Here is a 49885-nt window from a genome sequence, read left to right on the forward strand (position 1 = left end):
TAAAAAGGAGAGGAGCATGTTTTGATTAATCCCGAAGGAAGAGAAGTTTTTTAAGATGTTTCAGGATATGGGCGTGATAATTACCGAAGGTGCCCAGCAACTGAAGGTGATGCTAGATGATTATGTTGATCCGCTTACCAGCCAGCGCCAGATTAAGGATACCGAACACAAAGGTGACAACCAGACCCACCTGATCATTAAGACTCTCAACAAGACCTTTATTACCCCCCTTGACCGCGAAGATATCTATTCCCTGGCCTCGAAACTGGATGATATCCTTGACCTGATCGATGCCTCGGCCCAGCGCTTTGTGATGTACAATGTTGAGAAGCCGACCCCGGAGGCACAGCAACTGGCCTTTATCATCCTGAAGTGCTGTCAGACCGTTGAGCGTGCCTTGAAGCATTTGGGGGGCAAGTTCGAAGATATCAATGACTGCTGTGTTGAGATCAATGCCCTGGAAAACGAGGCTGATCGGGTCTGTCGTGAGGCGATCAGCCGTCTGTTTGATGAGGAAAAAGATCCGATCAACCTGATCAAGTGGAAAGAGATCTACGAAACCCTTGAAAAAGCCACAGACAAGTGTGAAGACGCTGCCAATATTCTGGAAAGCGTGGTAGTGAAAAATGCCTGATCTTGCCTTGATCATGCTGGTGCTGGTGGTTGTTGCCGCACTGGCCTTTGATTATATCAACGGTTTCCATGACACCGCCAACGCCATCGCCACCTGTGTCTCTACCCGCGCCCTGTCGGTCAAGGCTGCGATCATCATGGCTGCGTTTCTGAACTTTGCCGGAGCCATGGTTTCTACCAAGGTGGCATCAACCATCGGTAAAGGTATTGTGGATGCCAACCATATTACTCAGCTGGTGGTCTTTGCCGGTATTATGGGTGCTATTATCTGGAACCTGATCACCTGGTACTACGGCATGCCGTCATCCTCCTCCCATGCCATCATTGGCGGTATCATGGGGGCGGTTATTGCCCATTCCGGTGCTGCTACCTTGCATTGGAAGGGGTTGCAAAAGATCGTGATGGCCTTGATTCTTTCGCCGATCATCGGTGTTGCCGTCGGCTTTTTATTCATGATGGTTGTTATGCGTCTTTTTCGTGATAGTAACCCAGGTCCGCTGAACAAGAATTTTCGTAAGTTACAGGTGGCCTCTGCTGCGTTTATGGCCTTTTCACATGGCACGGCAGATGCCCAGAAATCCATGGGTGTTATCACCATGGCCCTGCTTTCCTATGGCCTGATCCCCTCCTTTGAGGTCCCTACCTGGGTCAAGGTTTCCTGCGCTATTGCCATGGGTTTGGGTACTGCTGCCGGCGGCTGGCGGATCATCAAAACCATCGGCAAGGATTTCGTTAAATTGCAGCCGGTGCATGGGTTTTGCGTTGAAACCGCAGCAGCTGGCGTTATTCTGGGGGCTTCATCCATTGGTATGCCGGTCAGTACCACCCATGTGATCACCTCAACCATTTTAGGTGTTGGTGTCTCCAAGCGGTTGACCGCGGTCAACTGGAATGTTGCCAAGCGGATTGTCTGGGCCTGGGTGCTAACCATTCCGGCAGCGGCGTTGGTTGCCTTTATGACCTATCAGGTCTTGCTGCCGCTGCTTGGCTGAGTGTTTACTGTGGAGAATAATGGTCTGTACAAGGCTGCTTCTGTTTGGAGGCAGCCTTTTTGTATTCTGCCACAAACTGTTTGCACTGGTGTAACAAGTCTGTAACCTTGCTCTGATACTGTTACAATCTAAAAATAAGCTGTTTTCTGGTTTGGTGGCACAGGAGATGACCATTATGAAGAAGGTATTGATTGTTGAGGATGAACGTGATCTGGCGGAGTTGCTGGCCTATAACCTGGAAAAAGAGGGCTATCAGGCGCTGGTGACCGGAACCGGCCTGGAAGGGTTGGAGACTGCCCGGCGGGAGCTGCCGGATCTGATTCTGCTGGATCTGATGCTGCCCGGCATGATGGGTACCGAGGTCTGCTCATCACTGCGGCATAGTGACAAGACCCGTGGCATTCCGGTGCTGATGCTGACTGCCCGGGGTGACGAGATTGACCGGGTGGTGGGCTTTGAGATGGGAGCGGATGACTATATTGTAAAACCTTTTTCCATGCGGGAGCTGATGTTGCGGATTCGTGCCATCCTGCGACGCAGCGGTCAGGAGCCGCTCAACTCGGAACGGCAGATCACCATGGGGACGATTGTCATTGACTGTGGCAGCCACCGGGTGACCGTGGCCGGTGTCGAGATAGAGCTAACCAGCACAGAGTACAAGCTGCTGCTCTACCTGGCTGAGCATAACGGGCGGGTCATGAAGCGTGAACTGCTGCTACAGGATGTCTGGGGCTATAATTTTGTGGGTGATACCCGTACCGTGGATACCCATGTAACCCGTCTGCGGAACAAGCTGGGGGATGCCGGTGATATGATTAAAACCGTGCGTGGCTTTGGCTATAAGCTGGAGGAGTAGACCATGTCATTTCGCTGGAAGTTGTTTCTGTCCTATATTGTGCTTTCTCTGCTGATTTCAGGCGGCGGGTTCGGCTATGTCAACCATTTGCTGGAACAGCGGCTGGTTGAAGAGAGCCGCTCCAATTTGCAGCAGCAGGCCCGACTGGCCAAGTTACTGCTAGAACAACAAAAAGGCCAACCTGCCCAGAAACTGGCTCACAAACTAGGGGCGGCGATTAAGTCCCGGGTTACCCTGATTGCAGTCGACGGCCGTGTGCTGGGTGAATCTGATTTGCGTGATGACCAGTTGTTCGGCATTGACAACCACCTGATGCGCCCAGAGGTGCAACAGGCCCTGAAGACCGGCAGCGGCAGCGCCATTCGCTATTCTGAAACGGTACGGGCCACCATGCTGTACGTGGCCCTGCCGGTTGCAAGCGATCAGGCCGCGGTGCTTCGGCTGGCCCTGCCCCTTGAGTCGTTTGATGCTGCTAAAGACACCCTGCATGGCCTGCTGGGCGGTACGTTGATTGCTCTGCTGATCATCTCGCTGATTTTAAGCGTCATTTTTTCCAAGATCACGGCCCGTCCGCTTCGTGAGATCGCCGATGCTGCGGCAAGAATCGGTATTGGTGAGCGGGGCGTACGGGTGCCCACCGGTAAAGGTGAGGAGATCGATTATCTGGCCCGGGTACTGAATGAGATGGCTGCCAGGATTGAAGATCAGATGCATAAGTTGACCTCTGAACAACAGCGCCTGGCTGCCATCCTGCGTGGCATGGGTGAAGGGGTGATGGTGACCGATACCCAGGGGGCTATTATTCTGGTTAACCCGGCCTTCCGTAAGCAGTTCGGTCTGCCTGGCGAGGTGGAAGGACGGCCGCTGGTGGAGGTCTGTCGACATCCTGATCTGCTGCACGCCTTTGAGGAACAGCGTGAGTCAGGTGATGAAGTGACCTGCGAGATTACCATTCCTGCCACTAATCTGGTGCTGATGGCCCACTGGGTGCCGCTGTCTGGAGAGCATGGCAAGCGCGGCACCGTGGCGGTCTTCCATGACATTAGTGACATGAAGCGGATTGAGACCATGCGCCGTGATTTTGTGGCAAATGTTTCCCATGAACTACGCACCCCGGTGGCGGTCATCAAAGGCTATGCCGAGACCCTGCTGGATGGCGCACTGGAGGATGTACCTGAACGGGGGCGTCACTTTGTCTCCATTATCGCCGGTCATGCCGAACGGTTGACCAACCTGATCAATGATATACTGACCCTGTCCAAGCTTGAAGCGCGGGATGCCGCCTTGGCTCTGCATCCACTGGATCTGTGCGGAACCATTCGCAAGGCTCAGATGCTGATGGAGGATCATGCCCGTACCAAGGGGATCCGGCTGACTGCTGTCTGCCCGGAATCAGTGCCCAAGGTATTGGCAGACCAGGGGCAGCTGGAACAGGTGCTGCTGAATCTGCTGGATAATGCCATCAAGTACACCCCGGATGGCGGCGATATTGCGATACGGACCCGCCAGGAAAACAAGAGGGTGGTAATCGAAGTCAGCGACACCGGCATCGGTATCCCGGCCAAGGACCTGAACCGGATTTTTGAACGGTTTTACCGGGTGGATGAAGGACGCAGCCGGGAACAGGGCGGCACCGGCCTGGGGCTGGCCATTGTTAAACATATTGTCCAGTTGCATGGCGGTGAGATCGCGGTTTCCAGCGAGGCAGGCCAAGGCAGCACCTTTACGGTAATACTTCCGGCGGCCTGAGGGACTTGTGCTCTTGGCAAAATACGTTAGACTCTACGAAAAGGAGACTGCTGATGGAGATCTATCTGGTACGGCATGCAGAGGCGGTGGAACCGGTTGAAGGGCTTGAAGATGGGACCCGCTGGTTGACCAAGAAAGGGCGTAAGGCCATGCAGAAGGCTGCCTGTCGCCTGCACAAAAAGCGGGTGCGGCCTGATTTGATTATTACCAGCCCTTTGACCCGGGCTGTGCAGACTGCAGAACTGATGATGGCTGAAGTCGGCAGCCATGCTGAGTTGTCTGCCGATAGTCGGCTTGCGCCTGAATCAACTGCTGAACAGGTGCTTGAGCTGCTTAACAATCGGCATAAGAGTAAGAGTATCATGCTGGTGGGACATGAGCCGTTGCTGAGTCAGGCCGCAGCCCTGTTGCTGGGTAAAGAGCCGGTGTCTGGATTGAGCAAAGGTAGCTGTCTCTGTCTGGAACCGCGTCCGAAGCCGGGCAAACCGGCCCGTTTTCTCTGGTTCGCACCAGTCGGCGGCAAGCTGATCAGTTCGGCAAAGAAAGTCCTTGTCTCCGTCGAATAGTCAGCATAGAACGGTTCAGCAGCCGTTACCCGGCAGCCGTCAGCTGCTGGAGGCCTTTGCCACCAGTCTTATCACCCGTTGGGATGATCTCCTGCAATTACGCCACCAGACCCTGAATTGTTTTGATGTTGATCATATCCATGATCTTCGTGTGGCCAGCCGCCGTCTGCGTGGAGCGGTTGAACAGCTGGGGCCGTTTATCGGAACAGAGCGGATGGATCGTCTGCGGCGTCCGATCAGGCGTCTGACCCGTGAACTTGGTCTGGTTCGAAATCTGGATGAGACCATACTCTACCTGGAAAAAACCGGAGAAAAAGGGCTGGAACCGTTGCTTGCCTCATTGGGACAACAGCGGAATCAGGAGGCAGCCCAGGCCAGACGTTTACTTGAAACGCTTGATTGCATGAAGCTGGAACGCCAGTTCCGTGCCGCGGCAGCTGCATTGGTGACACCGGACAATGTCGCTTCGCAGGGGCTGCTGGCGCTGTTGTCTGAACGCAATCTGGCCTTTTACTACCCGATCCATGCCCTGCTGCCGTTGGTGGCGGCCACGGAGATGGTAGAGGAACGCCATGCTCTGCGGATAGCGGTCAAGAAGTGGCGCTATTTCACCGAGCTGCTCTATGATGTCCTGGGGGGCAAACAGCAGACCTTGCTGGACCAGTTGCGTCAGTACCAGTCTCTTTTGGGTGATATGAATGACCGGACGGTGATTGCAGCCCTGCTACAGGGGGCAGCTGATTTGCAAGAACCGGTGCGGGAAAATCTGCTGAAAAGTATTGCCAAAGAACAGCGTAAGCTGCTCCAAAAACTGTGCGGTTTGCTGGATGCCAAGCCGATTGTGTATTGTTTCGAACTGTAGGGGGTATCCTGATGACCAAAGACCGTCTCGCCGCCATAGATATCGGTACCAACTCCATTCGCTGCATTGTGGTTGAATGTAATCAAGACGGCAGCTTTAGGATTCTTGATGATGAAAAGGATACGGTGCGGCTGGGAGAGGGGATTGCCGAGACCGGCGAGATCTCCGCTGCTGCAGTGGCACGGGCCGAGGCGGCCCTGACCCGGATGCATAAACTGGTAACCGGACTCAAGGTCAAGGCGATTGATGCGGTGGCCACCAGTGCCATGCGCAAGTCAGCCAACGGTCCGCGGTTGGTCAAGCGCTTTTCCGAGCTGCTGGGCAGTGAGATCAGAGTTATTTCCGGTGATGAAGAGGCAGCCCTGGCAGCCCAATCAGCCCTGCGCAACTTTGATACCCACGGAAAACGGTTTGGTGTGTTGGACGTTGGTGGCGGAAGCGTAGAGCTGATCACCGCCCAAGGGGTGCATGTGGAGGAGTTCTACTCCTTTGAACTGGGAGCGGTGGTAATGACCGAGCAGTTTCTGAAGGCAGATCCGCTCCGCTCCACCGACTACCGCAAGTTTCAGAAACATATTCGGGACACGGTCAAGAAACAGCTGGATGGTGACAAGCTGGTACTGCCGACCCTGATCGGTTCCGGCGGCACTATCAACGCCATTGCCCAGATGGCCCTGCAACTGCGCCGCAACCCGGTGGAAGGGGTGCATGGGTTGGAGGTGCTGCGTTCCGAGGTGGTGCATCTGCTGGCCATGCTGCAGCGTCGTGACCTCAAGGGGCGCCGTGAGGTGCCGGGGCTTACGCCGGACCGGGCTGATATTATCGTGGCCGGTGTCGGGCTGGTGGATACCATGATGGAGTTGTTTCATGCCAACACCCTGCTGGTTAACAGCCACGGTATCCGGGAAGGGATGATTGTTGAGGCGATCAAGCGGCGCGGCATGGCACCGGATGCCCCATCGCCCCGTTCATGGCGTGAATCGGTGGTCAGTTTTGGTAGATCCTGTCAGATGGATGATATGCACTCCCAACAGGTGGCAACCCTGTCGCTGGCCCTGTTTGATGGGCTGGCCGACAGCTACGGCCTGAAAAAACGTGAGAAGGTGCTGCTTGAGGCTGCTGCCCTGCTGCATGATATCGGCTACTACATCAGTTACCATAGCCACCACAAGCATTCCTGCCACCTGATCCGCCATGCTGACCTGTTTGGCATCACCCCTCGTGAACGTGAAATGATCGCCGTAATTGCCCGTTACCACCGTAAGTCGTTGCCAAAAAAGAAACATGACGAGTTCCAGCGCCTCACGGTCAAGGAACAGGCAACGGTGATCAAACTGGCTGGCATCCTGCGGTTGGCCGATGGCCTTGACCGGCGACGCTGCTCAACGGTCAGCGGCCTGCAATGCTGCGTTGAAGGTAGTCTGGTGCGGTTGACCCTTTCCGGTACCGAAGATCTGGCCGTGGAGCTGTTTGGCGCCAGCGCCAAAAAAGACCTGTTTGAAAAGGCGTTTGGGGTGCAGGTGCTGTTTGCAACAGAGAGCTGCCTGCCATGATGCGCTATCAATGTACCGCCTTTGCCATTGGTGGCGATCTTGATCTGAACCGTCTGGCAACACGATTGGGGATTGATCGCAAGTACCGCTGGGAAGAGCCGATGCGGCTGAATCCGGTTACCTTTACCCCCTCTGTAGCAGGTGACGGGGTGTGGGTTTACCTCTATTATTTTGGAGGTATGGTCTTTCTGAACTGCAGTGATGACATTGTTGCCCGCTGCATTGAAGGGTTGAAGCAGCACCTTGAGCAGCTAAAGGAACAGCCCCAGCTCCCTTTCCGTGAAGACTACCGGCTGGAGATCAATCCGGCTGCTGAACCATCCATAACCAATGACAGTGCCAGTATGCCGGAGTTCAAGCAGGAGCTGCTGGAGATTATCTGCTTTGTGATTGCAAAGTCGGTTGCCCTGGAACGGATTGAAGAACATGTTGATGCGGTCTTTGATGAAGTAGGCGTCATGATCAACCGCCTGGGCCAGGGGGTGTTGGAGCTGCCGGACAAACGGCTGGCCAAGCTGGCTTCGGTGATACTTGGCTTCAAATACACCTCCATCGCCCATATCATGGTGCTGGACAAGCCGGAAAGCACCTGGGATGACGCTGAGGCAGACCGATTTTATCTAACCATTTCCAGCCTGTTTGAACTGCGGCCCCGCTATCAGGAGATCAAGCACAAGGCAGAAACTCTGATGGATGTAACCGATGTCTTTTCAAACCTCTCCCATGCCCGCCGCTCCGCCCGCCTGGAATGGATCATCATCATCCTGATCGCCTTTGAGATTGTCATGGCACTCTGGCAGAAGTTCTGGGGCGGTTGACAGACGTTGGTGTCACTGAGATCAGCAGAATCGCCAATGGCAATGGCAACATATCAGTCTGGACGGCTATTCTAGTCTTGCAAAGTACTGCTCAAGCGCATTGGTCAGGCTATCCAGCGTCGCCTGTTCCGGCTCCACTGCAACACTAAGCCCCAACTCCTGACAGGCCTTGGTGGTCACCGGTCCGATGGAGGCCACTGCCAGATCTGACAGCATCGTCTGCAGCTGAGTGACACCGCCCACCAATGCCGCCAGATTGCGAACGGTTGAGGGAGAGCTGAAGACAACAGCAGCAAGCTGGTGCTGCCCCAGTGCCTGTCGGGCGGCGTCAGGCAGGGCCTGGGGAATGATGTTGCGGTAGGCCACCGGATCAATCACCTCTGCCCCCATACTGCGTAGCTGTTGTGGGATCAGCTCTCTGGCTCCATCCGCCTTGGGAAACAGTATCCGCTTGCCCTGTAGATCAACCCCCTGAAATGCAGCCACAACGCCTTCACCGGTAAACTGTTCCGGCATCAGGTCAGGTGTGATGCCTAGCTCCAGCAGCGCCTCTGCAGTCTTTGGTCCCACCGCGCAAACCTTGCAGCTCTGCAGGTCATGGATGCCGCTCCCGAGTTCCTGCAGCCGGGTAAAGAAAAACCTGACCCCGTTTACCGAGGTCAGGATCAGCCAGTCAAAGCTGGATAAATCGTGGATGGCAGCATCTACATTGGTCCAGGCTTCAGGTGGCTCCAGTTGTATTGTGGGACATTCCACCACCACAGCGCCACGTTGATGCAGCTGTTCAGTAAACTCAGCCGCCTGTTCCGCAGCGCGGGTTACCAGTATCCGGCGGCCTTGTAGCGGATTAGTGGGCAATTTCACGCTGATAGACATCTTCTAGTATTGCCTTGCCACCGGCTGCCAGCAGTTTATCTGCCAGTTCAATTCCCATCTTGACCGCATCTGCTGTTGAACCACTGATGCTGTCCCGCACCGTCTGTTTGCCATCCACTGAGGCAATGAAGCCAACCAGTGACAGGGTGTCACCACTCACCGTGCCATGGGCTGCGATCGGTACCTGACAGCCACCTTCACAGCGCTTCAGTAGTGCCCGTTCTGCAGCTACAGCGGCGGCGGTATCAGCATGGTTCAGGAATGAGAGCGCCTCAATGGTGGCAGCATCATCCAGGCGGCATTCCAGCCCCAGGGCGCCCTGACCAATGGCAGGGATGGAGAAATTCACATCCAGCAGTTCGGTGGCCACATCTGCAAAGCCCAGTCGGTTCAGACCGGCAGCAGCCAGGATCACGGCATCCAGATTGTCTTCCTTCAGCTTGCGGATGCGGGTTTCCACATTGCCACGGATGATCACCATCTCAAGATCAGGCCGCGCCTTGAGCAGTTGGGCCTGACGTCGCAGGGCGCTGGTGCCGATCCGGGCACCTTGACGCAGTTCACTGAATTTTACCTTGTCAGAGATAAAGGCATCACGGGGGTCTTCCCGTTTGGTGGTCACCACCAGTCCCAGTCCTTCAGGGAATTCAGTCGGCACATCCTTCATGCTGTGGACAGCCAGATCTATCTCCCCCCGCAGCATCGCCTCTTCAATCTCTTTGACAAACAGCCCTTTGCCGCCGACCTGGGCCAGGGGTACATCCAGAATCTTGTCCCCCATGGTCTTGATCTTGAGCAGTTCGACCTCAATGCCGGGATAAACCCGCTCCAGTTCAGATTTGATCCAGTTGGCCTGCCAGAGGGCAAGCTGGCTGGCGCGGGTTCCTATGCGGAGGCGTTTTGGTGCCATGTCTGTTCTCTCCTTGTGATCAGTTATTCTTCAAGTTCCAGTGAATCATCTGTTTCGGTGGTGCCAAGTTCCAGATCAAACAAAGCGCGCAGGGCATCAAGATACAGGTCGTTACGGTTTCCCTGCCCCGCTTTTTTAAGTACCATGGTGGGCTGGTGCAGCAGTTTGTTCATAAAGGCGCTGGTCAGCGCCTCCAGCCGTTTTTCTGCATCCGCTGGGGCATCCTTCCAGCCTGCCAGGGTGCGATCCAGCTCAGCCCTGCGCAGATCATCAAAACGATTGCGCAGGGCCACAATGGTGGGGGTTACCTCAAGGGTACCGACCCATTTGTAAAACTGGATGATCTCTTCGGCAATGATCGCTTCTGCCTTGTCAGCCTCCTGCATCCGGCCTTCCAGGTTGGCCGCCACCACCTGCTGCAGGTCATCCATGTCATACAGGTAGACCGCATCCATCTCATTGACCGCCGGATCAATGTCCCGGGGCACGGCAATGTCAATCAGGAACATCGGCCGCATCCTGCGGCGTTTGATCACCTCTTCAAGATCAGGAGGGGTGATGATGGCATGGGGCGCGCCGGTGGAGGTCAGGACAATATCGGCCTTGTGCAGGTGCAGAAACAGCTCTTCAAACGGAATGGCTTCTCCGTTGAACTCTTCGGCAAGTTTCTGTGCCCGCTCAAAGGTGCGGTTGGTGACCATCACCCCCTTGGCACCGTTGGTCAGGAAGTGCCGGGCCGCCAGTTCACACATCTCTCCAGCGCCGATCAGCAGAACGGTCTTGTCGGTCAGATTGCCAAAGATCTTTCTGGCCAGTTCTACTGCGGCAAAGGAGACCGATACCGCTGAAGAGGCGATCCTGGTTTCGGTACGGACCCGTTTGGCAACGGAAAACGCCTTGTGTAGGAAGCGGTTCAGAATGATGCCGGATGATTTGTACTCGGCAGCATACCCGTAAGAGGTCTTGATCTGTCCCAGGATCTGGGGTTCGCCCACCACCATGGAATCCAGTGATGAGGCCACCCGGAAGACGTGACGGATCGCCTCTTCACCATGGAAACTGTAGAGGTGTGGTTCCAGCAGGTCATGGGCCAGATGGTGGTACTCTGCCATAAAGCGCCGGATGCGGGCAATGCCGCCTGCAATATCCCGGGTGGTTGCGTAGATTTCCACCCGGTTGCAGGTGGAGACAATAACCCCTTCAACAATGCCTTCAAGGGCCACCAGTTCACGTAGTGGTTTTTCGATGCTGTTGGGAGAAAACGCGACTTTTTCGCGGATATCAACCGAGGCTGTTTTATGGGACAGACCAACCACAATAATGTTCATGGTTAGAGTCCCTTAGGTGTAGCTGTGCAGACCGGGCAGCCAGAGATTGACCCCGATAAAGGTAAACAGCATGATCAGAAAGCCGATAACCGTCAGGATAGCAGCCCGTTTACCGCGCCAGCCGGTGGTAAGTCTGCCGTGCAGCAGTGCAGCATAGATGAACCAGGTAATCAGCGACCAGCTCTCCTTGGGGTCCCAGGACCAATAGCTGCCCCAAGCGCGGGAGGCCCAGATGGCGCCGGTAATGATCGCCACGGTCAGCATCGGAAAGCCAAAAGCCAGGCAGCGATAGCCGATTTCATCCAGAATATCCAGTGAAGGGAGCTTTAAAAACAGATTGCCCAGATTTTTTTTCTTCAAGAAATGGGACTGAATCAGAAACAGAACCGCCACGGCACAGGATATGGTGAAAAAGGCATAGGCACCAAAGGCCAGAATGGTATGGGAATAGATCCAGGCAGATTGCAGGGCCGGATTAAGTGGCTTGATCGTTGTAGGCAGTAGTCCTGCTCCAGAAATGATTAACAGTGCAAACGGCACCACAAATGATCCCAGGGTGCTGACTTTGTAGCGGGTTTCAAAGTAGAGGTAAATGCCGACAATTGACAGTGCAAAGAATGAAAGCGATTCATGCATGTTGGTGATCGGCAGATGTCCGGCTGCAATAAAGCGGTGGATTACCGCCAGGCAGTGCGCCAGAAAACCGATGACAAGTACGCGACGGGCTGTGATTGCCTGACAGGGGGTTGCACGTACCAGACAACTTAAATAGAGCAGTGTTGCGGCTCCGTACAGTGCGACGGTGAGGTAAAATGAAATTTCTGTCATTAGGTGATATCCGGAACTCATTAAGTAGAAACAAAAAATGTCTGCCAAATACTGGTAGGCATTGTAAGGGCTGGCTATTACCAGCGTCAACAGCTTTTCGTCAGTTGATTTGGATAGCAGGATTTCCTGCTTGCATTTTTTCTGAAACGCGGTAGTATTCAAAAAGTTGAATACATTAACCAAACTTAAGGAGGCTTTCCATGGCCAGTGACGCCGTTCTAACTCTGACCGATGCCAATTTCGATCGTGATGTACTGCAATCAGACCTGCCGGTATTGGTGGATTTCTGGGCTACCTGGTGTGCCCCCTGCAAGGCGATTGCCCCACTGATCGATTCCGTTGCTGCTGATTATGCCGGTAAGGTAAAGGTTGGCAAGGTGAATGTTGATGACAATCAGGCAACCCCGGGCAAGTATGGTGTGCGTGGTATTCCTACCCTGATCCTGTTTAAAGGTGGCAAGGTGATTGATCAGGTGGTTGGCGCGGTTCCCAAGTCCCAACTGGATGCCCTGATTGCCAAGGCCCTTTAGGATGGTGGTACGGTTTAATCAACGCATTTTCAGGGCTGTGACGCTGGTTGTCACAGCCCTTCTGCTAAGCCTGGCCCCGCTGGATTCAGATGCTGCACCGCGCCGTAACCAGCCTGCGCCAGCCTTCAAGACCTTTTCCATCAAAGGCCAACCGATTTCCACTGAAGGGCTCAAGGGCTCCGTGGTGTTGCTGGATTTTTGGGCCACCTGGTGTCCTCCCTGTCGGGAGTCAATCCCCCATCTTGCTGAACTGCATCGCAAATATGGCAAACAGGGGTTGGTGGTTGTGGGGATGAGTGTGGATGAAGGGGGCGAGCGGACCGTCAAGGAGTATGCTGAGAGAAACGCGATTCCGTACCAGATTGTCATGGCCAGTGGCAAGATCAGCTCAGATTACGGGGTGCGGGCACTGCCGGTGCTGTATGTAATTGATAAAAATGGCCTGGTTCGAGAACAGGTTATGGGTTTTTCTGATCAGGCCGGCAAGGTGATCGAAAATCTGATTAAAAAGCTGCTGAATGAAAAATAGGGCGAGGTAGTAATGCCTCGCCCTATTTTTGTTATTAACAGCCCAGTCGCCCCTTCAGGTAAGCTGTAAACTCATCCTTGAACTCATCCCGCTTTAGTGCCAGATCCACCGTTGCCTTCAGAAACCCCAGCTTGTCTCCACAGTCATGGCGTAACCCTTCAAATAGACAGCCATATACCGCTTCATCCTGAGACAGCCGTTTTATGGCATCGGTCAGCTGGATCTCGCCGCCCCGCCCAGGCTGCTGCTGCTCAAGAATCGGGAAGATGGCCGGGGTCAGTACGTAGCGGCCGATGATGGCAAGGTCAGAAGGCGCTTCTGATTGTTTCGGTTTTTCCACCATATCAGTTACTTCCATGACCCGGTCGGTGATCCGGTTAACCGCTACGCAGCCATAGGAGGAGATCTGCTTCAACGGTACCTGCTCAAGGGCCAGCACGCTGCCTTTGTAATGCTCATAGACGCCAAGCAATTGCTTTAGGCAGGGGTTGGCTGGTGCGTCAATAATGTCATCCCCCAGCAAGACAGCAAACGGCTCATTGCCGATAAAGTCGCGGGCGCAGAGGATGGCATGTCCCAGGCCAAGGGCCTTTTTCTGGCGCACGTAGTAAATATCCACCAGATCAGAGATCTCACGCATGGCCTGAAGGGTTTCTTCCTTGCCCTTTTCCTCCAGATGGTTCTCCAGTTCAGGTGAACTGTCAAAGTGATCTTCAATAGCCCGCTTGGTGCGACCGGTCACGAAGATAATTTGGTCAATACCGGCTGCCACCGCTTCTTCAACCACGTACTGCACCAGCGGCTTATCAATCAGTGGCAGCATCTCTTTGGGGGATGACTTGGTGGCAGGCAGGAAGCGAGTTCCCAGGCCTGCCACCGGAAAGATTGCCTTGCGGACTTTCATCGCTTACCTCGTTGCTGCCCTTTGGGCAGATTCCAGTGTGTTTTGCAGCAGCATGGCGATGGTCATAGGACCCACACCGCCTGGCACCGGGGTGATGGCGCTGGCCCGCTCGGCAGCAGCGGCGTACTCCACATCCCCCACCAGTTTTTTCTCGCCTACCCGGTTAATACCCACATCAATTACCACTGCTCCCGGCTTGATCCAGTCTCCCTTGACCATCTCTGCCTTGCCCACTGCAGCGATGACGACATCAGCCCTGCGGACCACATCAGGCAGATCTTTGGTGCGGGAGTGGCAGACGGTAACTGTGGCGTGGCGTGACAGGCACATCAGCGCCACCGGCTTGCCCACGATGTTGGAACGACCAACCACCACCACTTCTTTACCCTTCAGGTCATAGCCGATCTCATCAAGCATCACCATCACACCATAGGGAGTGCAGGGCTGAAAAGTGGGTTTGCCGATCATCAGGCGTCCGACATTATAGGGATGGAATCCATCGGCATCCTTGTCCGGCGAGATCGCCTCCAGCACCTTGTCTGTATCAATATGGTCCGGCAGTGGCAACTGCACCAGAATGCCATGTACCCGTGGGTCAGCATTCAGTTGTCCGATCAGTGCCAGCAGCTCTGCTTCAGTGGTGGTTGATGGCAGCTCATGGTCAGCCGAATACATACCCAGCTCTACGCACATCTTCTTCTTCATGCCGACGTAGACCCGGCTGGCCGGATCATCGCCCACCAGCACCACCGCCAGACCGGGGGTAATCCCTTGCTCTTTCAGGGTTGAAACCGTGCTGCCGATCCGTTCACGAACCTTTGCTGCAATCGCCTTGCCGTCAATTATCTGTGCTGCCATAGTTGTCTCCAATCGATGCCTTAGAATTGCTTTATATGATACGTTCAGGTCTGCTGCTTGTAAAGCCGGTATGCCGTGAAAAAATAAAAAATCCCCTGATGAGTGTTATCAGGGGATCAAACCTTGGATCGTTCCGACACCCGGCCGGAATCTTAAACGCCTCAGCCACCGGCTGAGCAGGCTGCCGGTTTGGGGCCGCCGCTTGAGGGGCAGTAGCCGGAGTTAAACCAGCCTTCGCCCTTCAGGCTGAAAGCAGTCTGGGAGATCATCTTCTCAACGACTCCGCCGCACTGGGGGCATTCAGCGGCCGGTGCATCAGAGAACTTCTGGCGCAGTTCAAATTGGTGATTACAGGATTGACAGCGGTATTCGTACATTGGCATGGCAACAGCCTCCTTCTGATATATCTGTTTCTGAATATAGTAGTTCTTCTGGCTATTTGTCAAGGGGACGCAGGAAGATGACAAAAGCACCACTGCCGCCCATTTCTTGCGGAGCCGGGGCGTATTCGGTAATCAGGTCGCGCCCTTGATCGCGCAACCAGGCAGCCACCACCTGTTGCAGAACCGGGCCTTCTGCAGAGTGGTTACCCTTGCCGGTAATTACCAGCACTCCTTTTTCGCCAGCTGTTCTGGCGGCCTGCAGAAACGGCGCCAGTGATTCGACGGCCTCTTCGCGGGTCAGACCATGCAGATCCAGCTGACGATCCAGCTGGATGATGCCCCGCTTGAGCTGACGCAGGCGATTGCCGTTTAGCGGGCGTAATTCATCATCCGGCAGGCTGTCTTCAAAGCGGACATCCAGCTGCAGCTTTTCAACCTCCTGTAGAAAGGTCTTGCGGGCGGTGATCTCTTCTCTGGCCAGTGGCTTTGTTAAGAGGTCTTGCGGTCTGCTGGCAGCTACCCCATGTTTTTTTCTGCTCACATTTTTTGCTGATGCAGCTGTTGCGTCATCATCCAGTCGGCGAACCCCGGACATGGCCTGTCTGAACAGTTCTTCCCCAGCCGGTTCAGGCTTTGGCGTGGCAACCTTTTTAACCGGATCTGGCGCTGGTGTTGCCTCAGCGACAATTCCTTTCAGTGTGGCAAAAGGGTTGTTCCGAAATGGGGCAGGAGTTGCAGGTTTTTGTTCTTTCTGTTTCTTGGGGGACATTTGATTACATTCCTTAGCAGGTTGACAGGTGCGGAGCCAGCAAAGCTGCTTACTCTCCGTGAACCGACTTTTGACTCAGGGAGCTGAAGATCATATCCAATACAGCCCTCTGGCGTACTTCATGTTTATTGAGCACGGCAAGACAACTGCCCATGGGGCACTGCTCATGGAGGAAATCAGCATCACGGCTGGAGAGGATCACAATCCGTCGTTTTTCTATGCCGGACTGTACGGCAAAATTCATCAGTTTACGGCCATCCAGGGTGGGCATCTCAAAGTCAATCAGAATCAGGTCATAGGGGGCTTTACGGATAGCAGCCAGCGCCTCCAGGGGATTGTTGCAGATATCAACCGTTAAAAGCGGATATTGATCGGCAATATAGTCGCCCAGCAAGCGGGTGAAGGCAGGATCATCATCTATGAGCAGTATTTTTCCCATATAATCCTTACACCGTTAAAACAGATAGGGTGAATGGTTGGTGAACTGTTCCCGTTGCCGTCGGATTACCCAGCTGATCCAGAGCAGAATGCCCACAGTAACCAGATTGCTGACCAGCATGCCGCCGGGGTCAATCTGGCGTTCCAGCAGACGCTCCAGCTCTTTGTGGGGCACCAGCCAGAGATTAAGCAGGGTGTTCAGTATTTCGTAGCCATTATAGATCAGCAGCAGATACCAGGTCAGGCGCTGTCGTTTTAACAGTCCCAGAAACAGGTGCAGGCAGACCAGGCTGTCCACCACGATAAAAATCCGGGCCGGTGTGTCTTCCAACAGAAAACCGAAGAGCGGCACCGGCTGACCATAACTCATCACGGTCATCAGCAGCAGAAACAGGTACAGGCCGGTCAGCATCACCATGGCCTGGGAGCGGGGACGGTACTCCCCTGTATCCGGCAGGTCTTCGGTCATGACTTCTTTTTGCGCATGTCGCTGATTGCTACGCAAAAGGCGATCACCAGCAGGATAAAACCGACAAACAGCCAGTCGGCGGTGCTGAAGCCGAACATCTAGCACCTCCCCCGTATGGCATCGGCCTTGTCTGTCAGGTTGACCGCCCGGTAGCATTGTTCCAGAAAGTGGTAGACTCCGGCCATGGGAAACTGAGCGCAAAAGACGGCATCTTCCAGCACATCCTCTACAATGGCGGCTGCCTCGTAAAACTGGTCGTCCTGATGCTGCTCAAAGGCAACAGAGAGGGCGGTCAGGTAATCCACTGCCGGTACCTTGGGCAGCTCGCCACGCTGGATAGCGGCAATGCGGGCCTCAAGACTGCGGCGCTCTCCATCCTTAAGTTGTTCAACCAGCGGTTGCCACAACGCAAGGGCCTGATCATAATGCCCCAGTACATAGTGGGTTTCGCCAAGCTGATAGCGGGTGTGTAGGTCATCCGGGGCAAGTTCAAGTGAGCGGGTCAGGTATTTTTCTGCTCCGTACCAGGACTGCACCGCCAGGTGGGCAGCTTCCATCCGGCTCCCTTTTTCCATCAGGGTGCGGCCGATCTCGCGCCACAGTGCGGCATTGTCCTGTTCCAGCAGGGCCATAATCTTCAGCAGGTTGACCTTGCGATCCAGATATGGGGAGTCAACCTCTTTCGCATCCAGCATGATCGCTTCACCGCCGATCTCGGCAATGATGTGGGGATAGCCAGTCTGCAGTACCCGCGCATAATCGATCCCGTAGGTGCAGTCCGGGTTCTGGCGCAGGGCAAAGAACATTCCCTGTCCGATCTGGTCGTAGCTGGGTGCGCCATGCTCCAGGGCTGCACGGTAACTTTCCTCTGCCAGGGGGATCGGAAACTCCCACGGAATGTTAACCCGTCCATCGCGGCCGGTGATGTGGAACTCTGCAGGAGGCTGAAAATAGGTGATCCCGTCCAGCGGGGTTGGTGCAATGCAGTTTTGCATTAGTGTTGCTCCTCAATCCGGCGGTCCGGAAAGGTGTTTATTCCGGCATCTGCGCCGATCATTTTGTAGATTCTGATCTCATCCCAGGGGGTATCCAAAATCCCGTCATGGATAGCCCAACTGCGACCCCGCACGGTCTGCCCCATCCCCGGCATTCTGAACGGGCTGGAGCCGTCCAGCCGCTGGTACAGTTTTCCTCCAGGCCGGAATTCACGGTCAATCTCCAGCATCAACCGCTTGCCGGTCAGGTAATCAAAGCCGTAACGTTCATAGCGGATGGCGTTATCATAGGAGAGCGGTTCTCCAATGATTATCTCCATTCCCAGGCTGTCGGTAAACTGTTCCAGCAAGGTAAAGAACTCACCGAACATCCGCAGACCACGCCTGGTCTGGTGAGGAAACAGCCCGGCCTGCATGGCCCGCACCTCCTCCGGCAGGTTTCTGCCTTGGGAAGAAAAGTAGTTTACCGCTCCGGCTTCATTTACGTCAACCGCAAAGCGCGGGGCAGTGGGGTCGCAGATGATGCAGAAGGCCAGTTCCATCTGGTGGAACTGCGTGTCACTCAGTTCAACAAAGAAGACGACGTCAGTATCTTCAGGCCGGGCGCGCACCTCAATCCTGACGAAACTCAGGCCTTCCGGCGCGATTACCCGTATCAGTTGATCTTCTGCCGGATTGCAGAACGTGAACGGGTTAAGCTGCAGTATCCGGAACAGGCGTTTGGGGAGCAGTTTTGCGTAGAGGGCCTCTTTTTCCAGAATGTCCAGCCGGTTGATGGCAGCCAGAGAGGTCAGTGGATGACCATCCCGGCTTAGCATTGGGCTGTTTCCCGGCAGTTTCGGCATCAGATCAGCTCCGCCAGATCCCCGCCGATAATAACCGGGAAGACCTGCTTTTTGATGATGTTGATACTGCGCTCCAGTGCGTCCAGTGCAAGACCACGGTCATGTTCATCAGCCCAGTGCAGTGCATCCAGCAGCATGGTGTGGGGATAGCCCTGTTGGGTGATCTTTTTGATGAAGGCTGCTGGCAGCCGTGGCGCAAGTGCCACCCTATTCATGGCTCCCCAGGCAATGGTCCAGGCCCTGGCGGTGTTCATCAGGTCATAGCCGCCGCCCCCCAGTGCCACCCAGGGGATCTTCAGGGCCTGCAGCTTGCGCATGATGTAGGCATAGCTATGGGTGGTGAGCTCCAGCCGGGTCAGGGGATCGGTGCGGAAGGCGTCCGCACCGATCTGGGCCACGATGATATCAGGGTTAAAGGCGGCCAGCAGCGGATAGACCACCTCATCAAAGGCCCGCATGTAGAGAGGATCATCAGTGTGGGCCAGCAGCGGCAGGTTAACGCTGTAGCCCTGCCCCGGTCCCATGCCGGTCTCATCCTCAAAGCCGGTGCCGGGAAAGAAATAGACCCCGCTTTCATGCAGCGAGATGGTCAGCACCTGGTCATCTGCGTAAAACCCCTCCTGCACGCCATCACCGTGGTGGGCATCCAGATCAAGGTAGGCCACCCTGCGTCCCTGTTGCCGCAGCCAGTTGATGGCTATCACTGCATCATTCAGATAACAGAATCCGGATGCTTTGGCGCGCTGGCCATGGTGCCAGCCACCAGCCAGCGACAGCACGCTGTCAAACTGCTCTTCCACAATCAGGCGGCAGGCCTCCAGTGTGGCACCTGCCCCCAGTGCGGCATAGTCATAGAGTCCTTTAAAAACCGGACAATCGGCATCACCCAGCCCGAACATGAAATCTGCCCGTGGTTCATCGGAGGCGCTGAACTCCTTCAGGCGTTGCAGGTAGGCCGGGGTATGGAAGCTGAGAATCTGTTCGTCAGTTACCGGACGACAATCACGGCGCTCCATGTCGGGCAGATCAAGCAGGCCATAGGCCTCCAGCAGATCCAGGGCCAGACCGTAACGGTGCAGCTGAAACGGGTGGTGGCTGCCGTAGCTGAACTGTTCAAAGCGGGATGAGTAGACCAGGGCAGTACGGGACACAGGCGGCTCAGGCAAAGGAGGAGATCAGCGAGGTGATGTCGCGTACAGAACGGTTTGATTGGCTGCGACTGGATCTGTTTGATGAAGAAGAGTCAGAGTCTTGGACGGCAGGGTTGCCATAGGCATTTTTAACCTGTGCATCAGTTGTTTTGGAGCCTGATCGGGCACTACTCTCGCCGGATTTTTCAGGGGCAAGGGCAGCGTCAATCGCCTCTTTGGCCGGATCAACCGGCTGGGCGGCGTCTTGTTCAGGCGCGGCGCTGTCAGCCTGTACTTTGTCCTGTTGCGCCTCTGCCATTCGACTGGCTGCAGCAGCAGCAACAGACCGGTCCTGGCCTGACGGGTCTGAGGGGGCCAGGGCAGCCCGGATTACCTGCTGCATACGGGAGATGGTCTCCTGTGGAGTGCGGCCATCAGACATATCAATCTGCACCTCGCCGCCGGTGATATAGCTGCGGCCATCCGGCCCACGGGTATAGCTGTAGGAGGCAGAACTGGCCAGGTTTCCTCCCACCGCCTTGTGGGCTGCCTCATGGGCCTTAACCTTTTCTTCTGTCTGTTTCAGTTTTGCGACCTGTGCCTGGATGGCGGGATCTTCAATGCTCTGGCCGGTGACGGTGGTCTTTTCACCCGGTTTTGGGGCTGTTTGAGCAGGCTCAGTATTGTCGCTGGTTTTCTCAGTCGATTTCGTGTCAGGTTGTTTGACTGAAAGGGTAACGGTGTCTTCTGGAAGTTTAATCCCTGAAGCGGTCGTGGCTGTAGTGTTCTGTTCAGCACCGGAAGCAGCCTGACGATCTTCCGCGTTTCTGGTGCTGCCAGTCTGTGTTACTGCCGCGTAACCACTGTTGCTGATGCTACTCAGGGGATCCATGATCGCCATTCCGTTTTACAGCGCCCCGTTGGGATAGACTGCCTTACTGAAAGTATACAAAAATACAGTATAAAACTGCAATAGAACAGTGCAGGGGGTTACAGTCCGGCCTTGGCCAGCTCTTCCACCAGCTTTTTCTGGCTGCTGTTCAACCCTTCCGGTACATGCACAGCAATCTTAACAAACAGATCTCCCTTGGCGTTTGAGCCGAGGGCCTTGATGCCGCATCCTTTCAGACGGATCTTGGTGCCGGGCTGGATACCTGCCGGTACCTTGATCCGTTTTGGCTCTTCAAGGGTGGGTACCTCAAGACTGACCCCCAGGCAGGCCTCGCTGAAACGGATGGTCCGCTCCACAAACAGGTCACCGCCGTCACGGGTAAAGACCGGGTCATGGGCAACCCGGATATCAAGATAGAGATCACCGTTGGGGCCGCCGTTTTCTCCATCACTCCCTTTACCGGCAATCCTGATCCTGCTGCCGTTATCAACCCCGGCCGGAATCTTTACCTTCAGTTCTTCCCGCTGGCCGTTACGGCGGAAGGCCACCAGCCGCTCGCCGCCGGTGGCAGCATCACGAAACCCGAGATCAACGGCCAGTGAAAGATCCCCACCCTGACGCGGAGCTCTGCTGAAACCCCGTCCCCCCCCACGACCAAAAGCACCTCCGAACAGACGTGAGAAAATATCTTCTCCGCCGCCCATCCCCATATCCTTGAAGGTGCCGGAAAAGTCGAAGTTGCGGAAGATATCCTCCTGGCTGTATTGCTGGTGGAAGTCTGAAGATCCGAACGTGTCGTATTTTTTACGCTTCTCCGGGTCAGAGAGTACCGCATAGGCCTCATTGATCTCCTTGAACTTCTCCTCTGCCGCTGTATCGCCCTGGTTACGGTCCGGGTGGTACTTGACCGCCAGTTTACGGAACGCCTTCTTGATATCATCAGCTGAGGCATCTTTGGCAACACCCAGCGCCTCGTAGTATTCTTTCTGTGCCATGTTCACCTGCTCCTTTCATCCATTCTTATAACAATTTAGGCATGTTTGGGCCAACTGTCAACGTTGCTTGACAGTCCCGTGGGGCCACCGTACTATCTTTGTTACCACAGTACGAGAGGACTATCATGAAAAAGGTGCTGGTGATTGGCGGCGGTATCTCCGGTCTTTCCACAGCCTGGCTGCTGGACAAGCGGGCCAGAGAGGCAGGAATGAGTATTGATCTCTGTCTGCTTGAGCAGGAGCAACAGCCGGGCGGCAAGATTAAATCGGTCCACGAAGAAGGCTTTCTCTGCGAGTGGGGCCCCAACGGTTTTCTGGACAGCAAACCCCAGACCCTGGAGCTGTGCGCGGCATTGGGGATAACGGAGCGTCTGCACCGCAGTAACGATAATGCCCGTAAACGCTATATTTTTACCGGCGGAGAACTGCATCGCCTGCCTGAAAACGGCCCTTCCTTCCTGAGGAGCCGCCTGCTTTCCTGGCCCGGTAAGCTGCGGTTGCTGGGTGAGCCGTTTGCCGCCAACCCGCCGGGCAATGACGAAAGCCTGGCTGCCTTTGGGCGTCGCCGTCTGGGGGCAGAGGCTCTGCAGAAACTGATTGCGCCAATGGCATCCGGCATCTTTGCCGGTGATCCTGAAACCATGTCGCTGATCTCCTGCTTTCCCCGCATTGCTGAGCTGGAACGGGAATACGGCGGCCTGTTTGTGGCCATGCTGGCCCTGGCAAAGAAAAAGAAGCAGGAGCGTAAGGAAGGCAAGATCAGCAGTTCTGCTGCCGGACCTGGCGGCACCCTGACCTCATTCAAGGAAGGAATTCAGTTTTTGACCGACACCCTGGCTGCTCAGCTGGGGGAGCGGGTCAGGACCGGTGTTGCGGTTGCTTCGGTTGCCAGGGTAGGTGATGGTTGGGAGGTCAGGACCACAGGCGGAGAAACCCTGCAGGCTGATCTTGTGATCTCGGCAGCACCGGCCTTTGCTGCCGCCGACGTACTGGAAGGGGTTGATGCTGACCTGGTTGCTATCCTGCGTCAGATTCCGTACTCCACCCTGAATGTGGTCTGCTGTGGCTTCAAGACCGAAGGTCTGGGGCATCCGCTGGATGGCTTCGGCTATCTGGTGCCCAAGGAAGAAGGGCGTACTGTGTTGGGCACGCTCTGGGATTCCAGCATGTTTGAGGAACGGGCGCCAGGTGGCATGGCACTGTTGCGCAGCATGGCCGGTGGTGCCTGCCGTCCTGAACTGATTGCGCTGCCGGAAGCGGACCTTCTCCAGCGGGTGCGGGATGACCTGCAGGCGGCCATGGGGATTACCCAAGTCCCTTGTTTTAGCCGGATTATTCGCCATCAGCAGGCAATTCCGCAATACACCGTGGGCCATGGCAAGCGGTTGGAGGCGATTGAAGGGCGATTGGCAACCCTGCCCGGTCTGCTCTTGACCGGCAACGCCTTCAAAGGGGTGGGGTTGAACGACTGTGTGGCTGCCTCACAGGCCACGGTGGATAAGGCACTGACTGTACTTGGAGGATAGTTCATGAAGATCAGAAAAAAACTGTTTGCCGATTTCGAGTATGAAGAGGTGCTGGACAGCAAGACCCGTGAACTGATCCGGGTCGGCTGTGCCGTGGCAGTCGGCTGCCCTACCTGACTGAAGAAACACTTCGCCCTGGCGAAGGAAGCCGGCGCCGGGAGCGCCGAACTGAAGGAAGCCATGGCCTACGGGGTGATCGCCCCGGCTGGCCGGGCAAAGAATTTTGCACTGGAGCTGTTGGAAGAGTTAGAAAGTAAGACGTCCTGTGGAAGCCCGGATACAAGGCATCCTTAACAGTAGTTTTACAGCAGTCCTGATTCCACGAAGCTAAAGTAGCCGCCATCCCCGATGATGATATGATCCAGTACCCTGATCCCCAGGATTTCACCGGCCTCTTTCAGGCGGCGGGTTATCTCGCGGTCCTCCCGGCTGGGGGCCGGGTCGCCGGAGGGGTGGTTGTGGATGAAGATCACGGCAGCGGCTGATTCCCGCACTGCCGGGGTAAAGACCTCTCGCGGATGGACAATGGATTGATTCAGGCTGCCTTCTGATACCTGCACCTTGCGGGTAATCCGGTTCTTTCCGTCCAGCAGCAGGATCAGAAACAGTTCTTTGCGGTTGTCTCGCAGCTCATGGTGAAAAAAGTCAAAGACCTGGGCCGGTGAGGTAAACCGTTCCAGCGTCTCCAACCGTCGGGCCTGAAAGCGGCTTCCTAACGTAAAGGCTGCCTTGATTGAGGAGGCCTTGGCTAACCCCAACCCCTTGATCTGCTGTAGCTCATTTAATTCAGCCTGGGCCAGTTCCCGCAGGTTGCCGTCAAACCGCTCCAGCAGTTCCCGCCCCAGATCAATGGCGCTCTTGCCTGCTGCAGCATCACCGGTACGCAGCACCAGGGCCAGCAGTTCTGCATCAGATAGGGCAGCAGCCCCACGCTTGAGCAGCTTTTCCCGTGGCCGCTCATCTTCCGGCCAGTCTTTGATGGCGTTGCTGCCCATTACAGGAAGCCTGACCCTAACAACGCCATAACCCCAATCCCGGCAGCAACACGGTACCAGACAAAGGGCCAGAGAGTACGGTTCTGTACGAACTTCAGCAAAAAGGCAACGCTGATGTAGCCGACAATCGACGAGACCACTACCCCTACCAACATCGGCATGGCCATGCCCGGTTCAATGCCATGCTTCACCAGATGAATCCCTTTCAGCAGGGCAGCACCAAATACAATCGGCAATGAAAGCAGAAACGAGAAACGGGCGGCATCAGTGCGGGCAAGTCCCAGCAGCAGTCCGGCGGTGATGGTAATGCCGGAACGGGACACCCCTGGCACCAGGGCCAGGCACTGGAAACAGCCCACCAGCATGGCCGTGCCCAGGGTGATTGAGGCAACATCATGAAGTTGCTTGCCATAACGGTCGGAAAGTCCCAGGCCCAGTCCGAACAGGATCAGTGTCAGGGCTATCATTAAGGGGCTGTTGCGGAAGAGCGCCTCGATCGGTTCTTCCAGTGTTTTGCCAACCACCGCTGCCGGAACAGAGGCCAGCACAATCATCCAGGGCAGGCGCAGTCTCTTTTGTGCGCCCGACTGATACAGGCCGGTCAGACCATCCTGAGCCAGGCTAACCACATCCTTGCGGAAGTAAAAAAAGATCGCCAGAAAGGTGCCAAAATGCAGGGCAACGTCAAAGGTCAGCCCGGAATCGGGCCAGCCCAGCAGGCGGGGGATCAGGATCAGGTGGCCGGAACTGCTGATCGGCAGCACTTCGGTGGCGCCCTGAATCAGGCCCAGCAGGGCCGCATGGAACAGGTCCATTGGTTGTTACTCCTTGGGGAGAGTTTTCATGGTGGGGTGTAAACGTAGAGAAGCGCCATCCTGTCTGCCTTGATGGAATGCCTCTGACACAACGGTGGAGCTGCGACTACGCCGGGTTCTCAGCTCGCCGATATGCTCTTCCCGGTACTGCTTGATCAAGGCATCCTTGATCGGCACCAACGCCTTGCTGGTGGTGGGGGTCTGGGCCTTCTGGGCCTGCAGGGCCTGACGTATGCCATGCACACCGCCCAGCAGGTAGGAGCTGCGGACCCGCTGGCGATCAGTGGGGTGCAGCGTGTCGTCACGGAGTTCCAGGCTGCTGAGATAGCCTGAGGCCAGCCTGCGCAGCTCCTTGATCAGAAACTGCAGGGTGCAGGCCGCCACACCGGGGTCTTCTCCCACCCCGATGAAACGTAACCGGCTGTTCTCATGGGTTGTTGTGACAATAGGAAAACAGTCAAAGGCATTGGCCACCGTGGCAAACAGGGATGACAGCCATTTGGCAACGGTCTTGGCCACCACCAGCTCCGCCTCGCCAGCCCCTTCTTCCTGAACCTCCAGTTCAGACATGGCCAGGTTGTGTTCAGCCAGCAGGCGCTGGGCGTGGGCCGCAGCCAGGGCTGCTTCATGTTCGTTACTGCTGTTTGAAAGGGCCAGCAGTTTACGTACCCGCTCTATAATCCGTTCACGGGTCATGCTTCACCTGCTTCGGTTCCAACTCAAGATCTTCACCGGCAGTGATTGATTCACGGGTAAGTTCTGCCAAGCCCGGATCTTTACGGCGGAAGCGGACCACCAGCCAGTAGCAGAGGAAGTAGGAACTCAGGGCGGCAACCAGACCGACTATGGCACTGCCGATAAACAGTGCAGAGGCGTACTCCTTCAAATGGTGCCAATCAAGGACCGAGAAGGAGACTATCTGCGGCTCGCGCCCCAGCATAAATTCACCCAGGTGGTAACTGGCCATTAGTATCGGCACTACCGTTAATGGTGTGTTTACCCAGGAACCGGTGATGGTGGTCAGCTTGTTGAGCCGAAAGATAAAGGCTGCTGCAACGGCCAGTGCGGAGTGGATGCCAAACAGCGGGGTGATGCTGATAAACACCCCTACCGCGAACCCGGCGGCAATGTTGGCCGGGTGGTCGTCCAGGGCAAGAATCGCCTTCATCCGCTGTTTTATCTGTTCTTTGTTCATGGAACGGTCACTCTAAAGAGGGGGCTGCCGGTTTGTCAATCGTCAAAAACAATTGCAGCATAATTGTAATAATGGTAACCAGTCCGCACAAACCATTACAAGCTACTATTCCTGTCGGGAGTAAACCATGCCTCATCGTGAGCTGTCCCATTATGCTGTCTCTGTCGTTGGTGCTGATCGTCCCGGCATTGTTGCCGGAGTTACTGAGGCACTCTATAAATTGGGCTGTAATATCGCCGACTCCAGTTGTGCCATGCTGGCCGGCGAATTCGCCATGATCCTGATTGTGTCCCACAAGAAACCGTTTACCAAGGCGCTGCTGATTGAAGAGCTGAAGCCGGTTTGTGAGCGGATGGCCATGACCCTTTCGGTGCGTCATCTGCCGCTGGGCGAAGAGGATCGCAAGGAAACACCGGGCGAGATTTGCCAGATCACGGTCTACGGTGCTGATCAGACGGGGATCGTCTACCGCGTCACCAGCACCTTGGCAGCACACCAGATTAACATCATGGATCTGCAGACCAAGCTGGCCGGAACAGAGCAGGAGCCGGTCTACATCATGTTGCTGGAGGCGGTCCTGCCCGATGGTTGTTCGCCGGAAGCGGTGGAGCCGCTTCTGGATGGGCTGAAGCAGGAGCTGCAGGTTGAAATCAGTGTGCGGATCGTCACCCCGGTGGAGCTGTAATGGCGGTTCAACCAATCCTGAAATACCCGCATCCGCTACTGAAAAAGATGGCTCACCCTGTTGCTGCTGCCCTGGATACAGCTATTCATACTCTGGTGCAGGATCTGCTTGATACCATGCAGGCCGGTCCTGGTTCAGTGGGGGTGGCTGCGCCACAGATCGGGGTGGGGTTACGGGTTTGTGTGGTGGATGTATCCAACAGTCGTCATGGCAAGGATAACAACCATGGCTTGCTCTGTATGGTAAATCCCGAGATCATCAGCCGCAGCGGTAAAGCTGTGATGCGGGAAGGCTGCATGAGTGTGCCGGATTATACCGGCGATGTGGAGCGGGCCACCGAGATAACGGTCCGTTTTCTGGATAGCCAGAGCGGTCAGGAGCGGGAAGTGGCTGCCTCCGGGTTTGAGGCGGTGGCAATTCAGCATGAGATGGATCATCTGGACGGTCTGCTTTTTCTGGATCGGGTTATCAGTGTGTCCACCGGGCTGTTTCGCAGAAAAAGCTACCGTTAGGGAGCGAAGATGAAAAAGACTGAACAGAAGGTGTTGCTGCGGCTGGCCAGAGCAACCATTGTCGCACAGGTTAACGGACAGCCACTGCCCGGCATTGAAAAGCCATCAGAGCCACTGCTATCCCATTCCGGTTGTTTTGTGACCATTAAACAGCTGGGGCAACTGCGGGGCTGTATCGGTAGTTTTGTGGCCCAGCAGCCGCTCTGGCAGACTGTGCGGGAGATGGCTGTCTCAGCTGCTACCCGTGACCCCCGTTTTTACCCGATGCACCCTGCTGATCTGACTGATTTTCAGCTGGAGATCTCGGTGCTTTCACCGTTGCAGTTGATCCAGTCGGTTGATGAGATTCAGGTCGGCACTCATGGCCTCTACCTGATTAAAGGACATGCCCATGGTGTGCTGCTGCCCCAGGTGGCGGCTGAATATGGCTGGGATCGGGAGACCTTCCTGCGCCATACCTGCCTGAAAGCCGGTCTGCCGGAGACGGCCTGGAAAAAGGATTGCGAGATCTACATCTTCTCTGCCGAGGTGTTTGGAGATACTGGCTGTTAATGGACCGTTCCTGCTGTTCCCACCATCTGTAGTCAGCTGGAACAGTGACTGAAACCCGGCCCTGTTTCTACTGCTGCTCCCGCTCTGACCTGATCTTCCTGAGCTCCTTCATCCGCTTGAATAGATGTATGTTCCAGAGTAGCTGTGCACCATAGTAGGCAAGCAGGCTGGTTACCACAGCGACCAGAGAAGTTCCCAGTACAAACGGCTTCCAGATCTGGAGCATGCCGGTTGTCAGCCAGTCCAGACTCAACTCAAAGTTAAATTTCTGCGGAGGCAACCCCAGCAGCACCGCCCCGACCTTGTAGGTAAAATAAAACATGGGCGGCATGGTAAGCGGGTTGGTGATGAACACCAGCGCAACGGAAACCGGCATGTTTGCACGGAACAGTATCGCCCCTAAAGCCGCCAGCACGGTTTGAAAGGGAACCGGTATCCACATGCAGAAGATGCCGATGGCGCAAGCCCTGGTCACCGTGCTCCGGTTCATCTGCCAGAGATGAACCGCATGCAGTGCAGTTCCCAGGAAGCGCAGGTGCTTGTGCTCCTTGAGCGATGTAGGGTGCGGCGTCCATTTTTTCAGAAACTTTCGGGGCATATATCCTGACCAATCAAAAGGAATGCGCTGCTGATCCTCTGTAGCAAGCTTTTAATTATATACCAGGCCGGGCAGAATTGCAGCAGAACAATATGTTTAATGAATGAAAAGATTTGATTGCAGGCTGTTGTTCAGGTTGGCCGCCTTTTTGTGAGAGGCGGCCCATTTTGTGTTTAAGGGCTTGGCCTGTGCAGCACCAAACCGTCCTTTAGCCGGATGGTGCGCTGGGCATAACGGCCGTTATCCGGGTTGTGGGTGACCATCACAATGGTCTGGCCAGCCTGGTGCAGCTCTGCAAACAGCCCCATGACCTGATCGCTGGTGGCGCTGTCCAGGTTGCCGGTCGGTTCATCGGCAAACAGGATCGCCGGGCGGTTGACCACCGCCCGGGCAATGGCCACCCGCTCCTGTTCGCCGCCGGACAGGCGTCCGGGCAGGCGTCCGGCGCAATCTGCCAGCCCCATTCGTGCCAATGCGTCACCGGCCAGCCGCCGTTTTTCCGCCGCTGACATCTTTAGCGGGGCCAACGGCAGCATGACGTTCTCCAGCGCGGTCAGGTAGGGCACCAGATGAAAGGACTGGAAGACGAAGCCGAAATGCCTGGCGCGGAAATCAGCCAGACCATTGTCATCAAGCCTGTAAATGGCCGTGCCATCCACTTCTACGCTGCCGCTGTCGGGATGGCACATCCCCCCCAGAATGGTCAGCAGGGTGCTCTTGCCTGAGCCGGACTGCCCCATGATGCAGACAAACTCGCCGGTATCCACCGTCAGGTCAATCCCCTGCAGGGCAGCCACGTTACCTTCACCGGAAGGGTAGTTTTTTGTCAGATTGGTTGTGGTTATCATATGCTTCCTCGTTTTTCGGGAAATGTGAATTTTTTTGTTCTGGCGCTGACGAGCAAGGAACGGCGCGGAGGCGTACAAATCAGTACGCCGCACAAGCCTTTCCGCAGCAAGGCTGTGCCAGGGCGGAAAAAGACCATTTCCTAAAGGCTCCTTAATGCGTCTGCCGGGTCCATCCTGCCTGCCCGCCGCGCCGGATAGATGGCTGCCAGCAGGCTGACCAGCCCCACGGCAGCAATGGCGGCAATGGCTACCTGCCACTGCAGCAGCAGGTGCGGGTGACCGGATTGCGCCAGCAGAGGCAGGGCCACAGCCGCCGCCCCAACCCCCAGCAGATAGCCTGTCAGGCCTGCCACCAGCCCTACCAGTCCGGCCTCAAGCAGGATAATCCCCATCACATGGCCGGTACGGTAGCCAATGGCCCGGAAGATGCCGATCTCCACCTTGCGCTCATTGACACTGCCCATCATGGTGATGAACACTACCAACAGGCCGATCAGGGCGATCACACCACCCATGCCCAGCGAGAATCGCTTGAGCTGGCCGATGGTCTGCAAACGTCCCTCCACCACCTGTTTAATGGCACTGACCTTGGCATCCGGCAGCACTCCGGCAATCTGATCCACCATCTCGCCGATCGGACAGCCGGAACAGAGTGCCGCTACTTCGATCAAGGTGATTTTACCCTGCTTGCCGGTTATGGCCTGGGCAGCTGCCAGCGGTACAAACAGCAGGCCGTCATCCTGGGAGCCGGTCTCCTGCAAAAGCGCCGCTACCTTGAACGATCTGCCCCCTACGGTAAGCCGGTCACCAGGTTTTACCCCCAGCACCTGTGCGGCGCTAGTGCCGAGCAAGGCATCATCATCAGCCGACGGCTCTGCACCGGTTAACCGCCACCACGGTTTCATCCGCAGCTCAGCGGCAAAATCAACCCCCACCAGCAGCAGTTCCTTGCCCTGTACGGTCACTGTTCCCAAAACTTTGGGGGCGATGGCGGCGATGTTCTGGTGATTCTTGATGGTCCTGATCCGCTCCAGCACCGATGGATCAAGCTCACGCTGATCAAAGGAGACCCGTCCCAGGCTGATGCCGCCGTAGGAGAGGGCCAGATCGTTGCTCTTGGGGGTAATCAGGATGTTGGCCCCAAACTGGTCCATGGTGTGCTCAATATCAGCAGTCATGGAGTTTGAAAGGGTGACCAGTGCCACCACCGCAGCCAGGCCCACTGCTAGGGCCACGGTCAGGAAGAACATCCGGGCCGGTCTCCGCATCAGGTTTTTAAAGGCGATCTGATAGGGTCTCATGGAAAGAACCGTGCCCCCTGTTTCAGTTCATCAACCGGCAGCAGCAGCTGATCACCTGACACCTGTGACGGCAGGAAGTGCGGGTTGCAGCCCCCCACTGATGATGGGCCGATCCGGTCAATCGGAAAGGTCAGGTTGCAGTTGCGGCAGAGCATCACGTCCCCCTGCTGCTGATAGCCTTTACGTTCCTTAAAGCAGACGTCGCAGGCATCCAGCGCGGTCCTGATCCGGCCATCACTGCCTTTGACCGCAAAGAAGCGGATCTCTTTGCCGTCCAGGGTAATCCGGTAAAAGGAGGCCTGCATTGGTTTCAGATCTGCCAGCGGAATCTTCACCACGCTGCCGTCTGCCTGCACTGTCTTGTGCGAGCCGTTGCTGCAGGCTGCCAACATGCCGGTTAGTGTCAGAATCATCAGAACTAACAGTTTTTTCATGGTTACATTCCTCCGTAACTGTGCAGTCCCGACAGCAGCAGGTTGACACCCAGGTAACAGAAGATGGTGGCTGCAAAGCCGATGATTGAAAGCCAGGCTGCCCGTTTGCCGACCCAGCCCTTGGTGAAGCGGGCATGGAGGAAGGCTGCATAAACGAACCAGACGATCAGTGACCAGGTTTCTTTGGGATCCCAGCTCCAGTAGGTGCCCCAGGCATAGTTGGCCCAGGCCGCACCGGTGATGATCCCCAGAGTCAGCAGTGGAAAACCGACCATGATCGCCTTGTAGTTCAGGTCATCCAGCACCCTGGTGGGGGGGAAGACCGACAGAATTCCACCGGCAGCCTCGTCTCCCTTTTGCTCACTTTTGGCCTTGATCAGATACATGATCGAGACACCGCAGGCCACGGCAAAGGCCGCATAGCCCAGAAAACAGCTGATGACATGGTAGGTCAGCCAGTTGCTCTGCAGGGCTGGCATCAAGGGGCTGATGTCGCTGGGCAGGTAGAGCTGCCCCCAGGTCATGCCCAACAGGGCAAACGGCATCACAAAGGCGCCGATCACCCGGTATTTGTACTTGGCATCAATGATCCCGAAGATCAGCACGATACTCCAGGCGAAAAAGACCACCGACTCATACAGGTTGGACATCGGCGCATGGCCGACCCCCATATCGTAGGACTCTTTCCAACGTAGCCCCAGTGCGACGGTCTGGATGGCAAAACCGGTCCAGGCCAGCGTCGAACCTGCCAGACCGATCTGCTTATTGCGTCCGGCCATATAGATAAAGAAGGCCAGGGTGGAGAGCATGTAGAAGATGGTGGTTGCGTTCATCAACGATCCGCTGATCATGGTTTTTCCTCCTGTTGCAGTGTTGCCTTCAGCTCTTGTTCGATCCGTTCAAGCCGCTGCCGGAAGGCCGCCTGTGACTTGGTGGTATGGCCGGCAATCACCAGTCTGGCGTGGCCAAACCTGAACCAGATCCGCTGGTGCGGCAGAAAAAAGGCCACATACAGACCAATACACATCAGCAGGCTGCCGATCCAGACGACCCAGACACCGGGGTCCTTGTTGACCTGCAGGCCTGTGTAAGGGCGCTCGGTGCCACCCTGATAGGTGATGATCGGCAGGCTGAGTCTGGCTGCCTCGCGTTTGTTCTCTTCTGGGTAGTTGGCAAGGCTCAACAGGGTCACTGCCGGACCACTATTGGCGGGATGCACATCAATTCTGGCAGCCGGTCCGCTCTTCCCCGGCAGGAATGGCGAGACATCCTGTACCGCCTCAATCAGGTGCATGCTGCTGCCGTCGGGCAGATGGGCGGTTTCTTCACTGCTGACCGTCAGGCGTGTGGTGCCGACGGTAAAGGTGTGGTTACCGGTGTTGCCGTAACTGGACTGATAGAAGGTGATCCCCTTGTAAGTCAGCGGCTCGTTGACAATCAGGCGGGCATGTGTGTAACCGGGGATCTCCTTGCCGTTTTCAGTCAGCGTCAGGATGCTCTTGAACTCTTTGGGCATCTGGCTGGGGCCGCCTCCGGGGGCATCATAGAAGCTGACCGTGAACTGATCGCAGCGCAGCTCAAAACCCAACGGGCGCTCCTGCCCTTTACGGTCGGTGAAGCTGGAGACCGTGTCGCCTTCCGGTATGGCGACAAAACCCTTGAATCCGAAGATGTTACCGATAATGGCACCAATGAAGATCAGGATCACACTGGCATGTACGCCATAGACCGCAAGTCTGGCCCAAGGGCGTTTTTGCACAAACAGATGCAGTTCATGATCCTGTTCCGTGACGACCGGCCTGCCTGCAACGGCAGTAACTGCTGCGGTCAGTCTGTCGCGGTTAATAGACTCCGGGAGGTCTAAAACAACGCTGCAGGTGGCAGCAGCTTCCTGGGCGCTGCTGAGGGTGGTGTCCGGTCTGGTGGCGATCCGCCAGACATGGGGCAGCCGTTTGATGGTGCAGGCCAGCAGGTTGATCGATAGCAAGACCAAAAGCCCCTGAAACCACCAGGCGTGGTACATGTCAAAGAAGCCGAGCAGGCCATAGAGGCGGAAGCGGTTGCCCTGTTCACCGCCAATGGATGCGACATATTCAGGGGGAAGTTGCCCCTGGGGAATAACGGTCCCGATGATGGAAACCAGGGCCAGCAGAATCAGTACAGCCATGGTGAGGCGCAGCGAGGCAAAGGTCTGCATGACCTGATCGCTGACCGAACGGTGTTCAGTCGTCATAGGTGGATCTCCTGAAACAGATAGTCAGTCCTTGCATTAAAGACGCAAAGACACACAACGTTACATGTCGCGTGGTGTAACCGGTTTAGGAGAGGTTTTGCGGAGGTACAAAGATGGAGAGATAGACTTGCGGTGGTTGTTGTGGCTCAAGCGCCGTAAAAATACTGGTTACCATAACCGGCAAAGGTACGGTGATGGCTTTAAGGCTCAGCGGGGCATGGCAGGCGCAGGCGCAGGCTGAACTGGTACAGCAATCATCCTGCTGGGTATCCGTTGTATCATGATGACAATCATCACAGTCAGTGGCTGCAGCAGCGGCAGAACTGACGACTTTGGGCATATCCTGCTGATGGCTCAGTGCAGCCACCGGAGCCATCAGAATTGTTGCCAGTGCCAGTATGCTCATCAGGGTGGTGCTGAATATGCGGATACGTTTTTGTAGCATAGCTAAATAGTAGGGATTTGCCTGGGCGCTTGTCAAGCTGTTTCCAGCAGTTCATCATTTTTCGGTTTACGCAGTGCTAACGAGACAATTGCCGAGGTTAAAACCGTGATCGGCATATGAAAGCCGGTCATCAGGAAAATCTTCCCGTCACAGAGAGAGCAGCTTCCAGCACATGGCAACACCAAATACCAGAAACATGAAGCCGGCAGTGCGATGAATCCAGCAGACCGGGATATACTTAACCAGTTGTTTACCGGCAAAGATGCCGATCAGCGAGACCAGCCAGAGCGCCAGGGTTGAGGCCACAAAGACCGTGCCCATACCGCTCAGGCTACCGGAATGCTGGGCTGCCTGGCTGGCGGTGACCAGCTGGGTCTTGTCACCCAGCTCCGCCATGAAGATCATCAGAAAGGCGGTCCGTACCGCATCGGCTGCCGTTGGCGGCGGTCCGTCATTATCTTCAGCAACACAGGCGTTTTTCAGGGTGCTGTAGCCAAAGTAGAGGAACAGCAGGGCAGAAACCAGGGTGACCCAGAAGATCGGCAGTACCAGAAACAGGATCTTGCCCACCAGCACTGCTGCCAGATTCAGTACCGCAAAGGCGGCGGCAATACCGATGAAGATCCGTTTCCAGGGGTAGCGTAGCGCCAGGGCCATGGCAGTGAGCTGGGTCTTGTCACCCAGCTCTGCCAGAAAGATCAGCCCAAAGGTGCCGATAAAGGTGGACAGCTCCACCTAGAACTTCACTTTCGGTGCAACCTTGGCCCCTTCTTCGGCCTTGAACGGCTCCTTGCGCTTCAGGTGCAGCAGCATGGAGTTGGTCAAAGAGTTGGGGAAGGTACGGATGCTGGTGTTGAAAGCCTGTACCTGCTTGTTGTACCGCTCTCGGGCGACATTGATCCGGTTTTCAGTCCCCTCCAGCTGCTTCTGCAGATCAAGGAAGTTCTGGTTGGCCTTCAGGTCAGGATATCTTTCTGCCACCACCATCAGGCGAGACAGGGCGCCGGACATCTGGCCCTGCATCTGCTGGAACTTTGCAATGGCAGCCGGGTCATTGATAACGTCCTTGCTTACCTTCATACCACCCACACTGGCACGGGCCTCGGTAACCGCCTTCAAGGTGTCGGCCTCATGTCTGGCATAGCCTTTGACCACCTCAACCAGATTGGGGATCAGGTCATTACGGCGCTGATAGGTTGACTCCACATCAGCCCAGGCGGCAACCACCGCTTCTTCATTGGCCTGCATGGTGTTGTAACCGCAGCCGGACATCATCCCCAACAGCAGGGTTCCCATAATCAACAGCATGATTCGTTTCATGGTGATTCCTCCGTTTGATTTTTTTTCTTGTTTGTCTTTGTTTCGATGTAGGTCTTTACCTTATGCAGCAGGTCCCTGGCCCAGACAAACTCCGAGGCCAGTATCCCCAGTCCCAGTGGTATCACCACGATTGCCGGACCGGGGGTAAAAATCATGATAATGCCGATGATCACCACCGTGACACCCACCACGCCCACCACCATCTGGCGGGCCTTACGCAGGGTCCAATGCAGCATCTAGCGCTGGGCCATTGCCTGCAGGCGGGCGATCCGCTCTTCCATGGGCGGATGGGTGGAGAACAGGCTCATCATGCCACCGCCGGTCAGCGGGTTGACTATGAACATGTGGGCTGTGGCCGGTGTGGCGTCATGCATCGGAATCTGGTGTGACGCATTCTGTAACCGTCCCAGGGCACTGGCCAGGGCACGGGGTTTGCCGCAGATCTCGGCGCCGGTTGCATCAGCCAGATATTCCCGCGAACGGGAAACCGCCATCTGGATCAGCATCGCCATGATCGGTGCCAGAATGGCCATGGCCAGAGATCCCACCAGACCGCCAAGACCGCCACCTTCTTCATTATCACGACCGGCACCCAGCATGGCTCCCCACTGCAGCATGCTGCCGATCATGGAAATGGCACCGGCAAAGGTGGCGGCGATGGTGGAGATCAGGATATCGCGGTTCTTGACGTGCCCCAGCTCATGGGCCATCACCCCTTCCAGCTCCTCCGGGGAAAGTATCCGCAGGATCCCCTCCGTGGCTGCTACCGCAGCATGGCTGGGGTTGCGTCCGGTGGCAAAGGCGTTGGGTGACTGGTCAGGGATGATGTAGACCTTGGGCATCGGCAGACCTGCCCGCTGTGCCAGCCGCTCCACCATCTCGTAGAAGGCCGGGTTCTCATTGCGGGTGATCTCCTGGGCTCCGTACATCCGCAGTACGATCTTGTCTGAAAACCAATAGCTGCCGAAATTCATGACTGCCGCCATGACAAAGGCGATCAGCATGCCGCCTGACCCGCCAATAGCGCCGCCCATGGCCACCAGTAGCACTGTTAATAGTGACAGTAATAAGGTTGTTTTAAACTGGTTCATCATTGTTTGGTTCCTCCGTTAGGTTGCTTTAATAAAGCCGGGGGCCAAATAAAAAGACCTTTACCCACGGCGAAATAAAAATTCTGCACCTTGGATAAAGGTCTTGCTGGCGATTTCTCGTCCCACGTCCGAGCCCTTGTTACAGAACTGTCTTGACGAACCATGGGCCGACCATGTCTCCGGTCGGTAGCTACTCCCCTTTACGAAAGAAATCATAATCAGCCTTGCTCTGCTTGTCAAGGGGATTCGATCGGTCTTGTTGTTGCGTTATTTCAACAGGTTTTAAACAAGCAGCGCAAATTCGCCGCTGGCCGGGTGGTAGCTGTACAGGTTGCCGGACTCAATATCAAAGTACCAGCCATGCAGGTCCAGTTTTCCGGCATCAACTCGCTCCCGTACCCAGGGGAAGGTCAGCAGGTTTTCTAATGAAACCAGGATCGAGGCATGTTCGCAGGCCTTGGCCTGACGCTCCGCTGAGGCGTCTGAAAAGGTTTCCAGCACCTGCTGCTTGGCCCGCTCGGCAATACTGACCCACTTGCTGATATACTCGCCGTTTTTGTCAGACGGTATCCCCTCCATCAAGGAGCGGATGCCGCCACAGTTGGAGTGGCCCAGCACAATGATATGTTCCACCTCAAGGTGGCAGACCGCATACTCGAGGGCGGCACTGACCCCGTGGTAGGCCTGGTCATGCTCGCAGGGGGGGACCAGATTGGCCACGTTGCGGACAATAAACAGGTCACCCGGCTCGGATCGAACCATCATGGAAGGATCAACCCGTGAATCGCTGCAGCCGATCAGCACCACCTTGGGGCGCTGCCCTTTTTTCAGACAATCAAACAGCTCGCGGTCTTCGTGGAAGTACTCTTCCTGGAAGTTACGGAAGCCGTGGATAAATTTCTGAATATCCTGCATTGTTGCTTCTCCTTCAAGCCTGCTTCAGGCGGGTCTGCAGCTGGCTGGATTTTGCTTCAAGCTCTTGGCGAGTAGCGGCACGGAACTGTTCCAGTTTATCTGCCAACTCTGGTCGCTTAATGGAGAGGATTGAGGCAGCCAGGTAGCCTGCATTTTTGCCGCCATCAATGGCAACGGTTGCCACCGGGATGCCGGGAGGCATCTGTACGGTGGAATACAGGGCGTCAACCCCGGCGATGGCACCGGATTTGAGCGGTACGCCGATTACCGGCAGGGTGGTGTGGGAGGCTACAACGCCAGCCAGATGGGCAGCCATGCCTGCCCCGCAGATTAGCACCTCAATCCCCCGTTCGCGGGCGGTACGGGCATAGACAGCGGTCTTGTCCGGCAGGCGGTGGGCAGAGCTGATATCCATTTCCCAGGCGATTCCCAATTGGCTCAAAACTTCGGCAGCCTTCTCCATTACCGGCAGATCACTGTCGCTGCCCATCAAAATACCAACCAGCGGCTTGTTCATGGCATACGTCCCTTTCAGATGTTGTCGCGGTGCGTAGAAGTTGAAAAGCTTTATCACACCGTTTGGATCTCTGGATAAAAGTTGGCACAAACTAGCGAAACAGCTGTTTGCTGTCAACAGCTTTTGGACCATGCAGGCGTTGATGCAGCTGGATTCTGGTAATCAGCTGTGGCATGATGCGCCATGCCCATTTCAGCCTCAGATACGAACCGTTCACTGCACTACGGCTGGGTCATTGTGGCGGTCGGTGCCTTGGTGCTGTTCTCCTGCCTGGGGCTGGCCCGTTACGCCTACACCATGCTGCTGCCTGCCATGCAGGCCGGTCTGCAACTGTCCTATGACCGGATGGGGCTGATCGGCACCGCCAACTTCAGCGGCTATCTGGTTGCCGTGGTGCTGTCCCCCTGGCTGATCCGCCGTTTCCGTCCCCGGGCGGTGATCAGTACCGGTCTGCTGTTGATAGCACTCTGCATGGCCGGTATCAGCCAATCCCACGGCTTTCTTCCGGTTGCACTGCTCTATGCGTTGACCGGCCTGGGTGGTGGTTTTGCAAACATCCCCCTTATGGCCCTGGTCCCCTGCTGGTTCCGCAGTCAGACCCGTGGCCGGGCCGCCGGGCTGATCATTGGCGGCAATGGTCTGGCAATCATCTGTGCCGGCTATCTGATCCCTCTGCTTAATCGTTCTTACGCTGCTGATGGCTGGCGCATGGCCTGGCTGCTGCTGGCAGCCGTTACCCTGCTGACCGCCCTGATTGCTGTCCTTTGGCTGCGTAATGCCCCTTCAGAAAAGGGGCTTGAACCGCTGGGGCCGTTACAGCACGAACAACACGGCAGCATGCCGGTACCCCATGAACATCGCGGTGATGGCGGGTTGCTGCTCAGGCTGGGGCTTCTGTATCTGGCCTTTGGCGCAACCTTCATGGTCTTCGGCACCTTTATTGTCACCAGCATGGTGCGGGAGTATGGTCTGAGCGAGGTCCGGGCCGGGCAGTACTGGTCATGGGTAGGGTTCTTTAGTGTCTTTTCGGGGGTCGGTTTTGGCGCCCTGTCTGACCGGATCGGCCGTAAGCAGGGGCTGATACTGGTTTTTATGGTACAGAGCACCGCCTATCTGTTGGCCGGTCTCAAGTTGGGAAGCGTTGGTCTGCTGCTTGCCATTGTCCTGTACGGTTCCGCTGTTTTTGCCATACCGGCCATCATGGCGGCTGCGGTGGGTGATTATCTGGGCAGCGCCAGAGCTGCCGCTTCCTTTGCCACCATTACCCTCTTTTTTGCGGTTGGGCAGGCCATCGGACCAGCAGTTGCCGGTCTGCTGGCGCGTCTGTACGGTTCGTTCAGCCCTGCCTATCTCTGCGCTGCTGCCATTACCCTCTCTGCGGCCCTGTTTGCCTTTTTTTTGCCCTCTCCAAAACAACGCGGAGCTGCTTGACATCTTGTTGTTTAATGGCAGACTTTATCTACCTTAAACCGTCTTCTAACAATCGGTTTTGAGATAGTCCTGGAGAGTTGGAGTAGCCATGAAAAAGTATCGTACAGTCTGGATGGCGTTACTGCAGTGGGGGCTACTCTGGAGCCTCATTATCGGCTGTTCATTGCTCTGGAACGAACGACTGATTCGGCAGCAGATCTATGATTACTCCCGTCATGAAGCAACAACGGTCATTAACAAAGACCTGGCCTTCCGGCGTTGGGCCACCATGCATGGTGGCGTCTATGTGCATCCCACCGAACAGACTCCGCCCAATCCCTGGTTAACCGTTCCGAAACGTGATGTCGTGACAACAGACGGCGACAAACTGACCCTGATGAACCCGGCCTACATGACTCGTCAGGTCATGAGCATGTTTGGCGAGCAGTTTGGTGTCAAGGGGCATATCACCAGCCTGCTGGCCAAAAATCCCGGTAATGCGCCGGATGCCTGGGAAAGGGCTGCCCTGCTTGATTTTGAAAAGGGTGCGGACTCGGTCAATGAACTTACCACCATCGATGGTGCCCCTTACTACCGTCTGATCCTGCCGATGAAGATGGAGCAGGGGTGTCTGAAGTGCCATGCTGATACCAATATCCCTGTGGGAGGGATTAGGGGCGGCATCAGTGCAGCTGTACCACTAAAACCATATCTGCAGGCTGGCGAGAGTGGATTGCGAGGCGTTCGTCTGGCCCACGTCGGCATCTGGCTGGTGGGGATGATCGGCATCACCATTGCCAGTGCCATTTATCTGCGCCAGCAGCGTCTCAGCCAGCAGGCTGAAGATGACCTGCGGGCACAGGAAGCCCTCTATGCATCATTAACCACCGCCTCTCCCACCGGTGTCTTCCAGACCGATCTGAACGGAGCCTGCTGTTATGTCAATGATCGCTGGTCTGCCATTGCCGGGCTATCGCTTGAGCAGGCACGGGGAGATGGTTGGGGGCAAGCGCTGCATCCTGATGATCGTGAAAAGGTGTTTGGCGAGTGGCAGCAATCGGTTGCAGAGCATCGTTCTTTTGCTCTGGAATACCGGTTCAAGCGGCCTGATGGCTCAGTCTCGTGGGTCTATGGCCAGTCAGCCGAGATCTTTGACAATAAAGGCGGCATTATCGGTTATGTCGGCACCGTTACCGATATAAGCCTCCGTAAAAAAGTTGAAACCGATCTTGTTGAGCAGGAACTGTTTTTGCGGGAGAGTCAGGCAGTTGCCCACTTGGGTTGCTGGAAGTCACATCCCGGCACAGATATGCTGTATTGGACTGATGAGCTCTACCGGATGATGGAACATCCGGTAGACGAGCCAATCAGTCACACCACCTGTTTCAGGTATTTTGATCCTCAGGATCTGCCGCAGGTCAAGCAGGCACTGGAAGCTGCCATTGCTGAGGGCGTCTCCTTCACGCTAAACTGCCGCATGATCTCCTCACGTGGACGCCGTTTTTGGGTTGATTTTCGCTGTATCGGCAGGCTTGAAGGGTTGGAGGGGTTGTATGTTGCCGGTACCATGCAGGATATTTCAGAACATAAGCAGATTGAAGAGCTGCTGACCAGCGCCAAGGAGATGGCTGAGGCGACCAGCCGCACAAAGACCGAACTGCTGGCCACCTTGAGTCATGAGTTGCGAACTCCGCTTAACGGTGTGTTGGGTGGTGTTCAGTTGCTGGAAATGACAGAACTGTCTGATGAACAGAGCGACTATCTGGGGATGGTTCGCTCCTCTGCCAGCAATGAATTGGTTTTGGTAAATGATCTGCTTGACCTTGCCGGCCTTGAGGCATCGGGCCTGAAGATCAATGCAGCCCCGTTTGTGCTGCGGGACAGCATTACTACTGGCATCGATCCCCATCATACTGCTCTGGAACAGCGGGGACTTGGTCTTACGGTTAATCTGTCTGACAATCTTAATCAGCAGGTGGTGGGAGATGGCCCCCGTTTGACCCAGATTGTCAGTAGCCTGTTGGGTAACGCGATTAAGTTTACCCATCAGGGGACGGTTACGATCAGTGCTGATACCTGTGCAGGCGTGATGGACAAGGTGCTCCTGAGGCTTACTGTCAGCGACACCGGTATTGGTGTCTCCCCGGCTGATCAGGAGCGGATCTTTGAGCCGTTTGTACAGGTTGACATGTCCAATACCAGAAGGTTTGGCGGTACCGGTATGGGGTTAGCCATCTGTCGCAGAATAGCTGAGCGGATGGGAGGATCTCTGCGGGTTAGCAGCAAGCCGGGTGAAGGCAGCAGCTTTAGTGTGGAACTTCCCTTTGTACGTTCCTGCAGGGCCGATGAACAAGGTGCTGTGTCAGAAGTAGTTGCCCAGCCCAGTTGGCAGGGACGGCCTATGACCGTTTTAATTGCCGAAGATAATCCTGTCAACCTGCAGGCTGCTGCAGGGTTGGTCGGAAAGCTGGGGTTGAGGTCCCTCTGCGCAGAAGACGGTAAAAAAGCGTTGGCGTTCTGGATGCAGGGCGGGATTGATGTCGTTTTAATGGATATCCAGATGCCGGTTATGGACGGGCGAGAGGCTACCCGCTTTATCAGACAGCGGGAGCAAGGGGGAGACAGCCACACCCCGGTTATTGCGCTGACAGCACATGCCATGGCAGGTGACCGGGAGCGGTTGCTGTCTGAAGGGTTTGATGGCTATGTCGCCAAGCCGTTTCAACTACAGGAACTTGCGGTTGAACTGGAACGGGTGACAAAAAAATAGTTGTATCTTGATCTGTATCGCTATTTACTTTAATTTTTAATAATTGTCTTTAATTGAGGCCTCCAGGCCCAAGGGTATCCCATGATCTATCTTGCCCTGATACAGAATATAGCCCTGATGGTGGCCTTAACCTTCCTGCATGGCCTGTTGCTGCGTCGAATCCGGCATCAGGGGCTCGGGTATGCCCTGGTATCTGGCCTGCTGTTTGGCGGAGTGGCCCTGGTGGGGATCATGACGCCGATGATCCTGCAGCCCGGCCTGATCTTTGATGGGCGCAGCATCATCATCGCCGTGGCCGGTCTGTTTGGCGGTCCGATTACCGCTGGCGTTGCCGCCGCTATGGCTGCCGGTTACCGCTATTGGCTGGGCGGGGTCGGGGCAGCCATGGGAATAGCCGTTATTATCGGTGCTGGCGGCATCGGCGTGATCGGTTACTACCTGCGCCGCCGCCATCCCGGTTTGGCCGGCCTGCCCGGCATGTATCTGTTCGGGTTGCTGGTACATCTCTGGATGATCGGCTGTACCGTTCTGCTTCCTTCTGCCGTAATTGCCAAAACACTGGCAACCATTACGCTGCCGGTTCTGGTTATCTATCCCCTTGCCACACTGCTGGTCTGCCAGCTGTTTCTTCAGATGGAACGTCATATTATTGTTGAGCAGGCCCTGGAAGCTGAACGTGCCAGTCTTAACAGCCTGATTCAGGCCATACCGGACCTGCTGTTTGAGTTGGGGCTGGATGGCCGTTACTATGCCTGTTACGCCCGCCAGCAGGAGCTGTTGGTGGTGCCTGCCGAGCAGCTGCTGGGCAGGACGGTACAGGACATGTTGCCACCACAGGCAGCAGGAGTCTGTCTTGACGCACTGCAGGAGGCAGTTGCCACCGGCCACTCCCATGGCCGTCAGTTTGTTCTGCCGTCGCCAACCGGCGAGCTCTGGTTTGAGCTGTCAGTTGCCCGTAAAACCGGCGTGGTGACGGACCAACCCCGTTTCGTGGTGTTATCGCGGGATATCAGTGATCGTAAACAGCATGAAAAAGAGCTGCTTGCGGCCCGCTATGCCGCTGAGGCTGCCAACCGGGTTAAAAGTGAATTTCTGGCCAATATGAGCCATGAAATCCGTACCCCGCTGAATGGACTGCTGGGGATGGTGCAGCTGATGCGCTATACCGAGTTAAGCCGAGAGCAGGAGGAATATCTGCAGAATATGGAGCTATGTTCCAGCACCCTGCTCTCTCTGATCAGCGATATTCTGGACCTTTCCAAGATTGAAGCCGGCCGGATCGAACTTGAGCAGACCACCTTTCCGATCCGTCTGGTGCTTGAAGAAGTAGTGGCTATCCAGAGTGCCACTGCCCGACAGAAATCGCTGCAACTGGAACTTGATCTGGCCGATGATCTGCCGGAGCAGATGCAGGGTGACCCTTTGCGTTTCAAGCAGATCATCTTGAACCCGCTGGGCAATGCCATCAAATTTACCCCCCAGGGGACTGTCAAGGTCAGCGCCTCTTGTCTGTTGCCGGAAGAAGACAAGCCGGCAAGGTTGCAGATAGCGGTCAGGGATACCGGTGTCGGCATCTCCGAGGAGCAGCAGAAACAGATATTTGCACCTTTTACCCAGGCTGATGGAACAATCACCCGCAAGTTTGGCGGCTCCGGTCTGGGGCTTGCCATCTGCAAACGTTTGACCGAGTTGATGGGCGGGAAGATCCGGGTTGCATCAGAGCTGGGCAAAGGGAGCTGTTTTCTTGTGGAACTACCGATAGTAAAGGATCTCCCATGACAGAACGTATCATCCTGCTCTGCCTGGTATGCTTCCTGGCAGGCCTGGTGGTTGTATTCTACAGACTGAACAAGCGTCTGCAGGATGAGGTTGCCGAGCGGAAAAAGACGGAGGGCGAACGTATCGACAGTGAGGAACGGCTGCGGACGCTGATTAATGCCATGCCGGATATCGTCTGTTTTAAGGATGCTGAAGGCAGGTGGCTTGAGGCCAATGCATTTGATCTGCAGCTGTTTCAACTGGAGGGGGTTGATTACCGGGGCAAGAAAGATTCTGAGCTGGCTGCCTTCAGCCGTTTCTACAGGCAGGCGTTTCTCTGTTGTGAGGAAAGTGATGAGGTCGCCTGGAGCAAGGGCTGTGTGTCCCGCTCTGATGAGATCATCCCCCGCCCCGACGGTAGCGCAAAGGTCTTTGATATTATCAAGGTTCCAACCTTTGACCAGCAGGGCAGGCGCAAAGGGTTGATCGTGGTGGGCCGGGATATTACGGAGCGCAAACAGATTGAGCAGAAGCTGGAGACGGATCGCAACTATCTGAAGGTGTTGTTTGAGTATGGCGGTTCCGGCCACCTGATTGTCTCTTCGGAACGGATCATTGTGCAGGTGAACCAGCAGTTTTGCGAGATGCTGGGCTATACGGAACAGGAGCTGCTGGGGCAGTCGGTTCGTATGCTGCATATTGATGAACAACACTACCTGGATTGGGCACCTCGCTTTATCCAGGCCCGCAACGGTGTTACCCACCTGAGAGCTGAACATCCCTCACTGCGTAAGGATGGCAGCATTATCTGGTGTGTCTTCACCGGCGTGCGCTTGACCCTGCCTGATGGCGACCAGGGGGTTGTCTGGAGTGTGATTGATATCAGTGATCGCAAGCAGGTTGAGGTCGAGCTGTTGCAGGCCAAAGAGGCGGCAGAGGCTGCCAACCGTGCCAAAAGTGAATTCCTGGCCAATATGTCCCATGAGATCCGCACACCGATGAACGGCGTGATCGGTATGGCCCACCTGCTGGGTGCCACCGAGCTGAGCCGGGAGCAGGAACAGTACCTTGCCAATATTGAAAGCTCCGCAAACAGCCTGATTACCTTGATCGGGGATATTCTGGATCTTTCCAGGATCGAGGCAGGAAAACTGGAACTTGAGCAGGTCAACTTTTCGCTGCGCAAGATGCTTGATGAGCTGCTGGCTGGTCAGCAGTTCTCGATCAGCCAGAAAAAACTTGCTGTCCAGGTCGCTATCCCGGACAACGTGCCGGATATCCTGTGGGGTGATCAACTGCGTACCCGCCAGATAGTGCTCAATCTACTGGGGAACGCGATCAAGTTTACCGAGCAGGGTGGTATTACTATTTCGACAACGCTGGTAGCACACCGCGATAACAAGGCGCTGATTTGCCTGAGTGTTTCAGACACCGGTGTCGGCATGTCAGCGGCTCTGCTGGAGCGGATATTTGCCCCCTTTGAACAGGCTGATAACTCAACCACCCGCAAGTACGGCGGCAGTGGATTGGGTCTTGCCATCTGCTGCCGTCTGGTTGAGTTAATGGGGGGACGGATCTGGGCTGAAAGCCAGGAGGGGGAAGGCAGCACCTTCCATGTTGAACTGTCGTTTGGGGTGCCGGATCAGTCAACCATTCAGCAGCAGCGTAATGGGGGGGAGGCGGATAGTGAAACGGTGTCACGGTCATTGGCCATCCTGCTGGCAGAGGATAATCCGATCAGCACAGAGTTTATTGTAAAATTACTGGCACGGTTGGGGCATCAGGTCACTGCAGTGGTAAATGGTCTGGAGGCGCTTGAACAGGTGGCGCAGCAGCAGTTTGATATTGTCCTGATGGATATCCAGATGCCGGTGCTGGGGGGCGATGCCGCCGCCAGCATTATTCGCCGGCAGGAACAGCAGCGTGGCGGGCATATCCCGATTATCGCCCTGACGGCCCATGCAATGGATGATGAGCGGACACGATTGCTGGAGCAGGGGTTTGATGCCCATGTTGCCAAGCCGGTGGATGTTACGGTGCTGTTGGCTGAATTAAAGCGGTTGACAGGAACAGATCATGAATAGCGCCTTACTGTTTGCTGTCCTGGGTTGTGGCCTGATTGCGGTGCCGCTGCTCTATCTATGCAACCGCCGTCTGCAGCAGCGGGCCGAATTTCAGCAGGCGTTGCTGGAACGGACCACCGCCGGCATTCTGACGGTATCTTCTGAACGGGTGATCGTCGGGGTGAACCGACGCCTCTGTGAGATGTTCGGGTATGCCAAAGATGAGCTGGTCGGCAAGAGCGTTGAGCTGTTGCACCTTGATCGAGAACAGTACGAGCGTTTTGGGCGGTGGTTTGTCAGTGCCAAGGCAAATGAACCGTTGGTGCAGATTGAGTGGCAGTACCGCCGTAAGGATGATAGTCGCTTTTGGGCCGTTATCTCTGGCGATGCCATTACCCTGCCTGATGGTGATGGAGGGGTGGTCTGGAACCTGACAGATATCAGTGACCGTAAACAGGCAGAGGAAGAACTGCTTGCAGAACGCAGCCATCTTCAAGCCCTGTTTGAATACAACGGTACCGGCAACCTGATTGTTTCCTCTGAACGGCTGATGTTGAAGGTCAATCAGCAGTTCTGTGATCTGTTCGGGTATCAGGCAGAAGAGATGGTGGGTCAGTCTGTACGGATGCTGCATGTTGACCAGCAGCATTATGAAGACTGGGTACCTACTTTTCGGGAGGCGCGGGATGGCAAGACGCATCTGAGTGCCGAATACCCGATGCGCCGTAAAGATGGCCGTATCTTCTGGTGTTTTTTAACCGGGATCAAGCTGCAGTTGCAGGATGGAGAAATCGGGGTTGTCTGGAGTATCATTGATACCACAGAACGTAAGCAGGGTGAAATTGCCCTGAAACGGCTGTCTCTGGCAGTGGAGCAGAGTGCCAATATTGTGGTGATCACTGATCCGAACGGGCTGATTCAGTATGCTAATCCCCGCTTCAGCGAGGTGACCGGCTACAGTCTTGAAGAGGCCATTGGTCAAACCCCCCGCATTCTGAAATCAGGCCAGCATCCTCCAGAGCTGTACACCGACCTCTGGCAGACCATAACCTCCGGCCTGCCCTGGCGGGGGGAGCTGCTTAACAGGACCAAGGATGGTACTGAATTCTGGGAACAGGCCACCATCACCCCCCTGCTTGATGATACCGGAGCCATCATTAACTTTGTGGCGATCAAAGAGATTATCACCGAGCGAAAAGAGGCAGAACGGCAGATGACCCTGCTGAATTTTGCCCTGGATACGGTCCATGAGGCAGCCTATATGGCCGACAAGGATGCCCGCTTTTACTATGTCAATCAGGAGGCCAGCCGTGCCACCGGGTACAGCCGCGAAGAACTGCTGGCTATGGGGATTGGTGATATCGATACTGATTTTTCACGGGATAGCTGGCCTGCCCTTTGGCAACAGCTGATTGCACGGCGCAGCATGACCTTTGAGGGAACTCACAGGACCAAGTCGGGTAAGCTCTATCCGGTTGAGGTTACCGCCAATTACCTTGAGTTTAATGGACAGGGCTATAACCTGGGGCTGGTACGGGATATAACCGAACGGAAAAAGATTGAGGCTGCGCTTCAGGAGGCAAAACAACGGGCAGAGTCTGCCAGCCGGGCCAAGACAGAATTCCTGGCCAACATGAGCCATGAGCTGAGTACGCCAATGCATGGGATCATCAGCATGGCCCACCTGTTGGGCTTAACGGAGTTAAATGCAGAACAGCAGGATTGTCTGGATGGCATGGAGTTGTCGGCCAAGGGACTGCTGGCGCTGATCAGTGATATCCTTGATATTTCAAAGGTTGAAGCAGGTAAACTTGAGCTTGAATATGCTGATTTTTCACTGCGTCAGACGCTGCAGGAGGTGATTGCCTCCCAGTCTTACAACATCAGACAGAAAGGGTTGCAGCTGCTCACCGACCTGCCGGATGATCTGCCCGATGCACTGCAGGGAGATACGCTGCGTATCAAGCAGATCCTGTTGAATCTGCTGGGGAATGCCATCAAGTTTTCTGAACAGGGGAGCATTTCCGTTGCGGCTAAGCCCATTTCCCGGGACGGTAACACGATAACCCTGCGCCTTTCGGTCAGTGATACCGGCATTGGTATGTCGGCAGCTGCAATGGAGCGGATATTTGCTCCCTTTGAACAGGCAGACAGCTCAACAACCCGCCGCTACGGCGGGACAGGACTGGGGCTTTCCATCTGCCGACGTCTGGTTGAGCTGATGGGTGGACGGATCTGGGCAGAAAGCAAAGAAGGGGCTGGTAGCAGCTTCTATTTTGAACTGCCGTTTCTGCTGCAGAACCAGACGGAACTACCCCGGAGCCAGGTGGTTAAGGATGCTTTCCCGGAACAGAGGCCAACCCGTTCTCTAAAGATCCTGCTGGCAGAGGACAATCTGATCAACGCCCGCAGTATGACTGCCATCCTGAGCCGGATGAGACATCAGGTCACTACAGTGGAGGATGGCTTTCAGGCACTTGAACAGTGGCGTAGCGCAGACTGGGACTGTATTTTGATGGATGTGCAGATGCCGGTGCTGGATGGCATTGAAGCCACCCGGATGATTCGTCAGGAAGAACAACAGCGAGAAAGCCATACCGCCATTATCGCCCTGACCGCCCATGCCTTGCGGGGTGACCGCGAACGGATCCTGGCAGAAGGGTTTGACAGCTACATAGCCAAGCCGGTGGATATTGAGCTGCTGCTGGCAGCATTGGCGGCGATACCAGGAGGTACATCTGCATCTGCTCACCAGGTCTGATAGAGTCGCAGTGAAACATTGCCTTGGGCCATCAACATGGCATCGGAGCCTTACCTATGACCAGCCCATTTAAGCTGCTTCGCCTGAGTTTGTTCACCCGCTTGTTGCTGGTCAGCGGTTTTGTCATGTTTGTCATTACCTCTCTGCTGGTCTGGTTTCAGGCACTGCATGAGTTAGACAGCATGCGTGAACGGATCAGGGAAGAGTTGCATGATCAACTGCGGGATCTCAGTGTTGTTGTTGCCGGTAATGCTGCTTCGGGTGATTATCGCAGCATCGAACAGGTCTTGCGCAGTACGCTAAAACATGAACGTATCTATCTGATTCGTTGGACCGATCCGTCTGGCAGGGTGCTTGAAGTGGTTGACAACGCGTCAAGGAAGCAGGCTCCGGCCTGGTTTGGAAAACTCACTGATATTCATAAACGTCGTGAAAGCAGGTTGGTAGAAGTTGGTGGACGTTCCTACGGCGAATTGGTCCTGGGCTACTCACCTGCTAAAGAACAGGCACTGTTCTGGCGCTTACTGCAGTTACAAGGATCCTTTCTTTTCGTTGGTCTGATCGCCTTTTGTGGCCTGATGGCGCCTGTTATCAGGCAAGCATTACGGCCACTGCGTAGTCTGCAACAGGCTGCGGAACGGTTTGGCAATGGTGATTACCATATCAGGGCAGAGCTTTGCCGCCTGCCGGAGATCGATACCTGTGTCACCGCCTTCAATGAGATGGCTGCTACCATTGAAGACCTGATCCACCAGCGTGACCTGCGGGAACAGCATCTGCAGGATCGTCGTGCCTTTCTGCATACCCTGCTGGACACTATACCTGCGCTGATCTTCTACAAAGATGCCAACGGCCGCTACCTGGGTTGTAATACCCAGTATGCCGAGCGTTTTATCGGCCTGCCCAGAGAGCAGATTATCGGCCATTCTGATCTGGAACTGATTCAGGATCAGGAACTGGCCACTTTTATACGATACAAAGACCGTGAGGCGCTGGAAGCCGGACAGCCGATCAGCTATGAGCTGCTGGTAATCATGCAGGATGGCAGTCAGGTGCAGGTGGAAAGTACCAAGATGGCCTTCCGCGACAGCGCCGGGCAGGTGGTTGGTCTCATCGGCATCAGTCACGATATCACTGAACGCAAACAGGCAGAAGTCGAGGTGCGCCGCAGTCGTGATGAGTGGGAGCGGACCTTTGATGCCATGGCTGATCTGATTTTTATCATTGATGCCAACCACCGCATCCTCAGAATCAATCAGGCCGCTTTGGATGCACTTGGTGTCACCAGAACGCAGGCAGTGCAGTCCCGCTGCTACCTTTGTATGCATGGCAAAGATGCGCCTCCTGAATCGTGTCCCCAGTCTCAAACCCTGCTTGATCATAACAACCATTGCGTAGAGACGCTGGTGGAACGGTTGGGGCGGAGTTTCCAG

Annotated in this window: 53 protein-coding genes; 21 read left to right on the forward strand and 32 right to left on the reverse strand. The window is 55.6% G+C overall.

The genetic code is table 11. From position 1 onward, the window contains the following. Positions 1-28: 28 nt before the first annotated feature. The 8 genes from OEL57_RS00535 (at position 29) to OEL57_RS00570 (ending at position 8029) form a co-directional block, all read left to right on the forward strand. On the forward strand, positions 29-634 hold the full coding sequence (locus tag OEL57_RS00535; RefSeq protein ID WP_300735814.1) for a DUF47 domain-containing protein: 606 nt from the start codon (positions 29-31) through the stop codon (positions 632-634). Further along, positions 627-1625 (forward strand): inorganic phosphate transporter, encoded by a 999-nt coding sequence (locus OEL57_RS00540; RefSeq protein WP_300735764.1) that lies wholly within the window; start codon positions 627-629, stop codon positions 1623-1625. Before OEL57_RS00535 ends, OEL57_RS00540 begins: the two co-directional genes overlap by 8 nt. A gap of 175 nt (positions 1626-1800) precedes the next feature. Further along, entirely contained in the window at positions 1801-2481 is a 681-nt protein-coding gene (locus tag OEL57_RS00545; RefSeq protein ID WP_300735765.1) for a winged helix-turn-helix domain-containing protein, read from the forward strand. A gap of 3 nt (positions 2482-2484) precedes the next feature. After that, the gene (gene pnpS / locus OEL57_RS00550) at positions 2485-4230 is read left to right on the forward strand and encodes a two-component system histidine kinase PnpS (protein ID WP_300735766.1); all 1746 of its coding nucleotides are present in this window, start codon (positions 2485-2487) and stop codon (positions 4228-4230) included. 53 nt (positions 4231-4283) lie between these two features. Further along, positions 4284-4796, forward strand: coding sequence for a phosphohistidine phosphatase SixA (sixA, locus tag OEL57_RS00555; RefSeq protein WP_300735767.1), 513 nt, complete (start codon positions 4284-4286; stop codon positions 4794-4796). After that, positions 4780-5658: a CHAD domain-containing protein gene (locus OEL57_RS00560; RefSeq protein WP_300735768.1), complete on the forward strand. Its 879-nt coding sequence runs from the start codon at positions 4780-4782 to the stop codon at positions 5656-5658. The genes sixA and OEL57_RS00560 overlap by 17 nt, the downstream gene beginning before the upstream one ends. 11 nt (positions 5659-5669) lie before the next feature. Next, complete coding sequence (locus OEL57_RS00565; protein ID WP_300735769.1) at positions 5670-7211, forward strand: Ppx/GppA phosphatase family protein; 1542 nt, start codon at positions 5670-5672, stop codon at positions 7209-7211. Then, positions 7208-8029, forward strand: a complete 822-nt coding sequence (locus OEL57_RS00570) for an RMD1 family protein (protein WP_300735770.1) — start codon at positions 7208-7210, stop codon at positions 8027-8029. Before OEL57_RS00565 ends, OEL57_RS00570 begins: the two co-directional genes overlap by 4 nt. A gap of 66 nt (positions 8030-8095) precedes the next feature. Here OEL57_RS00570 and OEL57_RS00575 read toward each other — a convergent pair whose 3' ends face one another. From OEL57_RS00575 to ccsB (OEL57_RS00590), 4 genes are read right to left on the reverse strand one after another with little or no spacing between them, the layout of a single operon-like run. Further along, on the reverse strand, positions 8096-8893 hold the full coding sequence (locus OEL57_RS00575) for a uroporphyrinogen-III synthase (protein WP_300735771.1): 798 nt from the start codon (positions 8891-8893) through the stop codon (positions 8096-8098). Continuing rightward, complete coding sequence (gene hemC / locus OEL57_RS00580; protein WP_300735772.1) at positions 8877-9815, reverse strand: hydroxymethylbilane synthase; 939 nt, start codon at positions 9813-9815, stop codon at positions 8877-8879. Before hemC ends, OEL57_RS00575 begins: the two co-directional genes overlap by 17 nt. Positions 9816-9838: 23 nt before the next feature. After that, complete coding sequence (hemA, locus tag OEL57_RS00585; RefSeq protein WP_300735773.1) at positions 9839-11143, reverse strand: glutamyl-tRNA reductase; 1305 nt, start codon at positions 11141-11143, stop codon at positions 9839-9841. A 12-nt stretch (positions 11144-11155) separates the two neighbouring features. After that, positions 11156-11971 carry a c-type cytochrome biogenesis protein CcsB gene (gene ccsB, locus OEL57_RS00590; protein ID WP_300735774.1) on the reverse strand — a complete coding sequence of 272 codons (816 nt, stop codon included), beginning with the start codon at positions 11969-11971 and terminating at the stop codon, positions 11156-11158. 200 nt (positions 11972-12171) lie between these two features. Here ccsB (OEL57_RS00590) and trxA point away from each other — a divergent pair, with 200 nt between their 5' ends. Together trxA and OEL57_RS00600 are read left to right on the forward strand one after the other, a co-directional pair. Next, on the forward strand, positions 12172-12501 hold the full coding sequence (gene trxA, locus OEL57_RS00595) for a thioredoxin (protein WP_078789640.1): 330 nt from the start codon (positions 12172-12174) through the stop codon (positions 12499-12501). A 37-nt stretch (positions 12502-12538) separates the two neighbouring features. Beyond that, on the forward strand, positions 12539-13030 hold the full coding sequence (locus tag OEL57_RS00600) for a TlpA disulfide reductase family protein (protein ID WP_300735775.1): 492 nt from the start codon (positions 12539-12541) through the stop codon (positions 13028-13030). 34 nt (positions 13031-13064) lie between these two features. Here OEL57_RS00600 and galU read toward each other — a convergent pair whose 3' ends face one another. The 11 genes from galU to OEL57_RS00655 form a co-directional block, all read right to left on the reverse strand. Next, positions 13065-13934, reverse strand: coding sequence for a UTP--glucose-1-phosphate uridylyltransferase GalU (galU, locus tag OEL57_RS00605; protein WP_300735776.1), 870 nt, complete (start codon positions 13932-13934; stop codon positions 13065-13067). A gap of 3 nt (positions 13935-13937) precedes the next feature. Further along, positions 13938-14792, reverse strand: coding sequence for a bifunctional methylenetetrahydrofolate dehydrogenase/methenyltetrahydrofolate cyclohydrolase FolD (gene folD, locus OEL57_RS00610; protein ID WP_300735777.1), 855 nt, complete (start codon positions 14790-14792; stop codon positions 13938-13940). A 161-nt stretch (positions 14793-14953) separates the two neighbouring features. Further along, complete coding sequence (locus OEL57_RS00615) at positions 14954-15175, reverse strand: FmdB family zinc ribbon protein (protein WP_300735778.1); 222 nt, start codon at positions 15173-15175, stop codon at positions 14954-14956. Between the two features lie 52 nt (positions 15176-15227). Then, on the reverse strand, positions 15228-15944 hold the full coding sequence (locus OEL57_RS00620) for a Smr/MutS family protein (RefSeq protein ID WP_300735779.1): 717 nt from the start codon (positions 15942-15944) through the stop codon (positions 15228-15230). Between the two features lie 49 nt (positions 15945-15993). Beyond that, the gene (locus OEL57_RS00625; RefSeq protein WP_300735780.1) at positions 15994-16383 is read right to left on the reverse strand and encodes a response regulator; all 390 of its coding nucleotides are present in this window, start codon (positions 16381-16383) and stop codon (positions 15994-15996) included. 15 nt (positions 16384-16398) lie between these two features. Beyond that, positions 16399-16851 carry a hypothetical protein gene (locus OEL57_RS00630; protein ID WP_300735781.1) on the reverse strand — a complete coding sequence of 151 codons (453 nt, stop codon included), beginning with the start codon at positions 16849-16851 and terminating at the stop codon, positions 16399-16401. Between the two features lie 98 nt (positions 16852-16949). After that, complete coding sequence (locus OEL57_RS00635; RefSeq protein WP_300735782.1) at positions 16950-17846, reverse strand: tetratricopeptide repeat protein; 897 nt, start codon at positions 17844-17846, stop codon at positions 16950-16952. Further along, a complete protein-coding gene (locus OEL57_RS00640; protein ID WP_300735783.1) occupies positions 17846-18691 on the reverse strand; it encodes a hypothetical protein in 846 nt (281 codons plus the stop codon). Before OEL57_RS00640 ends, OEL57_RS00635 begins: the two co-directional genes overlap by 1 nt. Further along, positions 18691-19842 (reverse strand): acetoin utilization protein AcuC, encoded by a 1152-nt coding sequence (locus OEL57_RS00645; protein WP_300735784.1) that lies wholly within the window; start codon positions 19840-19842, stop codon positions 18691-18693. Before OEL57_RS00645 ends, OEL57_RS00640 begins: the two co-directional genes overlap by 1 nt. Positions 19843-19849: 7 nt before the next feature. After that, the gene (locus OEL57_RS00650) at positions 19850-20713 is read right to left on the reverse strand and encodes a putative metalloprotease CJM1_0395 family protein (protein WP_300735785.1); all 864 of its coding nucleotides are present in this window, start codon (positions 20711-20713) and stop codon (positions 19850-19852) included. 98 nt (positions 20714-20811) lie between these two features. Then, the gene (locus tag OEL57_RS00655; RefSeq protein WP_300735786.1) at positions 20812-21708 is read right to left on the reverse strand and encodes a DnaJ C-terminal domain-containing protein; all 897 of its coding nucleotides are present in this window, start codon (positions 21706-21708) and stop codon (positions 20812-20814) included. 125 nt (positions 21709-21833) lie between these two features. On the opposite strand from OEL57_RS00655, the gene hemG reads away from it, so the two are divergent. Both hemG and OEL57_RS00665 read left to right on the forward strand, forming a co-directional pair. Next, on the forward strand, positions 21834-23234 hold the full coding sequence (gene hemG / locus OEL57_RS00660) for a protoporphyrinogen oxidase (protein WP_300735787.1): 1401 nt from the start codon (positions 21834-21836) through the stop codon (positions 23232-23234). 3 nt (positions 23235-23237) lie between these two features. After that, complete coding sequence (locus OEL57_RS00665) at positions 23238-23528, forward strand: GSU3128 family (seleno)protein (RefSeq protein ID WP_300735788.1); 291 nt, start codon at positions 23238-23240, stop codon at positions 23526-23528. An 8-nt stretch (positions 23529-23536) separates the two neighbouring features. On the opposite strand, the gene radC is transcribed toward OEL57_RS00665, so the two are convergent. From radC to OEL57_RS00685, 4 genes are read right to left on the reverse strand one after another with little or no spacing between them, the layout of a single operon-like run. Continuing rightward, the gene (radC, locus tag OEL57_RS00670) at positions 23537-24229 is read right to left on the reverse strand and encodes a RadC family protein (protein WP_300735789.1); all 693 of its coding nucleotides are present in this window, start codon (positions 24227-24229) and stop codon (positions 23537-23539) included. Further along, on the reverse strand, positions 24229-25044 hold the full coding sequence (uppP, locus tag OEL57_RS00675) for an undecaprenyl-diphosphatase UppP (protein ID WP_300735790.1): 816 nt from the start codon (positions 25042-25044) through the stop codon (positions 24229-24231). Before uppP ends, radC begins: the two co-directional genes overlap by 1 nt. Before the next feature lie 6 nt (positions 25045-25050). Beyond that, complete coding sequence (locus OEL57_RS00680) at positions 25051-25740, reverse strand: DUF7168 domain-containing protein (RefSeq protein ID WP_300735791.1); 690 nt, start codon at positions 25738-25740, stop codon at positions 25051-25053. Next, positions 25730-26239: a DUF2062 domain-containing protein gene (locus tag OEL57_RS00685; RefSeq protein ID WP_300735792.1), complete on the reverse strand. Its 510-nt coding sequence runs from the start codon at positions 26237-26239 to the stop codon at positions 25730-25732. The genes OEL57_RS00680 and OEL57_RS00685 overlap by 11 nt, the downstream gene beginning before the upstream one ends. A gap of 127 nt (positions 26240-26366) precedes the next feature. Here OEL57_RS00685 and OEL57_RS00690 point away from each other — a divergent pair, with 127 nt between their 5' ends. The 3 genes from OEL57_RS00690 to amrA are packed head-to-tail and all read left to right on the forward strand — an operon-like array spanning position 26367 to position 27988. Beyond that, a complete protein-coding gene (locus OEL57_RS00690; RefSeq protein ID WP_300735793.1) occupies positions 26367-26924 on the forward strand; it encodes a glycine cleavage system protein R in 558 nt (185 codons plus the stop codon). Continuing rightward, positions 26924-27436 carry a peptide deformylase gene (gene def, locus OEL57_RS00695; RefSeq protein ID WP_300735794.1) on the forward strand — a complete coding sequence of 171 codons (513 nt, stop codon included), beginning with the start codon at positions 26924-26926 and terminating at the stop codon, positions 27434-27436. The genes OEL57_RS00690 and def overlap by 1 nt, the downstream gene beginning before the upstream one ends. A 9-nt stretch (positions 27437-27445) precedes the next feature. Further along, positions 27446-27988 (forward strand): AmmeMemoRadiSam system protein A, encoded by a 543-nt coding sequence (gene amrA / locus OEL57_RS00700; protein WP_300735795.1) that lies wholly within the window; start codon positions 27446-27448, stop codon positions 27986-27988. Positions 27989-28055: 67 nt separating this feature from the next. On the opposite strand, the gene OEL57_RS00705 is transcribed toward amrA, so the two are convergent. The 13 genes from OEL57_RS00705 to purE all read right to left on the reverse strand — a co-directional run bounded on the left by OEL57_RS00705 (position 28056) and on the right by purE (position 37690). Further along, positions 28056-28586 (reverse strand): DUF2062 domain-containing protein, encoded by a 531-nt coding sequence (locus OEL57_RS00705; RefSeq protein ID WP_300735796.1) that lies wholly within the window; start codon positions 28584-28586, stop codon positions 28056-28058. A gap of 173 nt (positions 28587-28759) precedes the next feature. Continuing rightward, complete coding sequence (locus OEL57_RS00710) at positions 28760-29434, reverse strand: ABC transporter ATP-binding protein (protein WP_300735797.1); 675 nt, start codon at positions 29432-29434, stop codon at positions 28760-28762. A 140-nt stretch (positions 29435-29574) separates the two neighbouring features. Continuing rightward, the gene (locus OEL57_RS00715) at positions 29575-30735 is read right to left on the reverse strand and encodes an ABC transporter permease (RefSeq protein WP_300735798.1); all 1161 of its coding nucleotides are present in this window, start codon (positions 30733-30735) and stop codon (positions 29575-29577) included. Continuing rightward, positions 30732-31169, reverse strand: coding sequence for a DUF2318 domain-containing protein (locus OEL57_RS00720; RefSeq protein WP_300735799.1), 438 nt, complete (start codon positions 31167-31169; stop codon positions 30732-30734). Before OEL57_RS00720 ends, OEL57_RS00715 begins: the two co-directional genes overlap by 4 nt. A gap of 2 nt (positions 31170-31171) precedes the next feature. Next, positions 31172-32020: a c-type cytochrome biogenesis protein CcsB gene (gene ccsB, locus OEL57_RS00725; RefSeq protein ID WP_300735800.1), complete on the reverse strand. Its 849-nt coding sequence runs from the start codon at positions 32018-32020 to the stop codon at positions 31172-31174. Then, positions 32017-33402 (reverse strand): cytochrome c biogenesis protein ResB, encoded by a 1386-nt coding sequence (gene resB / locus OEL57_RS00730; protein ID WP_300735801.1) that lies wholly within the window; start codon positions 33400-33402, stop codon positions 32017-32019. The genes ccsB (OEL57_RS00725) and resB overlap by 4 nt, the downstream gene beginning before the upstream one ends. Positions 33403-33487: 85 nt before the next feature. Continuing rightward, a complete protein-coding gene (locus OEL57_RS00735) occupies positions 33488-33883 on the reverse strand; it encodes a hypothetical protein (protein ID WP_300735802.1) in 396 nt (131 codons plus the stop codon). Between the two features lie 111 nt (positions 33884-33994). After that, entirely contained in the window at positions 33995-34582 is a 588-nt protein-coding gene (locus OEL57_RS00740; protein ID WP_300735803.1) for a TMEM165/GDT1 family protein, read from the reverse strand. Further along, complete coding sequence (locus OEL57_RS00745; RefSeq protein ID WP_300735804.1) at positions 34583-35167, reverse strand: LemA family protein; 585 nt, start codon at positions 35165-35167, stop codon at positions 34583-34585. Continuing rightward, positions 35164-35403, reverse strand: a complete 240-nt coding sequence (locus OEL57_RS00750) for a PGPGW domain-containing protein (protein ID WP_300735805.1) — start codon at positions 35401-35403, stop codon at positions 35164-35166. The genes OEL57_RS00745 and OEL57_RS00750 overlap by 4 nt, the downstream gene beginning before the upstream one ends. Beyond that, positions 35404-36258 carry a zinc metalloprotease HtpX gene (gene htpX / locus OEL57_RS00755; protein WP_300735815.1) on the reverse strand — a complete coding sequence of 285 codons (855 nt, stop codon included), beginning with the start codon at positions 36256-36258 and terminating at the stop codon, positions 35404-35406. 282 nt (positions 36259-36540) lie between these two features. Beyond that, complete coding sequence (locus OEL57_RS00760; RefSeq protein ID WP_300735806.1) at positions 36541-37173, reverse strand: carbonic anhydrase; 633 nt, start codon at positions 37171-37173, stop codon at positions 36541-36543. Positions 37174-37186: 13 nt separating this feature from the next. Continuing rightward, complete coding sequence (gene purE, locus OEL57_RS00765; RefSeq protein WP_300735807.1) at positions 37187-37690, reverse strand: 5-(carboxyamino)imidazole ribonucleotide mutase; 504 nt, start codon at positions 37688-37690, stop codon at positions 37187-37189. A gap of 183 nt (positions 37691-37873) precedes the next feature. Between purE and OEL57_RS00770 the strand changes: the two genes are divergently transcribed. The 6 genes from OEL57_RS00770 to OEL57_RS00795 form a co-directional block, all read left to right on the forward strand. Then, positions 37874-39121: an MFS transporter gene (locus tag OEL57_RS00770; protein ID WP_300735808.1), complete on the forward strand. Its 1248-nt coding sequence runs from the start codon at positions 37874-37876 to the stop codon at positions 39119-39121. An 88-nt stretch (positions 39122-39209) separates the two neighbouring features. Further along, complete coding sequence (locus OEL57_RS00775; protein ID WP_300735809.1) at positions 39210-41870, forward strand: ATP-binding protein; 2661 nt, start codon at positions 39210-39212, stop codon at positions 41868-41870. An 81-nt stretch (positions 41871-41951) separates the two neighbouring features. After that, positions 41952-43649 (forward strand): hybrid sensor histidine kinase/response regulator, encoded by a 1698-nt coding sequence (locus OEL57_RS00780; RefSeq protein ID WP_300735810.1) that lies wholly within the window; start codon positions 41952-41954, stop codon positions 43647-43649. Beyond that, positions 43646-45712 (forward strand): PAS domain S-box protein, encoded by a 2067-nt coding sequence (locus OEL57_RS00785; protein ID WP_300735811.1) that lies wholly within the window; start codon positions 43646-43648, stop codon positions 45710-45712. Before OEL57_RS00780 ends, OEL57_RS00785 begins: the two co-directional genes overlap by 4 nt. Then, on the forward strand, positions 45705-48452 hold the full coding sequence (locus OEL57_RS00790; protein ID WP_300735812.1) for a PAS domain-containing hybrid sensor histidine kinase/response regulator: 2748 nt from the start codon (positions 45705-45707) through the stop codon (positions 48450-48452). Before OEL57_RS00785 ends, OEL57_RS00790 begins: the two co-directional genes overlap by 8 nt. A 56-nt stretch (positions 48453-48508) precedes the next feature. Next, positions 48509-49885, forward strand: a 1377-nt coding sequence (locus OEL57_RS00795) for a PAS domain-containing protein (RefSeq protein ID WP_300735813.1), incomplete at its 3' end; no start/stop codon positions are given.

It is taken from the genome of Trichlorobacter sp., assembly GCF_030247655.1.
In the GTDB taxonomy this organism is placed as follows: domain Bacteria; phylum Desulfobacterota; class Desulfuromonadia; order Geobacterales; family Pseudopelobacteraceae; genus Trichlorobacter.

Excerpts from the sequence above, each read along its gene's own strand:
- hemA (WP_300735773.1), bottom strand. The coding sequence starts at position 11,143 with ATGAACATTATTGTGGTTGGTCTGTCCCATAAAACAGCCTCGGTTGAT.
- OEL57_RS00640 (WP_300735783.1), bottom strand. The coding sequence starts at position 18,691 with ATGCCGAAACTGCCGGGAAACAGCCCAATGCTAAGCCGGGATGGTCAT.
- OEL57_RS00770 (WP_300735808.1), top strand. The coding sequence starts at position 37,874 with ATGCCCATTTCAGCCTCAGATACGAACCGTTCACTGCACTACGGCTGG.
- OEL57_RS00625 (WP_300735780.1), bottom strand. The coding sequence starts at position 16,383 with ATGGGAAAAATACTGCTCATAGATGATGATCCTGCCTTCACCCGCTTG.
- radC (WP_300735789.1), bottom strand. The coding sequence starts at position 24,229 with ATGGGCAGCAACGCCATCAAAGACTGGCCGGAAGATGAGCGGCCACGG.
- OEL57_RS00615 (WP_300735778.1), bottom strand. The coding sequence starts at position 15,175 with ATGCCAATGTACGAATACCGCTGTCAATCCTGTAATCACCAATTTGAA.
- OEL57_RS00705 (WP_300735796.1), bottom strand. The coding sequence starts at position 28,586 with ATGCCCCGAAAGTTTCTGAAAAAATGGACGCCGCACCCTACATCGCTC.
- OEL57_RS00540 (WP_300735764.1), top strand. The coding sequence starts at position 627 with ATGCCTGATCTTGCCTTGATCATGCTGGTGCTGGTGGTTGTTGCCGCA.
- htpX (WP_300735815.1), bottom strand. The coding sequence starts at position 36,258 with ATGAACCAGTTTAAAACAACCTTATTACTGTCACTATTAACAGTGCTA.
- OEL57_RS00750 (WP_300735805.1), bottom strand. The coding sequence starts at position 35,403 with ATGCTGCATTGGACCCTGCGTAAGGCCCGCCAGATGGTGGTGGGCGTG.
- OEL57_RS00690 (WP_300735793.1), top strand. The coding sequence starts at position 26,367 with ATGCCTCATCGTGAGCTGTCCCATTATGCTGTCTCTGTCGTTGGTGCT.
- OEL57_RS00570 (WP_300735770.1), top strand. The coding sequence starts at position 7,208 with ATGATGCGCTATCAATGTACCGCCTTTGCCATTGGTGGCGATCTTGAT.
- def (WP_300735794.1), top strand. The coding sequence starts at position 26,924 with ATGGCGGTTCAACCAATCCTGAAATACCCGCATCCGCTACTGAAAAAG.
- OEL57_RS00710 (WP_300735797.1), bottom strand. The coding sequence starts at position 29,434 with ATGATAACCACAACCAATCTGACAAAAAACTACCCTTCCGGTGAAGGT.
- OEL57_RS00565 (WP_300735769.1), top strand. The coding sequence starts at position 5,670 with ATGACCAAAGACCGTCTCGCCGCCATAGATATCGGTACCAACTCCATT.
- ccsB (WP_300735800.1), bottom strand. The coding sequence starts at position 32,020 with ATGATCAGCGGATCGTTGATGAACGCAACCACCATCTTCTACATGCTC.
- sixA (WP_300735767.1), top strand. The coding sequence starts at position 4,284 with ATGGAGATCTATCTGGTACGGCATGCAGAGGCGGTGGAACCGGTTGAA.
- OEL57_RS00630 (WP_300735781.1), bottom strand. The coding sequence starts at position 16,851 with ATGACCGAAGACCTGCCGGATACAGGGGAGTACCGTCCCCGCTCCCAG.
- OEL57_RS00760 (WP_300735806.1), bottom strand. The coding sequence starts at position 37,173 with ATGCAGGATATTCAGAAATTTATCCACGGCTTCCGTAACTTCCAGGAA.
- OEL57_RS00650 (WP_300735785.1), bottom strand. The coding sequence starts at position 20,713 with ATGGATCCCCTGAGTAGCATCAGCAACAGTGGTTACGCGGCAGTAACA.
- OEL57_RS00620 (WP_300735779.1), bottom strand. The coding sequence starts at position 15,944 with ATGTCCCCCAAGAAACAGAAAGAACAAAAACCTGCAACTCCTGCCCCA.
- purE (WP_300735807.1), bottom strand. The coding sequence starts at position 37,690 with ATGAACAAGCCGCTGGTTGGTATTTTGATGGGCAGCGACAGTGATCTG.
- OEL57_RS00785 (WP_300735811.1), top strand. The coding sequence starts at position 43,646 with ATGACAGAACGTATCATCCTGCTCTGCCTGGTATGCTTCCTGGCAGGC.
- OEL57_RS00680 (WP_300735791.1), bottom strand. The coding sequence starts at position 25,740 with ATGACCCGTGAACGGATTATAGAGCGGGTACGTAAACTGCTGGCCCTT.
- amrA (WP_300735795.1), top strand. The coding sequence starts at position 27,446 with ATGAAAAAGACTGAACAGAAGGTGTTGCTGCGGCTGGCCAGAGCAACC.
- OEL57_RS00685 (WP_300735792.1), bottom strand. The coding sequence starts at position 26,239 with ATGAACAAAGAACAGATAAAACAGCGGATGAAGGCGATTCTTGCCCTG.
- hemG (WP_300735787.1), top strand. The coding sequence starts at position 21,834 with ATGAAAAAGGTGCTGGTGATTGGCGGCGGTATCTCCGGTCTTTCCACA.
- OEL57_RS00775 (WP_300735809.1), top strand. The coding sequence starts at position 39,210 with ATGAAAAAGTATCGTACAGTCTGGATGGCGTTACTGCAGTGGGGGCTA.
- OEL57_RS00715 (WP_300735798.1), bottom strand. The coding sequence starts at position 30,735 with ATGAGACCCTATCAGATCGCCTTTAAAAACCTGATGCGGAGACCGGCC.
- OEL57_RS00780 (WP_300735810.1), top strand. The coding sequence starts at position 41,952 with ATGATCTATCTTGCCCTGATACAGAATATAGCCCTGATGGTGGCCTTA.
- uppP (WP_300735790.1), bottom strand. The coding sequence starts at position 25,044 with ATGGACCTGTTCCATGCGGCCCTGCTGGGCCTGATTCAGGGCGCCACC.
- OEL57_RS00720 (WP_300735799.1), bottom strand. The coding sequence starts at position 31,169 with ATGAAAAAACTGTTAGTTCTGATGATTCTGACACTAACCGGCATGTTG.
- OEL57_RS00745 (WP_300735804.1), bottom strand. The coding sequence starts at position 35,167 with ATGAAACGAATCATGCTGTTGATTATGGGAACCCTGCTGTTGGGGATG.
- OEL57_RS00545 (WP_300735765.1), top strand. The coding sequence starts at position 1,801 with ATGAAGAAGGTATTGATTGTTGAGGATGAACGTGATCTGGCGGAGTTG.
- hemC (WP_300735772.1), bottom strand. The coding sequence starts at position 9,815 with ATGGCACCAAAACGCCTCCGCATAGGAACCCGCGCCAGCCAGCTTGCC.
- galU (WP_300735776.1), bottom strand. The coding sequence starts at position 13,934 with ATGAAAGTCCGCAAGGCAATCTTTCCGGTGGCAGGCCTGGGAACTCGC.
- OEL57_RS00790 (WP_300735812.1), top strand. The coding sequence starts at position 45,705 with ATGAATAGCGCCTTACTGTTTGCTGTCCTGGGTTGTGGCCTGATTGCG.
- trxA (WP_078789640.1), top strand. The coding sequence starts at position 12,172 with ATGGCCAGTGACGCCGTTCTAACTCTGACCGATGCCAATTTCGATCGT.
- ccsB (WP_300735774.1), bottom strand. The coding sequence starts at position 11,971 with ATGACAGAAATTTCATTTTACCTCACCGTCGCACTGTACGGAGCCGCA.
- resB (WP_300735801.1), bottom strand. The coding sequence starts at position 33,402 with ATGACGACTGAACACCGTTCGGTCAGCGATCAGGTCATGCAGACCTTT.
- OEL57_RS00635 (WP_300735782.1), bottom strand. The coding sequence starts at position 17,846 with ATGCAAAACTGCATTGCACCAACCCCGCTGGACGGGATCACCTATTTT.
- folD (WP_300735777.1), bottom strand. The coding sequence starts at position 14,792 with ATGGCAGCACAGATAATTGACGGCAAGGCGATTGCAGCAAAGGTTCGT.
- pnpS (WP_300735766.1), top strand. The coding sequence starts at position 2,485 with ATGTCATTTCGCTGGAAGTTGTTTCTGTCCTATATTGTGCTTTCTCTG.
- OEL57_RS00655 (WP_300735786.1), bottom strand. The coding sequence starts at position 21,708 with ATGGCACAGAAAGAATACTACGAGGCGCTGGGTGTTGCCAAAGATGCC.